Origin of the sequence: Marivirga sp. (assembly GCF_035704835.1) — a bacterium.
Taxonomy (GTDB): Bacteria; Bacteroidota; Bacteroidia; order Cytophagales; family Cyclobacteriaceae; genus Marivirga.
This window is the reverse complement of the sequence record NZ_DASSWQ010000009.1, coordinates 57672-115342: the sequence shown is the minus strand read 5'-3', so window position 1 is coordinate 115342 and position 57671 is coordinate 57672. Positions and strand designations below refer to the sequence as shown.

General features: G+C 34.6%; 53 protein-coding genes, 2 tRNA genes and 1 pseudogene (2 of these 56 cut by a window edge). 26 read left to right on the top strand and 30 right to left on the bottom strand.

Features of this window, described 5'->3' with window-relative positions; all coding sequences use genetic code 11:
- The 3 genes from VFM92_RS01645 to VFM92_RS01635 form a co-directional block, all read left to right on the top strand.
- A protein-coding gene (locus VFM92_RS01645) for a hypothetical protein (RefSeq protein WP_325120450.1) crosses the window boundary here: on the top strand, positions 1-402 show its 3' portion. It extends 78 nt beyond the left edge of the window; 402 of the gene's 480 nt are visible here — the last part of the coding sequence; its start codon lies beyond the left edge, outside the window; its stop codon occupies positions 400-402.
- A gap of 79 nt (positions 403-481) precedes the next feature.
- Entirely contained in the window at positions 482-2638 is a 2157-nt protein-coding gene (locus VFM92_RS01640; protein ID WP_325120449.1) for a peptidase domain-containing ABC transporter, read from the top strand.
- A gap of 76 nt (positions 2639-2714) precedes the next feature.
- Positions 2715-2864 carry a hypothetical protein gene (locus VFM92_RS01635; RefSeq protein ID WP_325120448.1) on the top strand — a complete coding sequence of 50 codons (150 nt, stop codon included), beginning with the start codon at positions 2715-2717 and terminating at the stop codon, positions 2862-2864.
- Positions 2865-2975: 111 nt separating this feature from the next.
- Here VFM92_RS01635 and VFM92_RS01630 read toward each other — a convergent pair.
- The 3 genes from VFM92_RS01630 to VFM92_RS01620 form a co-directional block, all read right to left on the bottom strand.
- Positions 2976-3047 (bottom strand) — tRNA-Arg (locus VFM92_RS01630).
- Positions 3048-3144: 97 nt separating this feature from the next.
- Complete coding sequence (gene hflX, locus VFM92_RS01625; RefSeq protein ID WP_325120447.1) at positions 3145-4323, bottom strand: GTPase HflX; 1179 nt, start codon at positions 4321-4323, stop codon at positions 3145-3147.
- A gap of 104 nt (positions 4324-4427) precedes the next feature.
- Complete coding sequence (locus VFM92_RS01620; protein ID WP_325120446.1) at positions 4428-5096, bottom strand: cytochrome c; 669 nt, start codon at positions 5094-5096, stop codon at positions 4428-4430.
- Positions 5097-5288: 192 nt separating this feature from the next.
- On the opposite strand from VFM92_RS01620, the gene VFM92_RS01615 reads away from it, so the two are divergent.
- From VFM92_RS01615 to aroE, 8 genes are all read left to right on the top strand, one after another.
- Positions 5289-6443 (top strand): glycosyltransferase family 4 protein, encoded by a 1155-nt coding sequence (locus VFM92_RS01615; protein WP_325120445.1) that lies wholly within the window; start codon positions 5289-5291, stop codon positions 6441-6443.
- Positions 6444-6496: 53 nt separating this feature from the next.
- Positions 6497-7303 carry a polysaccharide biosynthesis/export family protein gene (locus tag VFM92_RS01610; protein ID WP_325120444.1) on the top strand — a complete coding sequence of 269 codons (807 nt, stop codon included), beginning with the start codon at positions 6497-6499 and terminating at the stop codon, positions 7301-7303.
- 2 nt (positions 7304-7305) lie between these two features.
- Positions 7306-9678, top strand: a complete 2373-nt coding sequence (locus VFM92_RS01605) for a GumC family protein (RefSeq protein WP_325120443.1) — start codon at positions 7306-7308, stop codon at positions 9676-9678.
- Positions 9675-10661 (top strand): NAD-dependent epimerase/dehydratase family protein, encoded by a 987-nt coding sequence (locus VFM92_RS01600; protein ID WP_325120442.1) that lies wholly within the window; start codon positions 9675-9677, stop codon positions 10659-10661. Before VFM92_RS01605 ends, VFM92_RS01600 begins: the two co-directional genes overlap by 4 nt.
- A 175-nt stretch (positions 10662-10836) precedes the next feature.
- Positions 10837-12246, top strand: a complete 1410-nt coding sequence (locus tag VFM92_RS01595; RefSeq protein WP_325120441.1) for a tetratricopeptide repeat protein — start codon at positions 10837-10839, stop codon at positions 12244-12246.
- Positions 12247-12249: 3 nt separating this feature from the next.
- Positions 12250-13023, top strand: coding sequence for a phosphosulfolactate synthase (locus VFM92_RS01590; protein WP_325120440.1), 774 nt, complete (start codon positions 12250-12252; stop codon positions 13021-13023).
- Positions 13024-13034: 11 nt separating this feature from the next.
- Complete coding sequence (locus tag VFM92_RS01585; protein WP_325120439.1) at positions 13035-13979, top strand: DUF368 domain-containing protein; 945 nt, start codon at positions 13035-13037, stop codon at positions 13977-13979.
- On the top strand, positions 13979-14713 hold the full coding sequence (gene aroE / locus VFM92_RS01580; RefSeq protein WP_325120438.1) for a shikimate dehydrogenase: 735 nt from the start codon (positions 13979-13981) through the stop codon (positions 14711-14713). Before VFM92_RS01585 ends, aroE begins: the two co-directional genes overlap by 1 nt.
- Positions 14714-15134: 421 nt before the next feature.
- Here the strand turns inward: aroE and pyrF are convergent, their stop codons facing one another.
- From pyrF to VFM92_RS01565, 3 genes are read right to left on the bottom strand one after another with little or no spacing between them, the layout of a single operon-like run.
- Positions 15135-15950 (bottom strand): orotidine-5'-phosphate decarboxylase, encoded by an 816-nt coding sequence (pyrF, locus tag VFM92_RS01575; protein ID WP_325120437.1) that lies wholly within the window; start codon positions 15948-15950, stop codon positions 15135-15137.
- 53 nt (positions 15951-16003) lie between these two features.
- A complete protein-coding gene (locus tag VFM92_RS01570) occupies positions 16004-16639 on the bottom strand; it encodes an outer membrane lipoprotein carrier protein LolA (RefSeq protein ID WP_325120436.1) in 636 nt (211 codons plus the stop codon).
- 18 nt (positions 16640-16657) lie between these two features.
- The gene (locus VFM92_RS01565; protein ID WP_325120435.1) at positions 16658-19120 is read right to left on the bottom strand and encodes an FtsK/SpoIIIE family DNA translocase; all 2463 of its coding nucleotides are present in this window, start codon (positions 19118-19120) and stop codon (positions 16658-16660) included.
- Positions 19121-19348: 228 nt separating this feature from the next.
- Here VFM92_RS01565 and VFM92_RS01560 point away from each other — a divergent pair, with 228 nt between their 5' ends.
- The 3 genes from VFM92_RS01560 (at position 19349) to VFM92_RS01550 (ending at position 22348) form a co-directional block, all read left to right on the top strand.
- A complete protein-coding gene (locus tag VFM92_RS01560) occupies positions 19349-20539 on the top strand; it encodes a GlmU family protein (RefSeq protein WP_325120434.1) in 1191 nt (396 codons plus the stop codon).
- Positions 20540-20558: 19 nt separating this feature from the next.
- Positions 20559-20987, top strand: a complete 429-nt coding sequence (gene rpiB, locus VFM92_RS01555; protein ID WP_325120433.1) for a ribose 5-phosphate isomerase B — start codon at positions 20559-20561, stop codon at positions 20985-20987.
- A gap of 137 nt (positions 20988-21124) precedes the next feature.
- On the top strand, positions 21125-22348 hold the full coding sequence (locus tag VFM92_RS01550) for a glycosyltransferase family 4 protein (protein WP_325120432.1): 1224 nt from the start codon (positions 21125-21127) through the stop codon (positions 22346-22348).
- Here VFM92_RS01550 and VFM92_RS01545 read toward each other — a convergent pair whose 3' ends face one another.
- Together VFM92_RS01545 and VFM92_RS01540 are read right to left on the bottom strand one after the other, a co-directional pair.
- Entirely contained in the window at positions 22349-23578 is a 1230-nt protein-coding gene (locus tag VFM92_RS01545) for a M28 family metallopeptidase (RefSeq protein ID WP_325120431.1), read from the bottom strand. It lies immediately after the preceding gene.
- Positions 23578-24774 carry a J domain-containing protein gene (locus VFM92_RS01540; RefSeq protein WP_325120430.1) on the bottom strand — a complete coding sequence of 399 codons (1197 nt, stop codon included), beginning with the start codon at positions 24772-24774 and terminating at the stop codon, positions 23578-23580. The genes VFM92_RS01545 and VFM92_RS01540 overlap by 1 nt, the downstream gene beginning before the upstream one ends.
- A gap of 81 nt (positions 24775-24855) precedes the next feature.
- Between VFM92_RS01540 and VFM92_RS01535 the strand changes: the two genes are divergently transcribed.
- Positions 24856-25527 (top strand): DUF2461 domain-containing protein, encoded by a 672-nt coding sequence (locus VFM92_RS01535; protein WP_325120429.1) that lies wholly within the window; start codon positions 24856-24858, stop codon positions 25525-25527.
- Between the two features lie 51 nt (positions 25528-25578).
- On the opposite strand, the pseudogene VFM92_RS01530 reads toward VFM92_RS01535, so the two are convergent.
- A pseudogene (locus VFM92_RS01530) lies at positions 25579-26337 on the bottom strand (bacteriorhodopsin-like).
- Between the two features lie 227 nt (positions 26338-26564).
- Between VFM92_RS01530 and VFM92_RS01525 the strand changes: the two are divergent.
- Positions 26565-27212 carry a deoxynucleoside kinase gene (locus VFM92_RS01525; RefSeq protein ID WP_325120428.1) on the top strand — a complete coding sequence of 216 codons (648 nt, stop codon included), beginning with the start codon at positions 26565-26567 and terminating at the stop codon, positions 27210-27212.
- A gap of 74 nt (positions 27213-27286) precedes the next feature.
- Positions 27287-28495 carry an NAD(P)-dependent oxidoreductase gene (locus tag VFM92_RS01520; protein ID WP_325120427.1) on the top strand — a complete coding sequence of 403 codons (1209 nt, stop codon included), beginning with the start codon at positions 27287-27289 and terminating at the stop codon, positions 28493-28495.
- A 14-nt stretch (positions 28496-28509) separates the two neighbouring features.
- Here VFM92_RS01520 and VFM92_RS01515 read toward each other — a convergent pair whose 3' ends face one another.
- From VFM92_RS01515 to VFM92_RS01470, 10 genes are all read right to left on the bottom strand, one after another.
- Positions 28510-28725, bottom strand: a complete 216-nt coding sequence (locus VFM92_RS01515) for a hypothetical protein (RefSeq protein ID WP_325120426.1) — start codon at positions 28723-28725, stop codon at positions 28510-28512.
- Between the two features lie 197 nt (positions 28726-28922).
- Entirely contained in the window at positions 28923-29819 is an 897-nt protein-coding gene (locus VFM92_RS01510; RefSeq protein WP_325120425.1) for an NAD(P)-dependent oxidoreductase, read from the bottom strand.
- 124 nt (positions 29820-29943) lie between these two features.
- Positions 29944-30822 carry a peptidylprolyl isomerase gene (locus tag VFM92_RS01505; RefSeq protein ID WP_325120424.1) on the bottom strand — a complete coding sequence of 293 codons (879 nt, stop codon included), beginning with the start codon at positions 30820-30822 and terminating at the stop codon, positions 29944-29946.
- Between the two features lie 2 nt (positions 30823-30824).
- Positions 30825-31760, bottom strand: a complete 936-nt coding sequence (gene hemC, locus VFM92_RS01500) for a hydroxymethylbilane synthase (RefSeq protein ID WP_325120423.1) — start codon at positions 31758-31760, stop codon at positions 30825-30827.
- Positions 31761-31868: 108 nt separating this feature from the next.
- Complete coding sequence (locus VFM92_RS01495) at positions 31869-32315, bottom strand: ATP-dependent zinc protease (protein WP_325120422.1); 447 nt, start codon at positions 32313-32315, stop codon at positions 31869-31871.
- A 2-nt stretch (positions 32316-32317) separates the two neighbouring features.
- Positions 32318-32980, bottom strand: a complete 663-nt coding sequence (locus VFM92_RS01490; protein ID WP_325120421.1) for a phosphatidylserine decarboxylase family protein — start codon at positions 32978-32980, stop codon at positions 32318-32320.
- A 425-nt stretch (positions 32981-33405) separates the two neighbouring features.
- Entirely contained in the window at positions 33406-34680 is a 1275-nt protein-coding gene (locus VFM92_RS01485; RefSeq protein WP_325120420.1) for a Glu/Leu/Phe/Val dehydrogenase, read from the bottom strand.
- 89 nt (positions 34681-34769) lie between these two features.
- Positions 34770-35603 (bottom strand): phosphatidate cytidylyltransferase, encoded by an 834-nt coding sequence (locus VFM92_RS01480; protein ID WP_325120419.1) that lies wholly within the window; start codon positions 35601-35603, stop codon positions 34770-34772.
- On the bottom strand, positions 35584-35790 hold the full coding sequence (locus tag VFM92_RS01475) for a hypothetical protein (protein WP_325120418.1): 207 nt from the start codon (positions 35788-35790) through the stop codon (positions 35584-35586). Before VFM92_RS01475 ends, VFM92_RS01480 begins: the two co-directional genes overlap by 20 nt.
- A complete protein-coding gene (locus VFM92_RS01470; protein ID WP_325120417.1) occupies positions 35790-36725 on the bottom strand; it encodes a CPBP family intramembrane glutamic endopeptidase in 936 nt (311 codons plus the stop codon). The genes VFM92_RS01475 and VFM92_RS01470 overlap by 1 nt, the downstream gene beginning before the upstream one ends.
- A gap of 38 nt (positions 36726-36763) precedes the next feature.
- Here VFM92_RS01470 and dusB point away from each other — a divergent pair, with 38 nt between their 5' ends.
- From dusB to VFM92_RS01445, 5 genes are all read left to right on the top strand, one after another.
- The gene (dusB, locus tag VFM92_RS01465) at positions 36764-37762 is read left to right on the top strand and encodes a tRNA dihydrouridine synthase DusB (protein WP_325120416.1); all 999 of its coding nucleotides are present in this window, start codon (positions 36764-36766) and stop codon (positions 37760-37762) included.
- The gene (locus VFM92_RS01460) at positions 37759-38652 is read left to right on the top strand and encodes a DMT family transporter (RefSeq protein ID WP_325120415.1); all 894 of its coding nucleotides are present in this window, start codon (positions 37759-37761) and stop codon (positions 38650-38652) included. Before dusB ends, VFM92_RS01460 begins: the two co-directional genes overlap by 4 nt.
- A 147-nt stretch (positions 38653-38799) precedes the next feature.
- Positions 38800-39186 carry a TraR/DksA family transcriptional regulator gene (locus VFM92_RS01455; protein WP_325120414.1) on the top strand — a complete coding sequence of 129 codons (387 nt, stop codon included), beginning with the start codon at positions 38800-38802 and terminating at the stop codon, positions 39184-39186.
- Positions 39186-39749, top strand: a complete 564-nt coding sequence (gene scpB, locus VFM92_RS01450) for an SMC-Scp complex subunit ScpB (RefSeq protein ID WP_325120413.1) — start codon at positions 39186-39188, stop codon at positions 39747-39749. Before VFM92_RS01455 ends, scpB begins: the two co-directional genes overlap by 1 nt.
- Before the next feature lie 70 nt (positions 39750-39819).
- Entirely contained in the window at positions 39820-40680 is an 861-nt protein-coding gene (locus VFM92_RS01445; RefSeq protein WP_325120412.1) for a pseudouridine synthase, read from the top strand.
- 238 nt (positions 40681-40918) lie between these two features.
- On the opposite strand, the gene VFM92_RS01440 is transcribed toward VFM92_RS01445, so the two are convergent.
- A complete protein-coding gene (locus VFM92_RS01440) occupies positions 40919-42343 on the bottom strand; it encodes a HAMP domain-containing sensor histidine kinase (protein WP_325120411.1) in 1425 nt (474 codons plus the stop codon).
- A 408-nt stretch (positions 42344-42751) separates the two neighbouring features.
- Positions 42752-42824: transfer RNA gene (locus VFM92_RS01435), tRNA-Phe, on the bottom strand.
- Positions 42825-42919: 95 nt separating this feature from the next.
- On the opposite strand from VFM92_RS01435, the gene VFM92_RS01430 reads away from it, so the two are divergent.
- From VFM92_RS01430 to VFM92_RS01420, 3 genes are all read left to right on the top strand, one after another.
- Positions 42920-44233 (top strand): 4Fe-4S dicluster domain-containing protein, encoded by a 1314-nt coding sequence (locus VFM92_RS01430; protein WP_325120410.1) that lies wholly within the window; start codon positions 42920-42922, stop codon positions 44231-44233.
- Positions 44234-44268: 35 nt separating this feature from the next.
- A complete protein-coding gene (locus VFM92_RS01425) occupies positions 44269-45066 on the top strand; it encodes a (Fe-S)-binding protein (RefSeq protein ID WP_325120409.1) in 798 nt (265 codons plus the stop codon).
- 161 nt (positions 45067-45227) lie between these two features.
- On the top strand, positions 45228-46106 hold the full coding sequence (locus VFM92_RS01420) for an ATP-binding protein (protein WP_325120408.1): 879 nt from the start codon (positions 45228-45230) through the stop codon (positions 46104-46106).
- 448 nt (positions 46107-46554) lie between these two features.
- On the opposite strand, the gene VFM92_RS01415 is transcribed toward VFM92_RS01420, so the two are convergent.
- The 9 genes from VFM92_RS01415 to VFM92_RS01375 all read right to left on the bottom strand — a co-directional run bounded on the left by VFM92_RS01415 (position 46555) and on the right by VFM92_RS01375 (position 57354).
- Entirely contained in the window at positions 46555-49491 is a 2937-nt protein-coding gene (locus VFM92_RS01415; RefSeq protein WP_325120407.1) for a TonB-dependent receptor, read from the bottom strand.
- Positions 49492-49636: 145 nt separating this feature from the next.
- Entirely contained in the window at positions 49637-50818 is a 1182-nt protein-coding gene (locus VFM92_RS01410) for a hypothetical protein (protein WP_325120406.1), read from the bottom strand.
- 180 nt (positions 50819-50998) lie between these two features.
- Complete coding sequence (locus tag VFM92_RS01405; RefSeq protein WP_325120405.1) at positions 50999-51982, bottom strand: MoxR family ATPase; 984 nt, start codon at positions 51980-51982, stop codon at positions 50999-51001.
- A gap of 234 nt (positions 51983-52216) precedes the next feature.
- Complete coding sequence (locus tag VFM92_RS01400) at positions 52217-52747, bottom strand: adenine phosphoribosyltransferase (RefSeq protein WP_325120404.1); 531 nt, start codon at positions 52745-52747, stop codon at positions 52217-52219.
- Between the two features lie 26 nt (positions 52748-52773).
- Positions 52774-53790, bottom strand: a complete 1017-nt coding sequence (locus VFM92_RS01395) for a GntG family PLP-dependent aldolase (RefSeq protein ID WP_325120403.1) — start codon at positions 53788-53790, stop codon at positions 52774-52776.
- A gap of 1 nt (position 53791) precedes the next feature.
- Complete coding sequence (locus tag VFM92_RS01390) at positions 53792-54052, bottom strand: hypothetical protein (RefSeq protein ID WP_325120402.1); 261 nt, start codon at positions 54050-54052, stop codon at positions 53792-53794.
- Between the two features lie 4 nt (positions 54053-54056).
- Positions 54057-55574 carry a bifunctional GNAT family N-acetyltransferase/carbon-nitrogen hydrolase family protein gene (locus VFM92_RS01385; protein WP_325120401.1) on the bottom strand — a complete coding sequence of 506 codons (1518 nt, stop codon included), beginning with the start codon at positions 55572-55574 and terminating at the stop codon, positions 54057-54059.
- A 144-nt stretch (positions 55575-55718) separates the two neighbouring features.
- Positions 55719-56606: a lipoyl synthase gene (lipA, locus tag VFM92_RS01380; RefSeq protein ID WP_325120400.1), complete on the bottom strand. Its 888-nt coding sequence runs from the start codon at positions 56604-56606 to the stop codon at positions 55719-55721.
- Between the two features lie 25 nt (positions 56607-56631).
- Complete coding sequence (locus VFM92_RS01375) at positions 56632-57354, bottom strand: hypothetical protein (RefSeq protein WP_325120399.1); 723 nt, start codon at positions 57352-57354, stop codon at positions 56632-56634.
- Between the two features lie 64 nt (positions 57355-57418).
- On the opposite strand from VFM92_RS01375, the gene VFM92_RS01370 reads away from it, so the two are divergent.
- On the top strand, positions 57419-57671 hold the 5' portion of the coding sequence (locus VFM92_RS01370) for an OsmC family protein (protein ID WP_325120398.1). It continues 152 nt past the right edge of the window; only the first 253 of its 405 coding nucleotides appear in the window; it begins with the start codon at positions 57419-57421; its stop codon lies beyond the right edge, outside the window.

Below are 57671 nucleotides of genomic sequence, written 5' to 3'. Positions count from 1 at the left end.
AAATTGGATCAAAAAAGTAGGTCAGAAGTAATTGTTCAAAATCTAAGTTCCTTGACTAATAATCTGGGGTTAGAAATAGCGAATACTGACCAACCTACCATTTTCATGTATTTCAACAGTGATTGTCATTTTTGCCAATGGGAAATGGAACAAATTGAAAAGAATAAAGAAAAGTTTCAAAGCTATCAGTTGCTGTTGGCCTCTTTTGAACCTAAATCCGAAGCGCTTTATTTTCTTCAGCAATACAACCTTGCACATCATTATGTTGAAGTTAATCCTGATTCATTGACAAGCACTATTTCTGGTGGTGTACCACAAACTTTTATTTACGAAAATGGGTCGTTAAAAAAGCATTTCAAAGGGGAAGTGAAAATAGAAGCTATTTTAGAGGTTTTGGAATGAAGGAATAAGGACAAACTTTTCCAAAGTTTAGAACTTTGGAAAAGTTGATGAAAAAAAGATATTTAAACGAACCAACCCAATGTTAAAAAAACTTAACCAATATTTTGTTCAGCAACACGGTCAATCTGATTGCGGCCCTGCATGTTTGGCTTCCATTATTAAATTTCATGGAGGAGAGCATAGTTTGGATGAAATCAGAAGAATTACAGGAACCACCCAAACAGGTACTAAATTATTGGGTCTTTTTCAAGGAGCTAAAGATTTGGGTTTTGAAGTAGAAGGTTTAGAAGCTGAATCTGTTGAAAATTTAAATGAGCTTGATTCGCCTGCTATTCTACATGTGATTCTGGAGAACAGATTACAACATTATGTGGTTTTTTATGGTTTTCAAGACGATCAATTAATTATTAATGATCCGGGCAGAGGTGTAGAATTATGGACAAAAGAAAAACTAGAAAAAGTATGGCAATCCAAAGCCTTACTAAAGCTTACACCCAATGAAAAATTTGAAAAAGTAAAGTCCAAAAAGAAAAAATATGAGAACCTGCTGAGTTGGGTAAAAGAAGACCTCAATATTTTATTGGCGGCACTGTTTTTAGGTATTTTAATTGCCATTTTTTCACTGGCCACTGCTATTTTTAGCCAAAAGCTGATTGATGTTATTTTACCTACAAAAGAAGTCGGGAAACTCATCATAGGATTGGTTTTATTTGGCTTAATTTTATTTATTAGAATGGGGCTAAGCTATGTGCGTTCAACATTTTTGATCACACAAAGCAAAGATTTTAACAACCGAATGATAAGTTCTTTTTTCGAATCGCTTTTGCATATTCCCAAATCCTTTTTTGATTCCAAAAAAACTGGTGATATGGTGGCCAGAATGAATGATACCAGGCGCATTCAATCCTCAATCAGCAACTTAATCGGTAATCTTTTAATAGAGTTTTTGGTCATTATTATTTCGCTTATTGGGGTTTTCGTTTATTCTTGGCAAGTAGGGGTAGTTGTTTCTATTTTTATACCTATCTATGGTTTCATCCTTTGGCGATTGAATAAACCTATCATCAATGCCCAAAAAGATGTAATGAGTGCTTATGCTCTAAATGAAGGAAATTATATAGATGTGATTACGGGCATAGCAGAAGTAAAGACAACAGGAACTATCAATCTTTTTCATAAGTCCACTACCTTATTATACAAAAATTTTCAAGAGCAGATATTCAAATTGGGTAAAATACAAGTAAAGTTTGGGTTGCTAACCGAGTTGGCTGGTATATTATTGGTAATAGGCGTAATTTCTTTAGCCTCCTTTCTAGTTTTAAGAGGGGATTTATTAATTGGTTCTTTGGTGGCTTTATTATCCCTATCTGGCTCTATTGGTCCTTCATTAACTAAAATCGCACTTTTTAATATTCAGTTTCAGGAAGCTAAAGTAGCTTTCAACAGAATGGAGGAGTTTACAGGAATCAAAACGGAAGAGGCAGAAGGAAAAGCAATTGAAATCGAAAAGATTGATAATTTAACAATTGAAAATCTACATTTTCATTATCCCGGTTCATTAAATTTATTGAACAATATCAACATGAAAGTTGAGAAGGGGAAAATCACTACGCTATTGGGAGAAAGTGGTGTGGGTAAAAGTACGATTTTTCAACTCCTGCAAAGGTTTTATACTCCATCGGAAGGATTCATAAAAATAAATGGAAAATCTATCAATGAATTAGATCTAGAGCACTATAGAAAATTAATTGGAGTAGTTCCTCAGGATATTAAGATTTTCAACAATTATTTACTTTTTAATATTTGCCTAAGCGATGACCCTGCTGAATTAGAAAAAGTAGTCAAATGGTGTAAAGACTTTGGCTTTGATCGCTTCTTTGAAAAATTTCCTCAAGGCTATATGACATTGCTAGGAGAAGAAGGAGCCAATATATCCGGAGGTCAAAGGCAACTGGTGGGAATAGCTAGGGCGCTGTATCGAAATCCACAGTTATTATTGATTGATGAGGGTACATCCGCTATGGATAGAAATACAGAGCAATTTATTTTGAATTTATTGCAGCAATTAAAAAATGAAAAGACCATTCTGTTTGTGAGCCACAGAATGAAAGTAGCTGGCTTTTCTGACTACATTTATATTTTAGAAAATGGTAGTATTACCAGTCATGGCGAACCACAAGCATTAATTAAAGAAGAGAATTTCTTTAGTGAATCTGTTAATGAGCTGGTTTATTGAGATGGGGATAAAATCAATCTAACATTTTAAGCTTTAGGTGGTTCTTCAAGAAATCTCATCTACTAAATAAAGAGCTATGGAAAATATCACCTTTGTCAAAATCCTTTTGCTTATCGTATCTGGATTAATTTTTATTTTTGATATTAAGGCTGGCTTTATTTCCTTGATAGTCATGCAAGGGACTATACTCTTATTAGAGTACAGAAAAAGAAAACTCAAAGAGTAACTATGTCCTGAATTCAATATTGAAAAGCTTTATTTTTTTAGTTAAATTCATTTGTTTGACATCATCGCTAATTATATTTACTTTTTTCAGAACAAAATTTTATTTTATTTGTGACCCCGGCAGGAATCGAACCTGCATCTAAAGTTTAGGAAACTCCAATTCTATCCGTTGAACTACGGGGTCTTGCTTAAAATATTAAAGATACATATTGATTTAAAAAAGTGTAGAGTAGTGAATATTTTGAATATATATTTCAGTTTTTAAGAATTGTAAATCTAGATTAGTAATAAGTGTTTTTCAAGTAATTGGGAAAAATTGTGAAATGCTTTGCCTCTACTAATTTTCTCAATTTATTTTTAAGTTCCTCAATATTTTCCTTGTTGGCAGCGGAAATGAAGACTACATCATTTTGCTCTTTATTCCAATAAGTGCTCTTCAGATTTTTAATTTTCTCTTTAACAGTCAAATCTTCCTCATCTTCCAGTAAATCTACTTTGTTGAAAATTAGCAATGTTGGTTTATCGCTAGCTCCAATATCGGTTAAGGTTTGATTTACTACACTAATATGGTCATCTAAAGTCGGATGACTCACATCTACCACATGTATTAAAATATCAGCTTCTCTGATTTCATCCAAAGTGGACTTAAACGACTCGATAAGGTGAGTGGGTAATTTTCTTATAAAACCAACTGTATCTGATAGTAGAAATGGAATATCCTCAAAATTCACTTTTCTTACAGTGGAATCTACTGTAGCAAATAATTTATTCTCAGCCAGTATATCGGATTTTGATAAAAGCGTCATTAAAGTGGATTTCCCTACGTTGGTATAGCCCACAATTGCAACTCTCACAATTTTTCCTCTAGACTTTCTTTGGGTTTGACTTTGCTTTTCAATCTTAGCTAATCTTTCCTTTAATTTTGTAATGGTATTTCGAATGTTTCTTTTATCCGTTTCAATCTCTTTTTCACCAGCACCGCCCCTCGTTGCAGTTCCTCCACGCTGTCTTTCAAGGTGAGTCCACATTCGAGTTAATCGAGGCAATAAATACTGATTTCTAGCTAATTCAACTTGAGTTTTGGCTTGAGCTGTTTGAGCTCGACTTAAAAATATATCAAGGATAAGTAAACTCCTATCATAAATTTTGACTTCAAGTTCTTTCTCTAAATTCCGTAATTGAGAAGGGGTTAAATCATCATCAAAAACTACCCAGTCTGCATTTTCTGCTTGTATGTAAGCATTGATTTCTTCCAATTTACCCTTTCCAACAAAGCTTTTAATATCTGGTTTTTCTAGTCTTTGAGTAAACCGCTTAATTGTTTTAGCGCCAAGTGTGGACGTCAGGAACGCCAATTCATCTAAATATTCATTAACTTTTTGTTCGTTTTGATTTTGGGTAATTATTGCAATCAGAACGGCTTTCTTTTCATCAATTTCTTCTGCAGAATTATTTTGCATATATTAAGTCATAGGTATTATATGTAATTACGTAGAAAATTCAACTTTGATATTGAATTTTCTACGCCATTCCAATTCATTTAAAAAACCTTATTCGGTAAATATTATTTTAATTTATCCAAATAAAGCGCAACTGCTTCAATTTCAGTATTTCTTAATTCATCTGCATAGGCAGGCATTACACCCTTACCTTTCTTAATCCATGCAATTCTTTCATAAAGACCAAGCTTGCTCTTTGATAAATCAGGAGCTTTAAAGAGTCCTTTCTTACCATCAACGCCATGGCATTTTTTACATTCAGCCAAATATATTTCTTCTCCAGTTTTTATTAATTGCACTTTATCGCCTGTAATCATAACTTCTTCTGCATATTGAGCTGGATTATTTTCCGTAGTTGTTGAAGCTTCCTCTTTCGAAAAAGTTAAGCTTCCAACTTCAGAAGCTCCATAAATATAAAACGTTAAGAGTAATGCAATAATAGCCATAGCTTTGTTTTCTTTTTTAAACGCAACGATTCCAATAGGGATAATGATTATAACGATAACCAATTTAACCCATAAATAAGTAGGGGCAGTTGAGCCATATAATGATAGTAAATACCCTCCAGTAGCCAACATGAGTACTCCAAGAATAGGATCAACCATTTTGAACTTGGTTCTTACAGTTGTCAAAAGTTCCTTTTTATTAACTAACAATAAAATGGTTTTGAATAATAAAAAAAGTAAAAATAATGTTACCACTAAAACGTGTGTGTGAAGCATTCCAATTTCCATATCTATTTATTGATTTTTTACAAAAATAATAAAGCCTATGAGATTAATCTCATATTGTCCATTATATTTGAATTTTGCGGATGTTTAAAAGTTAATTAGTATTACTTAATCTAGCTTATATTACTACCTGTCGAAATCTCCAAAACATAAAGAACCGTAAGTGCTTTTATTAAGTAGATTTGTTATTACAATATGAAAGTAGCTATCACCTTAAATACTTCTTGGAACATTTATAATTTCAGGATGTCACTTATTAAAGCACTTCTAAAAGAGGGCCATGATGTGGTAGCAATTGCTCCTCATGATGATTATACTGTAAAGCTTATTGAAGCAGGCTGCGAATATGAAGACGTGACTATGGACAGTCGTGGCGCAAATCCATTAAAAGATATTGGACTGACGCTCGAATTACACACTATTTATAAAAGAGTTAGACCAGATGTAATTTTGCATTATACCATCAAGCCCAATATATATGGGACTTTAGCTGCGGCTATGCTCAAAATTCCTGTAATTAATAATGTAAGTGGTTTGGGCACTATCTTTTTAAATGATGATTGGATTTCAAAAATAGCGTTGAACCTTTACAGGTTTTCATTCAAATTCCCCAAAAAAGTATTTTTTCAGAATCATGAGGATTATCAACTCTTCATGGATAAAAAGCTAATTCAGAAAAATATTTGTGAGGTGATACCAGGTTCTGGAATTGATTTAAATGAATTTACGCCACATCCACCCGAAGAAAAAGCGGAAGGAGAACCATTTGAATTTCTAATGATTTCTAGATTGATAATTGATAAAGGAGTCAGGGAATATGTAGCAGCAGCGGCTATTCTGCAAGAAAGAGGAATGAATGCCAAATTTAATCTGCTTGGTAAGTTAGATGAGTTTCATTCGAGAGGAATTTCGTCAGAAGAATTGAAAGACTGGATAGATGAAGGATACATTAATTATTTGGGAAGTACTGATGATGTTCGTCCGTTTATAAATAAGGCTGATTGTGTGGTATTACCCAGCTACAGGGAAGGCACTCCAAGAACTTTACTAGAAGCAGCCGCAAGTGCTAAGCCCATTGTGGCCTCTAATGTTCCAGGATGTAATAACATAGTGGACCATAGATTGAATGGGATACTTTGTAAAGTAAAAGATGAGGATGATCTTGCTCTAAAAATGAAGGAAATGTATTACATGACCCCTGATTTGCGTAAAGAAATGGGACTGAGAGGCAGAGAAATAGTAGAAAGAAGATTTGACCATAATTTTGTAATTGAGCGTTATTTGAAAGCTATTGACCAAAGTGGTACATTAAAACCAGAACTTCAGCCGTCTTACATAAATAATTTATAAGCATTTCCAATAAAATATTGTCTTTTGGTTAATTGGTTATATTTTTACATTAAGTGAATATCGTTATCAAAAAATTCTATCTATATCCTATTAGTATTCTTACACTTGCGCTGACTCTGGGAAGCTGTAAAGTGTATAAACAGAATATTATTCTTCAAACTGAATCAGATATAAAATCTGAAAACTTTAAGGAAGAAGTTGCTAAAATAGAAGGTGCTTATTCAATTCAACCAGGAGAAAAACTTAATATAGAAGTTTATACGAATAAAGGGGAAAGGGTGATAGATCCTAATTTGGAGTTGACTGCCATTACAGGAGGTGCTGCTGGTGGGGGACGTCTAATGCCTGATAAAGAATTTGAAGTTTTGCCCAATGGAAATGCTATTCTACCATTGTTGGGGGAAACAAAAGTTGCAGGCTATTCAATTGCGGGACTTCAGGAAAAGTTAATAAATGAATACTCAGAATATTATATAAAACCCTACGTAAGGGTTCGACCTTTAAATAGAAGGGTAGTTGTTTTGGGAGGAATAGGTGGACAAGTAATTCCATTAGAAAACGAAAAAATGACTGTGCTGGAAGTGCTAGCGCTTGCTGGGGGTTTAGATAGAGATTCTAAAGGGCGAAATATTCGTTTGATTAGAGGACCTTTAGATGATCCTTCTGTTCAGATCATTAACCTAGCCACAATAGAGGGAATGCAAAAAGCAAACCTAAATGTGTTGCCAAATGATATTATCTACGTAGAGCCAGTCAGAAGAATTTTCACTGAATCGGTTCGTGATATAGCACCAATCATTGGAGTGGTTACCAATGTTGTAACCTTGTTTATTGTTATTCAGAATTTTAACAATGAATAGAGGTGAGTAATCAAAAAACGCGATATAAACGAAATGTAGAATCCGCGCATTCTCACAAGCCCCAAAATCAAGAGGTTGAAGTTGTTGATTTTGATAAATTAAAAACGATTCTAAAGAAAAATCTTCCTTGGGCGATTGTAATTATCTCTATTTCTGTTTTTGTAGCCATTCTCTACGTTCGGTATACCAATGTTAAATATCAATCCTACGCAGAATTAAAACTTAATAAACGAAGCGATGCAAGTGTATTTGGTTTTAATCCACTTAAAGAAGAAAGCAGTAATCTCAATACGCTTTCAGGTGAGGTAGAACTTATTCGTTCAAAACTTTTTTTAAAACAGGTCATTCAAAAACTACCTTTAGATGTTTCTTATTTTGTCATTGGTAATCTTAAAAATGAAGAGCGATATAAGTTTACACCCTTTATAGTAAGTTATCAGGAATCATGTGCAGCCTATGGGCAAAAATTTTATGTTGATATCATTGATAAAGAAAACTTTAGAATAACACAACAGCCGGATTCTGAAAGTTGGGTAAGTCAAAAATTTGGTTCTTATTTTACGATGAATGGGTGTAGTTACAAATTAGAAATCACACCATACTTTTTCAATTCCGAAAATCTGTATTTCTCCATTGCTACAACAGAAAGCTTAATGAGTTATGTTGAATCCAATCTTACAGTATCACCTGAAAACTTAAACGCTAATACTATAAAAATTACTTTTGAGGATTATAATCCTTATAAAGTACAGGCCATTGTGGAGGAAATAAGTGAGCAATACACCCAATACAGTAAAGAACAAAAAAACCGAGCAAACGAGTTAAAAATTGAGTTTTTAAACAAACAATTAAAGCAAACTGAAAATGAGCTTTCAAATTATGAGACTTCCATTGAAGATTTTACCATAGAAAACAAAACGGTGAATCCTTCAGAGGATGTAAGTAGATTGATTTCAGAGATGGTGAAAATGGATTCCATTTTATACGGCATTAATTATCAACTAGGTGAGATTAGAAATATAGAAAATCAACTTGAGAAAGATACGTTAAGCTTCGACCAAATCAATTATTTAGTACTTCCTTCTAGCATGCAGCCCTTGTTTGAGGAGTTTTCAATGCTTAAGAGAGATTTCCAAATGGCGAAAACACGCTACAAGCAGGAAAGCCAAGTGTTGCAGCAAAAAAAATTAGAATTAAATACCTTGAAAGATAGGATAAAAAGCTATTTAGATAACAAAGTTGAAATCTTGGTAGATAGAAAAGAGACGATTTTAACTAGAAAAATTGAAATAGAAAAGACGTTTAACCGATTACCTGCAAAGACTAATGAACTGAATCAGAAAATGAGATTTTACTCTTTATATGAAGAACTTTATTTGTCTTTGATGCAAAAGAAAACAGAGTTTGAGATTGCACAAGCTGGAACATTGTCCGAAGTCGATATTTTAACACCAGCTAATTTACCAAAAAGCCCAATAGGACCTTCTACTAATTTGATCTACATAGGTTCATTCGCAGCCGGTTTTATTTTAAGTTTTATTTTTATTGGGTTCAGATATTTACTTTATGATGAAATTAATAGTATTCGCGAGCTTGAAAGATTAACTACGATTCCAATTATTGCAAAAATCAGTAGATTAAGAAGATACATAGCGAAGAAAAGTGGCGTAATAGTTTCAGAAAAACCAAGGTCTCAAATAAGTGAATCGTTCAGAACCTTAAGAACTAGCTTAGATTTTATCGGTATTAAGGAAGGGAAAAAAGTAATATCCATAAGCTCTACAACAAGTGGGGAAGGGAAAACATTTATTTCTGTGAATTTGGCGGCAATCTTAGCGATGTCCAGTAAGAAAGTGATTATTCTAGATTTGGATATGAGAAAACCCCGTGCACAATATGCATTCAAATTGGAGCAAAATGAAATAGGGATTAGTTCTATTTTGAGTGGAGGTATTCATTGGAAAGAATGTATTAATGTTACAAAAACTGATAATCTTCATTTTATTCCTTCTGGAATTATCCCTCCAAATCCTGCAGAATTATTAGAAGGAGAGTATTTCGATATATTACTAAGTGAACTGAAAGAAGAATATGATATCATTTTGTTAGATACTCCTCCAACTGGTTTAGTCTCCGATGGAATTATTGCATTGAAGAAATCTGATCATTCGCTATTTGTGGTTAGAGCCGATTATTCGAAGCGGTCATTTATTGATGATTTACATAGAAGTCTGAACTTGAATAATATCAAGAATATCTCTTTAATATTTAACGCAGTAAAAAAAGAAAACAAAGGATATGGCTACTATCAAGATTATTATAATGATAATAGCAGTAAATCTATTTCCACTCTGAAAAGGCTCTTCAATAGTTGACAAAGCAAAAAACAGTTTTAGTTACAGGAGCCACTGGTCTATTAGGTAAACAAGTTTTACAACTTTTAGTAACTCAGGATTACAAAATTTATGCTGTAAAAAGAACCTATTCAATTATTCCATTGGAGTCAGAAAAAATTAATTGGGTTCTAATAAATTCCTTTGAAGATAATTTATTTGAGCAAATTCCGATAGCAATTGATTTTGTGATTCATGCAGCAGCTTTGGTGTCCTATAAGAAATCAGATAAGGAGAAAATCTTTCAAATCAATACCAGATGGACTACTAAATTTGCTCAACATGCAAGCGAGGCAAGAGTCGAAAAATTTATTTTCATCAGCAGTATTTCCGCATTAGCTAAAAATTCTAAAGATAATTTGATTGATGAAACTACCCCTAAATCAGAAAAAGAGTTTTTAAGCAATTACGGAAAAAGCAAAAGGAAGGCAGAGGAAAAACTTTGGGAATTATCAAAAAATGGATTACCCATCCTCATTTTTAACCCTTCCGTAATTATAGGCCCTGCCAAGCGTTACCAAAGTAGTGCGCAACTATTTGGTTATGTGAGCGATCAAAAGCCTTTCTATACCAAAGGCGTTATCAATTATATAGATGTGAGGGATGTGGCAAACATTATTGTCGGTAGTTTAGAAAATAAAATAGTAAATGAACAATTTGTTTTAAATGCAGGAAGTATCAGCTATCGAGATTTTTTTAAAGCCATTGCCAAGCAGCTTAATGTTAGAGCTCCATATGTAGGAGTGCCAAAATTTATGGTAATATTTGGAGCAATTATTGAGAACATAGTCAGCAAATTAAGTGGAAAGCCTGCGACCCTGACAATGGAAACTGCTAGAATGGCGGGTAATGATAAAATATTTAATGTGGAAAAGTCAAATAATATTTTCAATCCTCGTTATAAGAACTTAGATCACTCTATTGAATGGACGGTGAAAGAAATGCAGAAAAAAGGTGAATTATAAACTTTAAAAATTAATTCATCGTTGCTTGATTTTTACCTATTAATAAGTAAATTTATTTAAACCTATTTATTAGGCATCCAAACCTTTCGGAATTTGGTAGTACCTTTGTAAACAGGTGCAGATTTTAGCGAAGGGTAGCAAAATGGCAAAGTAGGATAACCACTTATTCATTATTATGAGCGAATTTTTCAGAAACAGAAAAGACGAAGAGAAAGAGTTGATAAAAAAATTCGAGAATCATATTCAGGGCAATGATTTCCACTTTTTCGATGTGGAAGAACTTGAAAAAGTGGTTGAATTGTATTTAGACAATGACAAATTCTTGAAAGCACTAAAAGCTAGTGAATTTGCAGTTGAACAATTTCCCTTTTCAGTCGAGCTTTTGATTCTCAATGCACATGTTTTAGCAAGCAATACAAAATATGACAGTGCACTGCAAATCTTAGATAGAGCTGAAAATATTCAGCCTAACGATGTTGATTTATTATTAACGAAAGCAAATGTTTTAAGCATTTCTAATAGAAATAAAGAAGCAATTGAATGCCTTGAAAAAGCGCTAACTTTTGCGGAAGATAAAGATGAGGTATTATTTCAGATGGGAATGGCTTATCAACAACTCGGAAATTATGAGGAAGCCATTAAAAATTATAAATCGGTATTAGAAGAAAATATTGACCATGAAAGTGCGATTTATGAATTGGCTTATTGCCTAGATATAACCGACCAACTGGAAGGAAGTATTGCCTATTATGAAAAATTTATTGATGCCGATCCTTACTCTTACCATGCCTGGTATAATTTGGGTGTAGTGCTTCATAAATTAGGGAAATATGAAAAAGCCATAGAAGCTTATGAATATGCAGTGGCAATAGATGAGAATTTTGCATCTGCCTATTTCAATATGGGGAATACCTATTCCGCTCTTGAAGAAAACAATAAATCATTAGATGCATTTTCCCAAACTTTAAGAATTGAAGGTCCAAGCGCTGAAGTTTTTTGCCGAATGGCTGAAATTTATGATAAATTAGATCAAGTTGATTTGGCCATCAAATATTTTCAAAAAGCTGTAAAATTTGATTCTCTTTATGATGAAGCTTATTTTGGAATGTCTTTATGTCTCATTGAACAAGAGAAATGGATTGAGGCAATACATTTTTCAAAAAAGGCTATAAAAATAAATAAGCATGAATCTAAATATTGGCAAGCATTAGCAAATGCTGAATATCAATTAGGTAATCAAAATTCAGCGATTGATGCTTACGAAGAAGCTGTTGCGCTTGATCCTGAAGAGGTTAGCTTATTTTTGGACTGGTCATTTATCTATTTTGAATCAGGTGATTTAGAGATTGCTATCAATATTATTAAAGAAGGAATGGAGGATAACCCTGATGCTGCTGAGCTCTATTATAGAATGACTTCCTACTTAATTGAATACGGTAAATACAAAGAAGCCTTTATCTTTCTGGAAAATGCATTAGTTTTGGACTTTGAAATGCACACAGTGCTTTATGAATTCTTTCCAAAAGTGGAAACTCAAAAGGCATTGTTCAAAATCATAGACCAATTCAGAAAAGATAACCAGTAAAACATGAACTACGAATTAAAAGACATCCCTGAAAGACCAGCAAAACCAAGAGATGTAGGATTTACCATGGCTATGGATAAAGGACTTAGCCTACGAGAAGTAGAAGATTTCATTGATAGCAGCGGGGAATATACCGATATAGTTAAATTAGGATGGGCTACTTCTTATGTCACTTCTAATTTAAAAGATAAACTAGCACTTTATAAAGAAGCTGGTATCCCAACTTATTTCGGAGGGACGCTTTTTGAGGCTTTTATCATTAGAGACCAATTTGAGGATTATCGTAAATTGTTGGATAAATATGACATGCCTTTTGCAGAAGTTTCAGATGGTTCTATAGAGTTGCCTCATGATTTGAAATGTGAATATATCAGAAAGCTTTCTGAGCAAGTCACTGTTCTTTCGGAAGTTGGATCTAAGGATGCAGAAAAAATTATTCCTCCATATCAATGGATTGAATTAATGCAAACTGAACTGGATGCTGGAGCCTGGAAAGTGATTGGCGAATCAAGGGAAGCAGGTAATGTGGGCTTATTCCGTGCTAGTGGAGAGGTTCGTTCCGGATTGGTTCAAGAAATTTTAACCAAAATTCCTTTCGGAAAAATCATCTGGGAAGCTCCACAAAAGGCACAGCAAGTTTATTTCATTAAATTAGTGGGAGCAAATGTAAATCTAGGAAATATTGCTCCTAATGAGATAATTCCTCTGGAAACCATTCGTTTGGGCTTAAGAGGTGACACATTCCATCATTTTTTAAATAATAAAGATTTACTTTAAACCAGTTTTTTGTGCGGTCAATTAAAGAATATTTTGTTCTGCTTTTAAAAGGTATTGCAATGGGAAGTGCAGATGTGGTTCCTGGTGTATCAGGGGGTACTATTGCATTTATAACAGGGATTTATGATGAATTACTGAATAGTATAAAATCTGTGGATGGAACTGCTTTTAAATTGTTGTTTCAGTTTAAACTCAAAGAATTTTGGAATCACATAAACGGTTCTTTCCTTATTACTTTATTGACAGGAATTGGTATTAGTATATTCAGTTTAGCCAAACTTATCAGTTTTATTTTAATTACATATCCTGTCTTAGTCTGGTCATTTTTCTTTGGTTTGATTATTATATCAGCGGTTTTAGTGGCAAGAGATATCGAAGTAAAAGACTGGAAAGCGCTTATAGCTGGAATAATTGGAGTTTTTATTGCTTATATTATAACCGCAGCCAGTCCTTCCCAAACTCCAGATGCCTGGTGGTTTATTTTGATTTCAGGAGCTATTGCTATTTGTGCTATGATACTTCCTGGCATTTCAGGAGCATTCATCCTTTTGATTTTAGGGAAGTATAAATACATTATTGAAGCGGTTGAAACATTTGATGTGGCTACTTTAGCGATTTTTGCTATTGGGTGTATCATCGGGCTATTGAGTTTTGCGCGATTGGTTTCATGGTTTTTAAAAAATTATCAGTCCATCACCGTGGCTGTTTTAGCTGGTTTTATGGTGGGATCATTGTATAAAGTGTGGCCATGGAAAGTAGTAGATTCTTTTCGTATTAATAGTGCAGGAGAACAAGTTCCGTTGTTTGACCATAATGTGTTGCCAAAACAATATTTGGAGGAAACAGGTCAAAATCCACAATTAATTGAAGCCATATTAATGGCTAGTTTGGGTATTTTCATTGTAGTAGCCATTGAGAAAATTGCAAGTATGCTTAATGTAAAGAAAGAAGGGTGATGAAAACATATGGTTTGATCGGTTACCCGCTTGATCATTCCTTTTCAGGAAAATATTTTGGAGAAAAATTCGAAAAGGAAAATATTCAAAACTGCGAATATCGATTATTTCCTCTCGAAAATATTCAGGGATTTGTGAATTTAGAAAAGCAGAAAATTGCTGGGCTCAATGTCACAATCCCTTATAAAGAACAAATTATCCCCTATTTAGATGAGTTAGATTCACACGCCAAGGCAATTGGTGCCGTAAATGTCATTCAATTTATTAACGGTAAAACCAAAGGCTATAATTCGGATTATTATGGCTTTAAAGATTCTCTTTCACATTTTTTGCCAAAAGATTTCAAATCGAAAGCGCTTATTTTAGGAACAGGCGGAGCTTCCAAAGCCATTAAACAAGTATTGACAGATTTATCAATCCCTTTTAAAATAGTTTCACGAAAAGTGGCTTTTGATTTTACTTATGAGGAGTTGAACGCAAAACCTGAAATTATTCAAGATTTCCAACTGATAATCAACACCACACCATTGGGCACTTATCCTAAAGTGGAAGAAAAGCCTGATTTACCTTATGAAGCGCTAACAGAAAATCATTATTTTTACGATTTGGTTTATAACCCATCTGAAACGGCTTTTATGAAAGCAGGGGCAACGAACGGAGCTAAGACAATAAATGGATTGGAAATGTTGGTAGGTCAGGCTGAGAAGTCATGGGAGATATGGAATAAAAATTAAAATTATGAGTGGCAAGGAATACCTTAACAAAAAGTTTGGCTACATCAAGAAGCTAAGCATAGTAATCATAGTGGTAAATATTTCATACTTCTATTTTAAATATGCTATTAATAGTCCTTCAGTAGATATAAATACGATATATATAGTGTCGATGGGGATAACCGTTATAAGCGCAAGTTTTATATTGAATCATGTTAAGGATTTAGTGAAGTCTGTGAAGTGATTATACCTGATAATATATTCTTCAAATTTCGCCAGAGGCGATTGTAAGTTCCACTAGCCGGAGGCAAGCCGGAAGGAAAATATTTGTAGTCTATCGCCATCCTCTGGATGGTGATGATTACTCGCGCCTCAGGCGCTTGATAATAAGGCTCTTCAATAAATGCCCCTTATTTCTCAATTAATTTAATGATCTATATTTTCAACAAAACCTCTCCAAATAGCCTTTCATCTCTTCCTGAATTTCCTTGGCCTTCATTCCAGCTGTTTTAGCAAAATCTTTCTCTGAAGAAGAGTAGATAATCCCTCTGGCTGAATTGACTAATAAACCACCATTTGCATTCAGTCCATATTTTGAAAGCTCTTGCAGATTTCCTCCTTGTGCGCCTACGCCTGGTACCAATAAAAAGTGATTAGGAACTGATTTTCTGACTTCTTGAAATTCTTTTGATCGGGTGGCACCAACCACATACATCAGGTTTTCTTTCGTTCCCCAATTTTGAGAAACCTCCAATACTTTTTGATAAATCTTTTCTCCTGATTTTAATTCTTCAAACTGAAAATCTTTACCACCTTCATTAGAAGTTAAGGCTAGTAGAATTACCCATTTATCCTCAAATTCAAGAAATGGCTTAACGGAATCACTCCCCATATAAGGGGCTACAGTAATAGAATCAAAATTCATTTGCTCAAAAAATGCTTTTGCATACATTTTGGAGGTATTGCCAATATCTCCTCGCTTGGCATCAGCAATCTTAAATACATTCTTTGGGAGATATTCTATCGTTTTTTGTAAGCTTTCCCAGCCTTTTATTCCCAAGGCCTCATAAAAAGCAATATTGGGTTTGTAAGCCACCGCATAATCAATTGTAGCATCAATTATTTGCTTATTAAACTCGAAAATGGGGTCTTTTTCTTTTAAAAGATGTTGTGGAATTTTATTGATATCTGTATCTAAGCCAACGCAAAGGTAGCTTGATTTAGATTTGATTTGATGGGAGAGTTCTTGGTAGTTCATAAAAGCTAAAAAACCCGCAAGGTTTTGGAAACCTTGCGGGTTTAAATTTAAAATTATCTAAAATCTAATACTTCAATATTTGGATATTCAGATGGGTCAAAAATAAAATCTTCAGCTGTTAAAGAATTATCTACTTTGAAGTTGGTTACTTCATAATTGAAGATATTTCCTGCTCTATCGAAAATCGTCCATTTATCTAATAAATTAGTTTTCTTATCAATCTTCAATCTGATTTTGTAAAATGATTCATCTTTATCTTCAGGCACTAAGTCAATAACATGATATTGGGCATTGCCTTCTCCAGCCATATAGATATATTTATAACCCTCCTGGTAAGCTTTATAAATTTTGCTTGGATTCATCTCGCCTGCTTCTTCATCGTAATTATTGATGGTGACTTCATTAGCTTCTCTCAAATAAGTCCAAACAGTTTCGTTATTGTTTACTATTAGCTGACCAGCAACATCTGCTTTGAATTTATCCCCCATTACTACGATTTCTCCTTTAAAAGTATCAGTGATATTCTCCATTTTATTTTCCAAGGTTTGGGAGAAAGTAGCTGTAAAACCTGGAATGTTGGTGTACTTGCTACTCATCTGATCCAAAATCTCTTTTGCTTTTGGGTCTTTTTGTGCAGTTGCTGTGATGCTATAAATACACAGCATCATAATTATTGTTAATTTTCTCATTTCTTTTACTATTCTAATTTAATGATTCTTGTCAATATTGTTCAATAATTGTTCCAAACTATATTCGTCAGGAATTAATACTTCACGAGCTTTACTTCCTTCAAAGGAGCCCACTATACCTGCAGCCTCAAGTTGATCAATTAATCTGCCGGCTCTGTTATATCCTAATTTTAATTTTCGTTGGATAAGTGACGTACTACCTTGTTGGTGTAGTACAATTAATTTAGCCGCTTCATCGAATAACGCATCCCGATCGGATAAATCAACTTCTCCAACTTTGCTATCGTCATCATCCCCTGCAAATTCAGGAAGCTGATAAGCTCTTTCATAACCGCGCTGGCTTCCAATGAATTCTACTACTTCATCAATCTCAGGCGTATCGATAAAAGGACATTGAAGTCGAATTAAATCAGATCCTTGAGATAATAGCATATCTCCCATTCCCACTAACTGTTCAGAACCGCCAGTATCTAAGATGGTTCTAGAATCAATTTTGGAGGTCACTCGAAAAGATAAACGAGCTGGAAAGTTAGCTTTGATAATCCCTGTAATAACATTTACGGAAGGTCGTTGCGTTGCTATAATTAAATGAATCCCAATTGCACGAGCTAGTTGAGCTAGTCGCGCAATAGGAGTTTCTACTTCTTTACCAGCCGTCATCATCAAATCTGCCAACTCATCAATTACTAACACAATGTATGGCAAGAATTTATGTCCTTTTTCAGGATTCAATTTTCTGCTGATGAATTTGGTATTGTATTCTTTCAAATTTCTACAACCTGCATCTTTTAATAAATCATATCGATTATCCATCTCGATACAGAGTGAATTCAGCGTATTAACCACTTTTTTAGTATCCGTAATAATTGGTTCTTCAGTACCAGGTAGCATGGCCAAAAAGTGTCTTTCTAATTTGTTGAAAAGAGTTAATTCCACTTTTTTAGGATCAACTAATACAAATTTAAGCTGCGATGGATGTTTTTTATAAATCAAGGATGCCAACATGACATTCAAGCCAACTGATTTACCTTGACCGGTTGCCCCAGCCATCAGCAAGTGAGGCATTTTGGCCAAATCAGCAATGTATACATCATTACTAATGGTTTTACCCATAATAATTGGCAATTCCTTATCACTTTTTAGAAATTTATCAGTCGCCAAGACCGACTTCATGCTCACCATCTCACGGTTCTTATTCGGAACCTCAATACCAATAGTTCCTTTCCCCGGGATTGGCGCAATAATACGAATACCTAAAGCCGCTAAACTCAAAGCAATATCATCTTCCAAATTTTTAATTTTGGAGATTTTAACTCCAGCCTCTGGTACAATTTCGTAAAGCGTAACGGTAGGGCCTATAGTGGCTTTAATACTTTGAATTTTGATTTTAAAGTTGGTTAAAGTCTCCAAAATCTTATCCTTATTGGCTTCTAATTCTTCTTGAGTAACTTTTACTTTTCCAGAGTCATGATCAGCTAAAAGGTCTAAAGTGGGGTATTTATAGGAAGATAAATCCAAAGTGGGATCGTAGTTTTCAACCTTTTTACCCAATTTTTCGTCAAAGGAAGATTCTTCCACTTCCATTTCTTGCTTCTTTTCTTCTTGAGGAGGTTCTTCTTGAATCACCTTATTTTCTAATGTATTTTCAACCTCCATTGTCAATTCTTCCTGAGGAGGTGCTTTTTTGGGTTTCTGTTCGACTACTGTCCAAGTGCTGGCATCATCTAAAGATTCCTCATCCTCAACTTCTTCTGGTTGATTTGAATCTACCTTTTCTTCAGATGCATCAACAGACTTTTCTTCAGAGAAACTGACAGATTCATCAGCTACTTCATCACTAATCTCAATTTTGGATTGAAAGGAAAGCAAGGAGGTAACGTTAAAGTAGAAAACGATAAATACTAATAAGGAAAGAATTAAAATCAAATAAGTACCCCATCCGAAAAGGCTATTAAAAAGCACTGCTAATTCATAGCCAATTCCACCGCAGAGGAAAGAGAAGGCCGTAATTTTCCCAGATTCGAACACCATAAAGCCTAAAAGCAAACTGAACCAAAAAAGGAAAAACACCATAAAAGTGAAGGCACTTTTTATAGAGAAAATCACTTTATTGAAAGTAATACGATAGCCTGCTAAAAATAAGAAAGGCGGAATTAGGAATGCAGCCAAGCCAAACCATTTGAAAATAAAATAATAGGCAGATTGTGCTCCTAAAAGCCCAAGCCAGTTATCCATTTCTGAACCAGATGCTTTCACTCCAGTTTCTGACACAGATTGCAACACACTCATATCAGCTTTGCCTGTGAATAAATAAGAAACAAAAGCTGTAAATAAAAAAATGGAGGTCGTTAACAAGAAAAATCCAAAGGCCAAATGTAATCTTCTGTCTTTTAGAAAATCCAATTGGAAATTAAATTTAGTGGACGACTTCTCTTTGTCCCCTTTTTTAAAAGTATTTGATTTATAGGTGTTCTTTGCCATAGATTATGCTGACTAAGTGACAGTAAATTTGCATAATTTCATTTCAACCGCAAATTACGAATCTTAAAGGAATATATTTGTATAGAAGTAGAACATAAAAAAATGAGAACGAAACTTAGTTGTGATCATTCTTTTTCTGTGATTTTTATTTTAGCATAAAGAAAACATAAAGCTTAGATTTCAAGAATCAAATGAAAAAAAATTAACAGAAGATTGTAATTTTGCATTATGAACTATTTACTAATAGAACAAGCCGATTTCAGAAATCAATTAAAGCCTTTCACTTTGACAAGGCCAATATCGGAAATCCGAATTGGTATTTTGACGATTCGTGAAAAGTGGGTAAAATATTTAAAAATTGATGTTTCACATCTTACAATTCCAGCTTTACAGGATAAGTATCCTTCCAAAATACAGGAAAGAAATATCTTAATCAATAGTTCAGTGTGCCCCACACCCGAATTAGTAAAAGCTATACAACTAGGTGCCAGCCTTAAAAAGGATGGTGTTTTAATATCAGCGGCTGTCACTGAGGAAGAAATAAAATTTTTTGATCCTCAACAAAAAATGGCTGAAGCAGCGGAATATGATGGAGCGCTCACCATCATCAGTCAGCTTTGGCATATATTTCAAAATAATGCCAGTGAAATTAAGATGGATTTCAAATTAGTGACAGAAGGAAGAGATTCAGAACCAATTAATGATCCCTACAGCAAAGTTTATGGGGAGAAAAATATTTTTATAGAAAAAGGTGCTTCAATCAAGGCATCGATTTTAAATGCTGAAAATGGGCCAATTTATATTGGTAAGAATGCCCAAATTCATGAAGGAGCTATTATTAAAGGCCCTTGTGCAATGCTTAATGACTCTCATGTGAATATGGGTGCAAAAATTAAAGGTGATTCTACCATTGGGCCATTTTGTAAGATTGGAGGAGAAGTCAGTAATTCAGTTTTCTTTGGCTATTCAAGTAAGGGTCATGACGGATTCATTGGGAACTCTGTAGTAGGAGAGTGGTGTAACTTAGGTGCAGATACTAACACTTCTAACTTGAAAAATAATTATGCAAATGTAAAATTGTGGGATTATGCCAAAGGAGGATTTAAAGACACTGGCTTGCAATTTTGTGGCTTAATGATGGGTGACCACTCCAAATGCGGAATCAACACTATGTTTAATACAGGTACAGTAGTAGGAGTGTGTTCCAATATATTTGGCAGTGGATTTCCAAGAAACTTTATCCCCTCATTTGCATGGGGAGGTGCAGCAGGATTTATGACTTTTGAATTAAATAAAGCCTTTGAGGTTGCGGAAAGGGTAATGGAAAGAAGGGGGGTTAGCTTAGAAGAACGAGAAATAAAACTACTTACAGAACATTTTGAGGAAAGTAAGTCAGAAAGATTTTGGGATAATAATTAAGATTTAAAAATTATAAATAATGAAAGTAGCAATAGGTGGCGATCATGCCGGATTTGAGTATAAACAACAATTAATTGAACTTTTAAAAAAGGAAGGCCATGAGGTAAAGGATTTTGGTCCTAATTCAGATGCTTCTGTTGATTACCCTGACCATGTTCACCCATTAGCAACAGCGATTGAAAATAAAGAAGCTACTTTAGGTGTTTTATTATGTGGAAGTGCTAATGGAGTTGCTATCACTGCTAATAAACATCAGGATATTAGAGCAGCTATCGCCTGGGAAGAGGAGTTGGCTTCTTTAGCTCGACAGCATAATGATGCGAATGTCATTTGTATACCAGCCCGATTTATTGATTATCAAAAAGCCGTATCTATAGTGAACACCTTTTTGTCTACTGATTTTGAAGGCGGAAGGCACGGTAGAAGAGTTGATAAGATGAAGTGCTAATTCATCTACCCAGAAACAATTAAAAAGCTTTTTACTTCACTTTACAACATAATTAACTATTTCATTATTTAAGCCGTTAGAATTTTCTAACGGCTTTTTTGTTGTTATGGAAGGAAAGCAATTACTTTAGCAATAGAATGAAAATCTTATACATCCATCAATATTTTAAAACTCCAGATGAGGGCGGTGCCAATCGCTCTTATTTTATGGCACAGGCTTTAAAGGAAAAAGGGCATGAAGTGGAGATATTGACCGCTCATAATGAGAAAAAAAAGCTTTCTAAAAACGTAGATGGACTTTTGGTGCACTATATGCCAGTTCCATACGAAAATAGTTTTGGATTTTATAAAAGAATAAAAGCGTTTATAAATTTTATTACTTTTTGCAAAAGGTTTATTAAAAGTAAGAATGATTATGATAAAATAATTGTCACCAGTACGCCTTTAACGGTAGGTTTCATTGCACTTTGGGCAAAAAGAAAGTTCAATATCCCATATATTTTTGAAGTACGGGATTTGTGGCCAGAGGCTCCTATTCAAATGGGGGTGATCAAAAATCCACTTTTAAAGATCTGGTTAGAAATGCAAGAATTGAAGTTCTATAAAAATGCAGAAAGAGTGATTGCACTTTCGCCAGGTATGCGAAATCATATTGAGAGAAGAGCCCCTGAAGTCAAAGTGGAGCTAATTCCGAATGTTGCCGATTGCGAGTTCTTTGAGCGAGTGGAGGAAAAAGATGAAAATTTGATTTTGCAATACGGGGTGAATAATAAATTTGTAGTCAGTTATTTTGGTGCAGTAGGACCTGTTAATGACTTGATGAGTTTAATCAAATGTGCCGAATTAAGTATGCATCTGCCAATCCGATTTCTCATTATGGGTGAAGGCTCAAGTTTGGCAGAGATAAAAAATTATGTAGCCCAAAATCAGTTGAAAAACATCTTTTTTATTCCTTATGGCACAAAAGAAGAGGTCAAAAATGTTATGAATGTAACCGATGCTTGTTACGTATCTTTTTTGCACAAACCAGTGTTGAGAACAAATTCTCCCAATAAATTTTTTGATGCCATTGCATCAGGAAAATTAATCATAACCAATATTCAGGGCTGGATTCGAGGCTTGGTTGAAAAGCGTCATATTGGCTTTTTTGCTGATTCCGATTTTCCTGCTGAGTTCGGGGAGAAAATTATGCCTTTTATCGATTCTCCTGAATTATTAAAGAAATATCAAGAAGCATCCCGAAGTACTGCTGAACAATTTTTCAGCCGAAAGGAGTTAAGTAATCATTTTGTGCAGGCTGTAGAAGGAAAAAATTATCAGCACGAGGCTGAAATTCGATCTATCTTCAGTTTGAGTGCTTAATTAATACTGATTCAGGCTTTCAATTATCAAATCATGAAGTTCATCAAATGCTTCTAAGCTTAAATCTTCTCCATTATCAAATACATCATGATAAGCTTGTTTACCACCTAAGGTATAAATGAAAACTGCAGGAACTCCTATTTTATCAAATAAACAATGGTCGCTATTACATGCTTCTCCTCTTGCTTTAATTTCCACAATTCTGCCATTATTTAGTTTTTGAAGTAACTCGAAATAGCGATTATGCTTCTTGGCATTGACTACAGTAATTCCTTCATCTCCTGTTCCAACCATATCGAAATTGACCAGCATTTTGATTTTTCTTAAATCGAATGGTGTATTTTCAATAAAATAATAACTGCCTAGCAAACCGATTTCCTCAGCCGTAGTGAATAAGAAATAGGTATCAAATTTAGGTTGGTTTACGCCATAATATTCAGCTAAAGCCAAAAGCATAGCAGTACCCGAAGCATTATCATTCCCACCCTTGAAAGTAGCTGACCCCATTTGGCCTAAATGATCATAATGTGCGGAAAGCATTATGGCTGAATCACTGCGTGTTCCTTCAACTTTACCGATTATATTGGAAGATCTGAAATTTGAAACGAACTCAGCTTCATTTGAAGTGCTAATTACATTTCCATTTTCTAATTTATTTTTTATATATAATACAGAATTATCGGATTGCTTAGCTGATGGAAACCAGCTCCATTTTGCACTATCTTGGACGATTAATAATTTTCCTTTTGTTTTTAATTCGAATAAAAATGATTGAGTAAGTTTTGCGATTTCTTCTGCATTTTCATCCGTTTTTTCAATGTAGAAAATGTCATTATTGATTTTCTTTGGAAAATCAAAGTCAGTTGATATTCTTTTGATTTCTCCACTGATTTCAATGGGTGCAGAGGCAGAATGAAAAAGAAAATCTTTTCCTGCAGCATAAATCATTACTTTATTTTGATTTTCTGTTGAGAATTGAACATTCCCAGGAAAAGTATTCACAGGATAAGACAATTCTTGCTTAAAGCCATTTCTAGCTACGGCTTTAACATTATAAAGCTCAAGCTTTTTAATAATAAAATCTGCAGCTTTTTCCTGGCCACCTGCGGTAAAGCCACGTCCAGCCAAAGAATCGGAAGTTAGAATGGAAATATGTTCGCGGGCTAACTTACTTTGACTAAAACTAATTGAAGCAATAAAAAGAAAGAATAAAATAAATAGGTATCGCATTAATTACAGCTTAATTCAATAGTTAATTTAGGATGAATATCCATATTTTCCGCTTTTTTAAGAATGTTACAAGCTTCTTTTTTATTATTAATTTGATAATAACATTCAATAAGATATTGGTAAGCAATTTCCTTATCAGGTTTAAAAAAAATTACCCATTCTAAAAGTTTCGATGCTTCTTTATATTCACCTTTTAAATAATAAATTTCAGCAGCATTAAAATAGATGGATTTATAACTTTCTGGCGTTCTTTCAGCGGAAACTAATAATCGATAAGCATCTCCATATACACTTTTAAATTCAGCTACAATGTTTTTCAAGCCCATTTGATAATACTGAATAGCTACATCCTGATCATTAATTTCCTCTTTATAAATTTCAGCAATTAAAGCTATCATCCGCATTCTTTTATAGTTATTATTCATTAACTCATTTAGAATGAAAACAGCTTTATTCGGCTCTTTCAAATTCCGATAGCAAACTGCCAATCGGTATTGCATTTCTGGGTTTTGGCTCTGACTATATTCCATAAAGAATAAATAACCCCAGAGTGCATCTTGAAAAGATTTGTTTTTATAATCAATATCAGCTTGGTCCCTTCGGAAATTTAAATAATCTATTTCATATCGTTTAATGGCAGTAAAATCACTGTTTGATTTCTTAATATCGTCTACCAAGTTTAATGCAGCTTGAATTTTCCCAGAATAGTAAAGACTGTCTGCATTTTTAACTTGTTGATCAAACTGAGTGATTTTATTTCGAAGACTTCTTTCTTGAAAAAATTCATATAAACTTAAGGTTACGTAGAGAAGAATGGCTACTGACGCCACTATTCCTAATGCATAATAATTAGCTTTTCTTTCAGCATTTTTATCGAACGAAGGTCTGTATACTGGCGGGCGGTGAGTATAATTTCGAAAAGGGTTCTGATATGATCTTTCTTTTTCTTCTTGCGCACGAATACTCGCTCTTTTTGCATTTAATCGTATTTGAGCTAGTTTTACATCATATTTTTGTCTTGATTCATGATTGCTTAGAATGGTATAAGCTGTCGTAATGACTTTGAATTTTTCTTCAGCAGCAGGGGAAGGATTGATGTCTGGATGATAGGCTTTTGCAAGTTTTTTATAAGTAGCTTTTATCTCTGAGAGAGTAGCCATTTCACTTAAACCTAATATCTGGTAATAATTTTCCATGCAAGAGAAAATAGTTGAATAATGCTTAAACAAACATAACAATTATTTATTGCTATTTTAGTTCCATTAAATGTAAAAACAATGACGTATTTCAGTAGTGATTTTGTGAAATTTTTCGAAGAATTAGAAGAAAACAATCATAAAGAGTGGTTTGACGAGAACAGGAAGCGATATGAAAAAGAAATTAAAAATCCATTTAAGGCATTTATTACTGATTTAATTTTGGCCATTCAGAAGTTTGATCCTGAAATTATGATTAAACCGAAAGATGCAATATTCCGCATTAATAGAGATATTCGCTTTTCTAAAAACAAACAACCCTATAAAAATAATGTAGCCGCTTTTATATCGAAGGTTTCAAAAAAGGAACAGTTTCCAGGCTATTATATGCATTTGGATGCGAAAGGGATTTGGCTAGGAGGTGGGTTGTATGAATTATCTACAGAAAATATTTATAAAGTCAGACAAGAAATTCTTTATAATGAAAAGAATTTGAATGATGCCTTAAACGAAAAAGGATTTGATAAGGAATTTGGTGAGCTTCAGGGTGAAAAAAATAAAATTTTGAAAGCTCCATTTAAGGAATTCGGAGAAGATATTCCTATTCTTTTTCAAAAACAATTTTATTTTATGAAGCAATTTCCAGCTAGCAAAATTACCTCAGATACATTAGTTAATTTCTGTGCTGGAAAATTTGAGAAAGCATACCCAGTTAATAAGTTTCTTCGATTAGCAGTTGAAAATTTGGAATAAAAAAAGGGATCCTTCTGGATCCCTTTTAAACTAACATTAACTAAAAAATAATTAGGCTGTTGCTTTGGATTTTTTTGATTCAGTCATTGCAATGTTATACACTACTAAACCAAATCCAATTTTGTTGATAGCATCACCGATGTTGTAAATTAAATCCAAATCACCTGGTCTTAATAATCCTAAGCCATCTTGACCTAGCCATCCACCTGGCATTGCCATGTAACCGATTGGATAGATTGCCCAGCCTACTAATACGAATCAAGCTAAAGCACGAATACCTTTTTGAACGGCTTCACTATTACTTGTTTTAGCCAACTGTGCTGCTTCACCCAACCATGCTGAATACAGAATGTAAACATAACCTAGGGTTGAAACTACTCCCCAGAATACAGAATGTCCCATAGAACCATCTGTAAATGCTTCACCAATGTAACCTGCAACTAACATCACCACTGAGGCAAAAATTAATTTCCACAAAAAGCTTTGTTTTGCACCTGCTGGTCTTAATAGTAAATAGAATTCAACGCACATCAATGGAACGGTTAAAGTCCAGTCGATGTAACGTAGAACAGTTGGGTTCATTCCTGTTGCTGCATAGTAATCACGCATGTAATAGTAATGAACTGCCGCAATCATGGTAATTAAACCTGATACTAAAAGTGAAGTTTTCCACTTACCGTCAACTTGCTGTCTTTCAAAAAAGAAAAATACTGAAGCTGCGAACATTCCCATGTAGCCTGTAAAAAAGGTAAATGCTACTGGATCGTCTGATTTGATGTCAATGACATCTGCTAGAAATAGTGTTTCTATAGTGTTTAATAATTAGTTATGAACGCTAAACACAATATGGGTAAAAAGGTTTAAAATACCATATTTTGTTTATGAAAAAATTATATATGTTTAACAAATATTTCAAAATATAACAAAAGATTAAACAATTATTTGGTGTTTGGTTAAAAGGTTAAACAAAAATTAACAAAAGATTAAATCTTAAAATATACTTTTTAGAGAACTTATATTTTTACTTTTGTGCATAGATGGAAAATAGAATAGAGCAACTAAAACATATAGCCATAGCTGGAAATATTGGTGCTGGTAAAACTACCTTAGCCAAAAAATTATCGCATCATTATGGTTGGAGAACAGAATTTGAAGCTGTAGAAAATAATCCTTACTTGGCAGATTTTTATAGCGATATGAAGCAATGGGCTTTCCATCTACAAGTCTATTTTTTGAATAGTCGTTTAAAACAAGTGAAAAGAATCAGAGAAAGTGAATATACTGTGGTTCAAGATCGCTCTATTTATGAGGACTGCTTTGTATTTGCGAAAAATCTTCATGAATCAGGTAATATGTCTGACAGAGACTATAATAATTATCTCGAATTATTTGATTCTATGGCTCCTGTAATAACACCACCTGATTTGCTTATTTACCTAAGAGCAGATATTCCAAAATTAGTCGGTCAAATAGAAAAAAGAGGAAGAGATTACGAAGAAACCATCCGGATAGATTATTTGAAAAACCTGAATAAGCATTACGAAACATGGGTGAAGCAATATGATATAGGGAAACTTATCATTATTGATGTTAATCAACTCGATTACTTAAACAATGTAGAAGATTTTGCATTGGTTGTTAGCAAAATTGATACTGAAGTTCATGGTCTTTTTTCTGGTCAATAAGTTCTAAAGTTCATGTAGCCTCCATTATTTTTAATATCTTTAGTAATTCATCCATTTGTATAATTTACTTTTTTATGTTGAAAATAGGAATCATTAGAGAGGATAAAATCCCGATTGATAAACGGTCGCCATTAACTCCTGAACAATGCCAAAAAATGGCCAAGCATTTTGAGGTAGAAGTAAAGGTTCAAGAAAGTGATGTTAGAGTTTTTCGTCCAGAAGAATATACCCAACATGGGATTGAAATAGTCGGCAATATAAATGATTGTGATATCCTCTTGGGTGTAAAAGAAGTGCCGAATGAAAATTTAATTCCAGAAAAAACCTATTTTTTCTTTTCACATACCATTAAAGAACAGGAATACAATAGAGAATTATTAAGAACTATTCTCGAAAAAAAAATAAAGCTAGTTGATTATGAGTGTTTGCTCGACCCTAAAAGCAAACAAAGGATAGTAGCTTTTGGGAGGTTCGCAGGAATTGTGGGCGCATATAACACTATTTGGACATTTGGCCTACGCTATAATCTCTTTAATATCAGACGAGCGCATGAATGTTTTGACTTGGCTGATATGAAAACAGAGTTTGATAAGGTTAAATTGCCAGCTATCAAAATTGCCATCACTGGAGGCGGAAGGGTTGCAAAAGGTGCCATGGAAATTATGTATGGAATGGATATTTTGCAGGTTACTCCTCATGAATTTTTAACTGAGCGATTCGACCGACCTGTTTTTGCTCAACTTAGTAGCCACACCTATCATAAGAAAAAAGATGGTACGCTCTTTAATAGACGAGAATTCTATGAAAATCCTGAGCTTTATGAAGGTGATTTTCTTAAGTATACTAAAGTCGCTGATATATTGATTGCTGGCGCCTATTGGGATCCTCGATCTCCAGTTTTATTCTCAAGAGAAGATGCGATGCAACCAGAATTTAAAACCAGAATTATTGGTGATATCACTTGTGATATTGAAGGCTCAATTCCAAGCACTAAAAGACCTGCTACTGTAGATGAACCAGTCTATGACTATGACCCAACAACTGATTCGATAGAGCCAGAATTCAGCGAAGAAAGCAATATTACAGTGATGGCTGTTGATAATTTACCTTGTGAACTTCCGCGTGATGCATCTGAAAGCTTTGGTCAAGAAATGCTTGATAATGTATTGCCGCATCTGTTGGGAGATGACAAGTATGATGTAATCAAAAATGCTACAATTGCTGAAAATGGTAAGCTGACTGAAAGATTTAGTTATTTACAGGACTTTGTTGATGGAAAATGAGGATTACAAGTCCTTTATTTTTCATTTAATTGGTGTGCAGTTTTACTTATTTTTCCGCTTGATATACATTCAATAAAAGAATGATTATTTTCCTCCCAACGAATTTCTTTAACATCTGCTTGAAATGCGGTGGCATCTGCAATGTTAAATTCTGTAATTAAGGATTCTTTACTTTTCGATTTATAAATCTTGCTTGTATCATCATTAAAAACAATTGTAAAGGTTGGCATAAGCATCTTTTTTAATTTATAATGATGCTAATGATTTGTTCAGTTTCAATGTTTGAGAATTCTTAATAAATACTGTGATTTTTCCACAAAGCCCTATTTTATTTCGATTAAAAAAGAAAAGAGAAAGTTTAATTCTCCATTTTTGATAATTTATGGATTTTAGGATATGGTCAAATTACTTTTTTTGGATTAAAAATTTATCCCATTTGATCTGCTAAAACTTTAATTCCCTGCTCAAAGGTGTGCGGTTTATAACCTAGGTCTTTTTTAGCTTTTTCTAGAATAAAACCTGTTTTTGGTGGTCGCTTAGCAGTTTGCTGAAATTTGGTACTGTCGGATTTGGTCATGGTATTTTGTGGCAAGTTGAAAAATTCAGCTGTTTTCACTGCCATTTCATAAGGCGTTAAGAAATCATCGCCTGAAATATTATAGATTCCTTTTGCTTTCTTTTCAGTAATCAACAAACAGCCCTTCGCTAAATCTTCTGCCAAAGTAGGAGTTCGCCATTGGTCATCTACCACTTGAATATCTTTACCATCCTCCAATGATTTTTTGACCCATAGAATGATATTTGAGCGGCTCATATCATGTGCAATTCCATAAACCAAGACAGTTCTAGCTATTGCCCAATCAATTTTACTTTCTAAAATTAATTTTTCTGCTGCTAATTTACTTTCCCCATAATAACTCACTGGATTTGCTTTTGCTTCCTCAGTGTAGGGTCCGTCATTTCCATCAAATATAAAGTCGGTCGAAAGTTGCAAAAGGAAAGCATTATGCTTCTCAGAAGCTTTAATTAAGTGCTCTACTGCGGTCACATTTAATTCCCAACAATCATCCCGTTCCGTTTCGCATTGGTCCACATTAGTCATGGCAGCTGTATTGATGATAACGTCAGGTTTATATTTCCCAACCACATCCATGACTTGTTGCTCATTTGATATATCGAGAGATTCAAAGACATAACCAGACTCATTTGGAAGTCGGTTTTTACCACGAGCTGTGGCAATTAATTCATGATTGCTTTGCTCGGTAATTAATTTGACTAATTTCTGACCTAATAAGCCATTGGAGCCTGTGATTAATATTTTCATGTGAATATGATTGATTTTTTATGCCTACCCCGATTAATCAGGGCAGGCAGGTTCTTTAAAATCTATTTCTACCAGTGGCAGGCATGCTATCCCTAGTTTGTCATCAATACTCGAGACGCTTATTTTATTTTTCTTCTACTTCAGGATATTCGTAACCGTATTGCTCTGTAATTTTCTTTTTTGACATCTTTTCAATTTCAGCTGTTAAGAATATGTCTTGTACTGGTTTATCAGCTCCTGCAGTTCTCACAGCAGCAATTGAATCTACCACGTTTAATCCTTCCACCACTCTTCCGAATACAGTGTATTCTCCATCCAAATGAGGAGCACCTCCTATAGTTTCATAATCTTCTATTTGAGCATCAGTGAATTGATACACCTCTATTTCACCAAATTCCTGTTCTACTAATGAATCAGCAGTGGTTTCCATGAATTTTTGCAAGCCTTCCATGTCTTGGGCTTTTTGCATTTCAATTACTTCATTTCTAAGGTTAGCATATTTTTGCATGCCTAGTAGTTCACGTAATTTTATCTGTTTTTGTTGATAAACTCTTCCTTCAGCCATTTGTAATAAATCGCTTTCCTCAAATTTTTGTCCGTGAATAATATAAAATTGTGAACCGCTAGACTTTTTCTCGGGGTTAACATTATCTCCTTGGCGAGCCGCTGCCAAGGAACCTTTTACATGCCAAAAGTCTGGATGTATTTCAGCATCAATTGTATAATTTACTTTTTCTTCATCTTCAATCCCTTCTTTCTGATTTACATCTCCGCCTTGAACCATGAAATTTTCAATCACTCTGTGGAAAATGGTGCTATCATACTTTCCTGATTCTACCAATTCCAGGAAATTTTCCTTGTGTTTAGGAGTTTCCTCATATAGAATAGCGGTCATATCACCATATTTGGTATGAAATACGACTACCGAATCTTTTGATGTCTGGCATGAAGCCATAATTATCAATAAGGAAAATGCTGAAATTAAACTGTTTCTGTTTTTCATATTTATTCTTCTGAAAGTTGTTCTCTAATTTGTTTTAATATTCTATCCCCACCTTTTTTCAAAATTTGGCGAGCTAGTAATGTACCCAATTCTTCCGCGCGAGATGTTTCATCCGTTAATTTCATGGAAATTCTTTCCTGTCCATCTAAGCTAATAATGCCTGCTTCCATCTCGATTGAATTGCTACTTAAATTCGCCAATCCGAATACAGGAATACTGCATCCACCTTGTAAATGTCGTAAATAAGCTCTTTCTGCTCTTAAACAATATTCTGTATTTCTATGGTTAAGGGTAAATCGTAGCATCTGCTTTTTATCATCTGTTATGCTTTCGTGCACTTCAATGGCAACAGAACCTTGTCCTACAGCAGGTATAAATTCTTTGGTGGATAGCTCTAATTTGATTTTATCATCATACTCCATTCTATGCACGCCTGCATAAGCCAACAAAATTGCATCGCATAGACCTTCTTCCATTTTCCTGATTCGTGTTTGCAAATTTCCACGAATATCCACCGTTTTTATATGTGGATAGAAATGCTTTAAAGTCGCAATTCTTCTTGTAGATGAAGTTCCAATTACGATAGGGGTATCTTTGTCGTTAATGTCAACGGAATCTTTATGAGAAACCAAAACATCATTTACTTTCTCTCTTTCGATAAATGCTATTAATTCAAATCCTTCAGGCAATTCGGATTGCATATCTTTGGCACTGTGAACGGCTATGTCAATATTACCTTCGGCTAGTTGAGCTTCAATTTCTTCCGTAAAAACACCTTTACTTCCGATTTTGGAAATGGCTACATCCAAAATTTTGTCTCCTTTGGTCTGAATAACAACAATCTCAGCAGTATGTCCAGCTTTCTCAATTCTATCTTTAACGTACTCCGCCTGCCATAAAGCCAATTTACTACCTCGAGTGCCAATTCTTATATTCATCCTATTTAGTTTTTGCACAAATTATTCAATTTGTAAAAGATTCTCGTTTCCCTACTCATAGAGATCATTCCGCCTTCCCCCTTTGGGGGAATAAAAGGGAGCTTTCTATTATTTTTGATGGTATTGAAAAGAAAGGTTTTCTTCTGTTACATCCACCACAAATCTACCACTCAATAATTTCCTACCCAATAAAATAGGGTTTTTCATGTGGCTACGGTCGGAAAGAGAAAATTCCGTATTGTAAATTTTGTTGTAAATTTTGATTTTGGTTTTTATGACATAGCGTTCCTGAACTTGTCCATTAGAGCTCTTAATTTTTTTCAGTTTAAATTCTGAAGTTTTAATTTTTTTCGCTTTCATTCCAAGTCCTAAGCGCTTTGCACTAATCGTGTAAACCAATAAATCGGTTCCGTCTTTGGCTTTCTCAATATGGATTTTAGAACAATGAATTGCGGAAGTGTAAGCCCCTGTATCGATTTTTGCCTGCACTTTTTCCAAGCCCAGTTCTGGTAAATCCAATTTATCGATTCTGCCTATGGTTTTTTTGGTCTTCAAACTTAAGATTTCAATTCTGCAATAATGGTTCTACCGCCTTTAGTTTTATCTCCGATATTTACTTTCACTTCAGCATCCATAGGCAAGAAAACATCCACACGAGAACCAAATTTGATAAAGCCAAATTCTCCACCCTGTTCTATCATATCTCCTTCATTTACATACCATTTAATCCTTCTTGCAACAGCGCCAGCAATTTGTCTGAAAAGCACCTCAACTCCTTTAGTAGTTTCTACCACTATGGTAGTTCTTTCATTTTCAGTACTTGATTTCGGGTGCCAGGCTACTAAATATTTTCCTGCATGGTATTTACAAAATTTTACCACACCTGAAATTGGGCTGCGGTTTACATGCACATTTATTGGAGACATGAAAATAGATATCTGCTTTCTTTTTCCTTTAAAATACTCATCTTCCAGTGTGTCTTCAATAACTACAACCTTTCCATCAGCTGGTGCCAAAATATGTCTCTCATCTTTATTTATGATAAACTTGGGACTTCTGAAAAACTGTAAAATCACTAGATAAAAAATAATTAATAATGCTAAAACTGAATTATTTACCCATGTTGGAGTTTCTAAAACGTATTCAAATAGAAAAAATATTCCAGCGAATAGTAATAATGAAAAAAATAGAATTTTCCTTCCTTCTTTATGTAAAGTCATAATTTTAATTTATTGAACAATCAAATATAAAAACTAATGAATTGATTTCATGAGGTAATTGTTAATATGTGTGAAAAATCGTTTTAAATCAGTTGAATGATAGAATATGGAGATTTCAAAACATGTCAATCGTTATTTCCGATTATCTCCATTAGATTAGAACGTCATACTCGCGAAGGCGGGTATCTATTGATTTTAACCTTTGGTTAAAATATGTAATTGCTGCTTCTGCAGATGGCATGTGTGCCACCAGCCATGGGAATAGTCGTATTTATAGCAGAGAGGATAATTGAAACTTCGTTTCAATAAGAAAAGACCCCTTACTCCAAAGGGGTGACGCACAGAGCAAATCAATTAGTAAAATTCACAAAAAAAAGCGCAGGAGACTGCGCTTTTCCTTATCAAAAATCTCTTAAACCAATAAATTAATAGCCTCCACGATATTTATAAGTCTGTGCTACTTTATCGATTGCCACTATATAAGCTGCAATTCTCATAGGCACATCATAATCTTGTGAGGTTTTATAAACCACTTCGAAAGCGTCTTTCATAATTCTGTCAGAACGTCTGTTCACACGCTCACGAGTCCATTTGTAACCTAAACGGTTTTGGACCCACTCGAAATAAGAAACAGTAACACCACCAGCATTCGCTAAAATATCAGGAGCCACCATAATTCCCTTTTCATTTATAATATTATCGGCTTTCGCTGAAGTAGGACCATTAGCTCCTTCCACAATCAGCTTAGCTTGAATTTTACTCGCATTTTCATGGGTAATTACGTCTTCTTTGGCAGCAGGAATCAAAACATCAACTTCCAAAGTCAAAAGCTCATTCCCTTCAATTCTTTCTGCTCCATCAAAGCCTTCTAAAGTTCCATTGTTATTATTTCTGTATTCAATGGCTTTCTTAATATCGATTCCATTATCATTAAAATATGCACCTGATATATCTGAAATAGATTTGATGGTTGCACCTCTTTCTTCCAACAATAAAGCAGCGAAAGAACCCACATTACCAAATCCTTGAACGGCCATAGTAGCTTTATAAGGATTGATTTTCAATTTCTCCATAGCAGCTAAAGCAGATACCATTACACCGCGACCTGTCGCTTCAGTTCTGCCTAATGAACCTCCTAAAACCAAAGGCTTACCGGTTACCACAGCATTTACTGTCATACCTTTCGACCTTGAGTAGGCATCCATCATCCAAGCCATTTCTCTTGGTCCTGTTCCCATATCTGGAGCAGGAATATCTCTATCTTCACCAAATACATCTACCATCGACTCTGTGTAAGAGCGAGTCAATCTCTCAATCTCACCAGCAGACATTGCTCTTGGGTTACATTTAATACCTCCTTTGGCACCGCCATAAGGGATGTCGACTACAGCACATTTCCATGTCATCCAAGCTGCAAGTGCTTTTACCTCGTCAATGTTCACGCCCATATCATAACGCACACCACCTTTGGATGGACCTAAAATTGTGGAGTGTATCACACGATAGCCTTCAAAAACCTGAATAGAACCATCATCCATTGTAATGGGAAGGTTAACTATCACTTGACGGGCAGGTGATTTCAGTACATTGTAAATTTCATCGTCTAAACCTAAGTGTTGAGCAGCGATATGAAATCGCGACATCATAGACTCGAAAGGATTTTCTAAGTCTTTAATTGGAGCCGGTTCGATATAACCCATAGTAGTATTTGTTTTTTTTAAAAACTTTGCGGTAAAATTAAGTATTTGTTAACTGATTTTTACTTTTTCAGGTATTAATGTTGAAAAAATCATTCAAAAAGCATCAAAAATGCAGAAATAAATGGTGCAGATAACAAAAGCCCATCAAATCTATCCAAAAAACCACCATGACCTGGAATTATAGAGCCAGAATCTTTTACCTCAATACTTCTTTTGAAAAGAGATTCTACCAAATCGCCATAAGTTCCGGCAATTACAATTATTCCTGCAATGCACAACCATTGCCAATCGGCTATTTCATCAAAGTTTGCCGCCATAATGATGGCAAAAACAAATGCTAAAATGGTACCGCCCAATGCGCCTTCCCAGGTTTTTTTTGGGGAAATTCTTTCAAATAATTTTCGCTTCCCAAACCTTACGCCTGCAAAATATGCCCCTGTATCGCTCGCCCATTGAATGAAAAGTGCCCCTATAATAATTTGAAAGCTATATATCTCATTGTAAAAAACAGCTATGTGCAATAGGGCAAATGGAACGGCTACATAGATTATCCCCAAAAAAGTATAGGCAATATTAGTAAAAGGTTTTTTGTCGTTCTTTTTATAAAGTTTAACAAAATAAACGGTGGAAGCTATGGGTGCAATTGCAAAGTAAATGTCTGGGTCGAGATGTTCTGCGTGAACCAAAAAGGTAATGGTATAGATGGATAAGCCGGTAATAGTACCCCAAAATTTTAGAGGCAACATGCCATCCAATCCTACCAGTTTGTAAAATTCCAATTGGGTCATGGCACAAAGGATAAAAAAGACTGCGAAATAAGTCCATTCACTATAGACTATCGCAGAAAGCATTATAGTTACACCCAATAAAGCTGTAATAATCCTTTGGGTTAAATTATTATATTTACTCAAACCTGATTTCATCTTCAATTAGTTTAATCGCACGCATTACCTCGTCCACAGTAACTACGATTTCGTAGTAGCCCAACTGGTAGGCAAAATCTTTCTTATCTACAATAATCGGTTGCAAATCCTTATCCTGCAAATAATCTTTTACGATTTGTGCCTGATAAAGCTTGTCAGTTTTATAAACAGTCTTCCAGTTTTTCATTACTGCGCTGTCCCTTTAATTAATCGCGTAAAGTAACGGAAAAAAATGAGACATGCGAATAATCCAATTATAGACACATAGACAGGTACAGCAGAATCTACTTCAGTTGCATCAAAATCATCTATATATTTAGGCCCTAAATACATGATGATAACGGCCAAGCCATTATTTACAAAATGGGCTAAAATGGGATACCAAATATTGCCAGAATAAAGATAAATATAGCCAAAAAGTGCCCCTAATAATATTCTGGGAACAACTCCAAAAAACTGCATATGGAATACACCAAAAATAATAGCACTTATCCAGATGGCTAAATGTGCATTTCTAGTTACAATCTGTAATTTATTTTGCAAGAGCCCTCTGAAAACCAACTCTTCTCCAATGGCGGGGAAGATACCAATGATAACTAAGGCAATCAGCATTTCTCCAAAGCTACCATAAGAACTTAGCAATTCTGTGAGTTGCATCAAACGGTCTTCCATGCTTCTCGCCCATTCGCCAAAGCCTTGCATAAATTCAGGAAATTCAATATTCATATTCCATTCGATTATAATAGAATTGAATATCATAAATGAGAAAGTGGTCAAAACAACTAAAATAGAAGCTTGCAGACCGATATTTTTTTTGTTGAAATACCTTTTCAAACTCACTTTATCCATCGCTTTGATAAAAAAGACTGCAAAAAGCGTGAATCCGAGGAAATGACTTATGCCTTGAGCGGCATACATAAAGACTTTACTTTTTGGGCCAAAAGGAGGCTGTAAAAGTTGTTGACTTTCCACAAAACCAACGCCTGTGACCAATACAGCTATTCCTGTACCGATTAATTGACTGAAAAGATTCCAAGCCAAAAACAGCAAAACCAGGTAAAAAATTGAGGTCCAAGGATTTTTATGGAGAATTTGTGGGTTGTTATGCTTTAAAGAATTCATATAGTGCGTAAATTTACACCAAAATTAAGATTATCAAATTGGTAAAGATAGGAAACATATTATTAGGCGAATTTCCATTGCTTTTAGCACCCATGGAAGATGTTAGTGACCCGCCTTTCAGGGCCGTCTGCAAAGAAAATGGTGCTGACTTGATGTACACGGAATTCATTTCATCTGAAGGTTTAATTCGTGATGCTATCAAAAGCAGGCAAAAACTCGATATTTTCGATTATGAAAAGCCCATCGGCATACAAATTTTCGGGGGTGATGAAGAGGCGATGGCCATGGCAACCAGCATAGTAAATGTAACACAACCTGATTTGGTCGATATCAATTTCGGATGCCCTGTCAAAAAAGTAGTGACCAAAGGCGCTGGCGCTGGAGTATTAAAAGATATCAATTTAATGGTGAGGCTCACTGAAGCAGTTGTAAACTCTACAGATTTGCCTGTTACCGTAAAAACCCGTTTAGGCTGGGATGAAAGTTCGAAAAACATTGAGGAAGTAGCCGAAAGATTGCAAGATGTAGGAATCAAAGCATTGTCTATTCACGGCAGAACTCGTCAGCAAATGTATAAGGGCGAGGCTGATTGGACGCTTATTGCTAAGGTGAAGAATAATCCCAGAATCAATATTCCAATTTTCGGAAACGGAGATATTGATTCTCCTCAGAAAGCATTAGAGTATAAAAATAGATATGGAGTGGATGGGCTCATGATTGGTAGAGCTGCAATCGGTTATCCTTGGATCTTCAATGAAATCAAACACTTCTTTAATACAGGGGAAATATTACCTCCTCCCAATTTGGATGACAGAGTAGAAACTGCAAAAAAACATCTTAAATTTTCAGTAGAATGGAAGGGAGAAAAATTAGGAATTTTTGAAATGAGAAGACATTATACTAATTATTTTAGAGGTATCCCACATTTTAAACTTTATAGAACAAGATTGGTGGAGGGAGAGAATTACCAAGCAGTTTTGGATACCTTAGATGAAGTTAATGAAGTATTTTCTGCCCAAATGATAGAAAATTTATGAGCGAAAAAGAATCTGTAAGCCCTCTATTAGTTTATAGTTTGTTAATTTTATTAGCGCTTATTTGGGGCAGTTCCTTTATCCTGATAAAAAAAGGACTTCTTGTTTTTTCAGCTGGTGAAGTAGGGGCGATAAGAATATTTTCCGCTGCGCTAGTATTAACTCCACTGTCTTTACCTAAGCTTAAAGGCTTGAATAAACGCCAATGGAAATGGTTATTTATTTCAGGTATGGTTGGTAGTTTTGCTCCAGCCTTCCTATTTGCGTATGCTCAAACTCAACTGGAAAGTGGAATCACAGGTGTTTTGAATGCACTAACACCAATTTTTGCTTTATTAGTAGGCGTTTTTTTCTTTAAAGGAAGCCTTAAATTAAGGGATACTTTAGGAATAGCGATGGGCTTTGCAGGTACCATAGTTTTGATAGTTGCAGGCTCAGGTGGAGAACTCGGAAACTTTAATTTTTACGCCATTTTCGTGGTTTTAGCCACCTTATGTTATGGTTTCAATTTGAATATACTTAAAACTCAATTTAGCATTCTCACCCCAAGAATGATTACAAGTATTTCTTTGGTGTTAATTGCTCCTTTAGCTGGAGGTTATTTATTCGGCTCTAGCGATTTTGTGAGCAAAATGCAATATGAAGAAGGAGCGTGGCAAGCTTTGCTTTACATCTGTATCTTAGGAGTAGTTGGAACTGCATTCGCTTTGATACTGTTTAACCGATTAGTTAAGCTAACTTCACCAGTTTTCACAAGTTTTGTGACTTACATAATTCCAATAGTTGCAATCGCTTGGGGTTTATTGGATGGAGAAATTCTAGTATTCGGTCATTATATAGGAATTGTACTTATTATTTTAGGAGTAGCCTTTGCTAATCGTCCTAAAAAATAATATTTGGATATATTTAATATTATTAAAATATTCCATTGATTAAAATTTACTTAACATTGAGAAAACACTTTATTTATTCATTAAATAGTTTTTGTTCTCAGTTAAAGCATTTATTTTTGCGGCAAATAAAACTAACCGACTAAAATTATGAGTGATAACGGAAAAACCAGATACAGTGCTGCTGAGCTTACAGAATTTGAGGAGTTAATCACCAACAAATTAGATAAAGCTAAAGAAGAACTAAAATATATTAAATCTACTATTACTCGCTCTGGCGATTCAGGAACAGATGGTACTTCAGGGAACGTAAAAGTGTTGGAAGATGGAGCTGATACCATGGAAAAAGAAAATATGAATCAGTTGGCAGCTCGTCAGCAAAAATTCATCACCAATTTAGAAAATGCTTTAGTAAGGATTAAAAATGGTACCTACGGAGTATGTTCAGTTACTGGAAAATTAATCTCAAAAGAAAGATTAAGAGCTGTTCCACATACTACACAATCTATCGAAGCGAAATTAGCCCAAGATAATTAATGGATTTTCTGCTCAATCATATTGAAGCACTGATTTTCTGTGCAACTTCCCCTTTGAAGTTGCAGGAAATTCAGAAGTGTCTTTCAGAAATGTTTGAAGCAGATGTTCCCAAAGAAGATATTGAAGGTGCACTTGAGAAAATCCTCAAAAAATACGAATCAGACGAATATTCTTTTCAAGTAGAGCATGTAGGAGGCGGGTATCAGTTTATGACTAAGCCCGCCTATCAAGCTAGTATCGGTATCATGCTCAAGCAACAATCCAAAAAGAGATTGTCTACCTCAGCTTTGGAAACGCTTTCTATCATTGCATATAAGCAACCTATAACGAAAGGTGAGATGGAACAAATAAGGGGAGTGAATTGCGACTATACCGTTCAAAAGCTACTGGAGAAAGAATTAGTCGAAATAAAGGGAAAGGCCGATGCTATCGGAAGACCAATTTTATACGGCACCAGCCAGAACTTCATGGAATATTTTGGCATTAATGATTTGAAAGATTTACCTACCCCAAAAGACTTTTCACAAGAGGAAAACCAAATAGGAAAAGAAAACGAGGATTAGTCAGAATAGAAGCGTAGTTTTGTCATTGAAATATTGACAAGTTGTTGGTCAGCTAATAAATTTCATTGCTATGCACAATAATAAATCTCCTAAAGGTCAAAAACCTCAAAAGCCCCATAAATCTCATCAGGTAAAAAAGTTTTCCAATCAAAGGAAAGCGGAAACTCCTGAATACGATATTAAAAAACTTAAATCTGCAGAGACGAAGGAAAAGGAGCTTAAGGAAGGTATCAGATTAAATAAATTTATTGCTAATGCAGGTATTTGTTCAAGAAGGGAAGCCGACACGCATATAGCTGACGGAAAAGTAAAGGTAAACAACAAGGTGGTTACAGAATTAGGTTTTAAAGTGAAGCCTATGGATGATGTTGCTTTCGAAGGCAAGCCTATCAGAAGAGAGAAATTGGTTTATGTGTTGCTAAACAAACCGAAAGGCTTCATCACCACCATGGATGACCCAAAAGGTAGAAAAACAGTAATGGATTTAATTTCTGCTGCTGGTGATGAACGCATTTATCCAGTTGGCAGATTGGACCGGAACACTACTGGGCTTTTACTTTTCACTAATGACGGGGAGCTAGCTAAGAAATTAACCCATCCAAAACATAAAATCAAAAAAATCTACCAGGTAGAATTGGATAAGCCTATTTCAGAAGAAGATTTTCTTAAAATTCAAGAAGGAATTACATTAGAAGACGGGGAAGTAAAAGTGGATAATGTTGCCATCCTAACATCTGATGCCAGAACTATTGGCATTGAAATCAAAATGGGTCGCAATCGAATTGTTAGAAGAACTTTTGAGCATTTAGGTTATGATGTAGTGAAATTAGACAGAACCACTTTTGCAGGGCTTACCAAAAAAGACTTAGCTAGAGGCAAATGGAGATTCTTAAAAGAAAAAGAAGTGATTAATTTGAAGCATTTGAGGTGATATATTTTCCTTATACTTTTTTGGACTAAGCGGAGGTTTAAACCAGGAGCTTAATGAATCAGATTGAAATAGCGCATTCGTTCGCTTGAGCTTTTATCATGAACCAGCAATGAAGTATTATCTCTAATTTTTACTATCTGCTAGTAAAGATTTTTGAAAAAAATACTTTATCAAATTTTAAAACAAACGAACAATAGTGCGTCTTCCTCCTTTGAGGGAATCAAAAGTGGCTGAAGATTTAATCACCATCCAACTTCACTCCAGCATTTTCAATTATCACTCTGAAAATACTGCCTTTACCTAATTCGGAAACTAAGGTGATGCGGGCGTTGATTTTTTCTAATGCTTGCTGCACTATAAATAAGCCCAGACCAGATCCCTCAGCTTCGCTTGTGGCCCTATAGAACATATCAAATACTTTATGCTGGCTTTCAGGAGCAATTCCAATTCCATTGTCTTCCACAGAAATATGAACATCTCTATCTATTTTCTCAAATCGAATGGCAATAAATTGGTCTGGCTTTTTGGCGTCATGATATTTTACTGCATTAGAAATAAGATTGCCCAATATTACTTTTAACTGATAATAATCCGTTCTTAAAATATGATGAATTTGCTCATCATAGTCTAAACGAATGCTATCAGCCCCTTGATTAAATTTCACATCAGTAATAACATCTTCCACCATTTCACCTAATCGGAAGGTTTTAAAAGTTATTTCTGTTTTAATATTTCTCGAATAGTTTAAGATATCACTGAAAATATGATCTAGTTTTTTTACTCTTTCTTCCATCATTTTCACATATTGCTGGCCCGATTCATCTTTAATATCGTGCTTGGCAATATTGATTAATCCTAATAAGGATGCAACTGGAGCGCGTAAATCGTGAGATGTGCTATAAAGAAAGCTATCTAATTCTCTGTTGGTTTTCTCCAGAGCCGAGCGTTCTTCTTCCAATAACCAGATAATCATTCCAATGCCAATAAAAGAAAGCAATACGAAATCAATTACACCCATGGTATTATCAAAATCAATAATATAATTTTCATCTAAAATCATGTGAATTCCACCAAAAGCATAATTCAAATTTTCAAAACCATATAAAAGAAATGCAATCCATAATAACTTTTTACCTACAGCAGCATCTCTTTTTCCAATTCTCATAATTTGAATTCCAGCAAAGACAAATGCAATTCCAACTATCGAGGATTTAATGGTAAAAGGAATAATGATAGAATAAATATACCCCTCATCTTGATCGAATAGAAATAATAGAGAGCTAAGGAGCGCTAAAAGCACAACTAGTGTATACTGAACATATTCCTGCTTTAAGCTTAAGGTTTTTCTGTTTATAAGGTGATATGTTCCTTGTAAAAGCCAAACCACTTGCAATAAGCCAGCTATTTGAAAAAGGAAAGTAAAAATATTTTGCCAAAATGGACCGACATCTTCATTTTTAGCGCAATAAAGTGTCAATAAAGCAAAGATTATATATGAGGCAAATGCAAGCCAGCTGAATGACCAAAGTTTCAAATGTTTTCTTTGGTAGAGATTAAAAAAATACCACAGTATTAAAGCTAACCCAATACCCCAAAGAGCCTGACCCGAATAACTTGTAACTATGCTTTCAAAATATTGATTGAAAATAGATTGATTAATCAATGTTAATTTGTTTTAAATTTATTTAACGCACTAAGTCAAATTCTCATTTCTACTTTGGTTGCGTTCGTTTGAATTTCGAACAGGTCTCTAAAAATTGAAGAGAAAGCTTTAAAGTCTGGAGGAGTCATAGACTCTGTGTTTAATTTAATAACGATAAACAAAGATTAAAGTAACAACTAAAATCCCACATTGTAAACAAAAGCTTATCTGTATTGATTTTAAATTATCATAAAAATAGTATGTATGCATACTATTTTTAAACTCAACTATTATTTTTAAATTTCATCTGCATAAATTGTAGTTACTTTGAAGCTTGAGCGCTTCAATAAAAATTTAGACAAAAAATGACCGAAATTAGAATCTACAAACAGAACATAAAAAAAGCCTTGCTTTTGAGGGCAAGGCTTGTGGTGCTGAGTGGACTCGAACCACCGACTCACGGATTTTCAGTCCGATGCTCTACCACCTGAGCTACAGCACCGTGATTGAGTGGTGCAAAAGTAGGTGAAAAATTCATCCTGCAAAAGGATTTTAAAAAAAATGTGATAAAAAGTTTTAAACATTTAAAAAACAACTATGGAATACATCTCGCAAATTGCTTTCTTACTGGTACTTGCGGTGGCAAGTTTCTTTTTAGCAAAAAGAATTGGAAGCATTAAAAAAAATATCAATCTCGGTAAGGAGGTAGATAGAAGTGACAATAAGGGGCAAAGGTGGAAAAACACTTTCCTTATTGCTTTTGGGCAGAAGAAAATGTTTAAAAAATTAATACCTGCATTTTTACATTTATTGATTTATGTGGGCTTTTTGGTGATTAATCTGGAAGTACTTGAATTCATTATCGATGGAATTGCAGGAACTCATAGGATTTTTGCTCCCATATTAGGTGATGCATATTCCGTTGCCATTAATATTTTTGAATTTTTAGCAGTTGCCGTGCTGGTTTCTTGTGTAGCTTTTTTATGGAGAAGAAATGTAGTGCCTGTAAAAAGGTTAAAATCATTAAGTGGATGGCCCAAATTAGATGGTAATTTGATTTTGGTAATCGAAATCGTTTTAATGTTCGCCATCTTAACCATGAATGCTACTGATCAACTTTTGCAAGGGAAAGACGACCATTACATACAAACAGGAAGTTTTTTCTTTAGTAGTTTTCTAACTCCTCTATTTGAAGGAATGAGCGTAGAAACCTTAAGATTTACCGAGCGTTTTGCATGGTGGTTTCATATTATTGGTATTTTAGCCTTTGCGGTTTATGTTACTTATTCAAAGCATTTACATATTTTCATGGCATTTCCTAATACTTATTTTGCCCGCTTAACACCTCAAGGAAAAATGAATAATATGGATGAGGTAACTACCGAAGTGAAAAGCATGTTAGGGATGGACGCTGGAGATCCACCTGCAGAGGTTGCAAGATTAGGTGCTAAAGACGCTACTGATTTAACTTGGGTTAATTTAATGAACGCTTATGCTTGCACAGAATGTGGACGATGTACGGCCGAATGTCCTGCAAATATTACAGGTAAGAAGCTTTCTCCTCGTAAAATCATGATGGATACACGTGACAGGATAACTGAAATTGGTGATAATATTAAAGCCGGAAAAAAAGCTGAAGAAGGCAGCCAGTTATTTAGCGAAGATTATATTTCTGCCGAAGAGTTAAATGCCTGCACGAGCTGTAATGCATGCGTGGAAGCTTGTCCTATCAACATCAACCCATTAGATATTATTTTGCAAGGAAGAAGATATATGGCAATGGAGGAAAGCAGTTCACCTCAATCATGGAATGCCATGTTCCAAAACGTGGAAACCAGTTTTGCACCTTGGAAGTTTCCTCCTACAGACCGTTTCAAATGGGCTGATAAATTAAATGAGGAACAAAAATAAATTTTAGGAAACGCTAAATTATAAATCAAGATATTATGAGTGATTCAACATATAAAGTCCCAACCATGCAAGAAATGAGTGCCAAAGGAGAATCTCCAGAGGTGTTATTTTGGGTAGGTTGTGCAGGTTCTTTCGATGACCGCTACAAAGCCGTCACCATTGCGTTCACAAAAATCCTTAATAAAGTAGGTATCAACTTTGCGGTTTTGGGTCCTGAGGAAAGTTGCACAGGAGATCCCGCCAGAAGGGCTGGAAATGAATTCCTATTTCAAATGCAGGCAATGAGTAATATTCAAGTATTAGATGGCTACAATGTAAAAAAGATTGTAACTGCTTGCCCACATTGCTTTAATACATTGAAAAATGAATATCCAGAATTGGGTGGTAATTATGATGTGGTTCATCATTCTCAATTCTTACAAGGATTAATAAATGAAGGAAAAGTGACCCTAAAGGATGGTGGAGAATTTAAAGGAAAAAAAATCACTTTCCATGATTCTTGCTACCTAGGACGGGCAAATGGAGTTTATGAAGCACCAAGAGACCTAATAAAAGCATTAGATGCCGAATTGGTTGAAATGAAAAGATGTAAAACCAAAGGTTTATGCTGTGGAGCTGGCGGAGCCCAGATGTTTAAAGATGCTGAAAAAGGAAATAAAGAAATCAATATCGAAAGAACAGAGGAAGCATTAGATACTGGCGCAGAAGTAATTGCAGCAGGCTGTCCATTTTGTATGACTATGATGACTGATGGCGTCAAAAATAAAGAAAGAGAGCATAATGTAAAGGTATTTGACTTGGCAGAATTGATTGCTAAAAATGAAGGGCTTTAGATAGTACGTGGTATTGAAAATAGAATACAAAGACATCATGGTGTATTACGCACTTTGATGTCTTTTTTAGATAAAATATTAACAAGTCTTTCAGTAATATTTGAAACACTTCTTATTGCTTTCAGTTTTGTATCTTTATAAATAACCAACACAAAATAACTATGAAAAGTACAGTATTCGTATTGGGATTTGCATTGCTAATTTTCGCATGCGAGCCCTCAAAAAAAGAGAGTTCAGAGGAATCAGAATCAACTGAAGCGGTAGAACAATCTGCCGACCCAAAATTGGTAAAATTATGGGAGACCGATACCGTAATGACTACTTGTGAATCTGTTTTATTCGATGGAGAAGGAAGCAGATTGTTTGTATCAAACATTAACGGTCAACCACAAGAAAAAAACGGAGCAGGTTTTATTTCAATTTTGAACCTTGATGGAAGTGTAAAAGAATTGAAATGGGCAACTGGTTTAAACGCACCAAAAGGAATGGGCATTTTTGATGGCCATCTTTACGTGACTGACATTGATAGGATAGTTGCTATAGACTTAGAAACAGGGGAGATAGCTAAAGAATTTACTCCTGAAAAAGCGGAATTCTTAAATGATATTACTACTTCAGAAAGCGCAATTTTTATTTCTGACATGAGTTTAGGTTTAATTCACAAAATTGAAAACGGTGAATTATCTACTGTTGCTGAAGGTGTAGAGGGAATAAATGGCTTGTTAAGTAAAGGTGATCATTTAATGACGTTAGATGCAAAAGGATTAAGAGCTTACGACCTATCTAATAACAAATTTGAAATGGTAAATGACTCTGTTACAGGTGGAGATGGATTGACTATGCTAAATGATGAAACTTATATTGCTAGTAGATGGCAGGGTGAGATTTACCATGTTGCAGGAAATAAAGCTCATTTATTATTGGATACAAAAGCTGAAGAATCACAAACTGCTGATATTGGCTTAAATCCTGAAAAAATGATTGTTTATGTTCCTACTTTCTTCAAAAATAAAGTAGTTGCTTACCAGCTAGAGAAGTAATATAGAATAGTAAAACACTAAAATTTTCTATAGAAGATTCGAGTTTGGCTAAATAGCAACATTATTAATCAATTACGATTAAATTAAACCCGTAGGATTCAAATTCTTACGGGTTTTTTATTGCCTAAAAAATAATATAAGAAATAAGGGATTGTGATTGTTCGGCAAACTGCTATAATTCCTTGACTTAGAATAATTGTGAAAGCTCTTGGAGTTTTTTAATGATACTTGTTTTTATAAAAATATAAGTGAATGTGAATTAATTCAAGAGTTTTGAGGTAGGTAATTTTAATTGACTTTATTAAATTTAAGAAGAATGGTGACTTAACTAACTATGCTTTTGGTTAATATTTTCACCTACTATTTTAAGTGTAATCGAGTGCTTATATGAAAAAAGCTTCCGAGTTTCCCCGAAAGCTTTATCAATTTTAATTAAATCAACCTATTTTTAAAATTTGTAGTTCACTCCAATACTAAATGCAGTTCCAGGATTTAAGCTTGTAAATACTTCTGGGTCTGCTTGGTATGACTGATAAAAACTTTCTCTTCTATCATTCAAAATATTAGATACCTTGAAATCAACAGTAGTTCTTTCATCTTCGCCAAGAGTTTTGTTAATGCTAAAGTTTAAGCTGTGAAAAGGTACATCAAAAACATCAGCATATAGTCCAGTTCCAACGATTGCCAATGTTGGACCTTTTACATTGTAAAACATACCAGCATTTAACCCTAATTCACGGTTATTGTAAGATAATCCACCATTGATTACATATGGAGCTTGACCAGCCATTTGGCGATAATTAGTAATGTTTTCACCGTTTTTCTCATATTCTTTTCTAGCGTTAAATTCTTGTTCGGTCATTTGAATTCTTGATTCAACGATAGTTAAGTTTCCACTGATGTTAAAATTTCTCAAAACGGGGCTAATAAAATCTAATTTCTTTCTAGCCTCAAGCTCAAGACCTATCAACTGACCATTTCCAACATTTCTTGCTTGAAATTCAGTACTGGTTTGCTGAGCAGGAATTCTCACTAATTCTATTGGGTTATCAAAATATTTGTAGAAAGTACTTACAGAGAACATTTGTCCTTCTCTCTGAAATAGATCCCATCTTAAATCGATATTGTCAATTCTTGTTTCCGTTAAATTACCATCCCAATCATCAGCATAAGTAAATAAACTTCCATTGAAAATTCTATTAGTAATCGGGTCCAAAATCTGAGCAAAACTTAACTCTTTAAAAGAAGGTCTTGCAATTGTTTTAGAGTAAGAAGCCCTTAAATTTTGGTCATCAGTTAATGAATAAATCAAATTGGCAGTAGGAAAGAAATCGAATGAATCTAATACCTTTTCGTTTACAAGGTTTCTTCCATTAGAACTTCCACTTGCAAATGCTTGGTCTCTACCAGTATGTCTTTGCACATAATTTTCAACTCTTAAACCTAATACAGTTTTCAAATTTCTGATTGGTGACATTTCATTTGAAACATAAAATGCGGTATTATTTACATTAGAGTTGTAAGCATTTGGGTTTGGATTATTATTCCCTGATTGGTAGTATATTCCGTTGGTTTCACTTGGAAATAAATTCTCTTCATCTAGGACTACCTCTTGACTAGGATTTGGCCAAGATTGTTGTTCGAAAAATTGAACGTCAAAGAATAATATTTCATAATCTCTATTTTTATAAGTATGACTTCCTCCAAATTTGAACTTAGCATCCTCATCATTGAAGCTGTATTTTTTCGTAATATCAATTTTAGAATTAATATTAAATTCATTTAATGATCTCCATATTCTGGATGGATTACCAGCTTCACCAGCTGCAAATCTTGGATTGTCAGTATCAATTCCAGAAAAAGCTGTTTTTCTAATGTCTGGATCCTCTAAAGCTGAAAAGGTTGGAGAAACTCTCCAGTCGATTTCCCAGTCATTATTATTTAATATATGTGTACCATTAAGTAATATATTATTTAAAGCACTTTGGGTATATTCTAAGTTGTCAGACTCAGCAACATAACCTGACTGCCCAACTGCAGCACCATTATTTAGAATGTTAAATTGACCTGCTCTGCTTTCCCCATTTTGAAGTCGCATTGCTGTAAGTCTCAACTTAGTGTATTTTGATTTTAAGGCTAACCCACCAAGTGCTCCAATTAACACATTATTTTCACCTAACTGACCACTTTGAGTAGTGGCATATCGCATGTCAGTATTTTCAGGGTCTTTATATTTTTGGTATTCGCCATATTGAACATCATCATAAAAACGAGTATTGTTTTTATATGAAAGTGAGAAAATATACCCTAATTTCGGTTTATTCTCATCTTCTGCACTGCCTAATTCAAATTGATTACCTATAGAAAAACCTAAATCGTAATCCATTAGGCTTGTTTGGGTTTGAGCTGCCAAATTAGGATTAAAACTTCTGATAAATTCAGATGCCTCTTCTGTATTACCAGTAAAAGGGCCAGGTACTTGAGTAGCTCTTGCCCCTTGCGGTAAAGCTCTGGTACCATCATCGAAACCTAAAAAATCGGTACTTCCACCTTCGTATGTTAAATAATCTGGATTGAGGTGCATGGAAGGATTAAATCCTATTCCTAAAGATACGTCCAAAATTCTTTCTTCAGGAAAGTCTTTAGTTTCAACATTCACTATTCCGCCAGTAAAATCAGCTGGTAAATCAGCAGTGAATGACTTTCTTACTATCATATTGTCAATTAAGCTTGTAGGAAATATATCCATCTGCAAGCTATTTCGGTCAGGATCTAATCCTGGAACATCCATTCCATTTAAGGTAGTTTTAGTGTAGCGGTCTCCTAATCCTCTTACATAAACATATTTACCTCCTTCAATTGAAACTCCTGTCACTCTCTGTACAGCTTCAACTGCAGTAGCATCACCAATTAATTTGAATTTTGCAGAAGAAATACCATCAATTAGTCCTGGAGCTTTCTTCTTAACAGTCATTAAAGCAGCTTCCGTTGTTCTGATAGCTCTAGCGGTAACCACCACTTCTTGTAATTCAGATTTTTCTTCTTGAAGTTTAATTTCTCCTAGGATATTGATTTCTCCAGCTTCAACTTTTACTCCTGAAATAGTGATGGATTGAAAAGTTACGAAGGAAACTTTAACATTGTAAGTTCCGGCCTCAACTGGAATTGTAAATTGACCATCCAAATCAGTAACGGCTCCATTTAAGTTTCCACCGGTAACTTCTTGATTGTCGGAAGAAATTTTAACGGCAACCACATTGGCGCCAATCATTGGCTCTCCATTTGAGTCTTCAATTACTGTTCCTCTTATTTTACCTTTTTGAGCAAATGCTACGGTAGTTGTAAGAATCAATAAAACTGCTAAAAGATGTTTAAATTTTAACATGCGTATATTTTTATGCTTTTTTTATAATTGCCAGTAAATATTAAAGGCACACAAAATTACTTTGTGTGCCTTTAGTAAACTATCCTTGTTGATTAAGGATTTATTATAAATTAGCGCTTATGTTACGCAAATGTTATCTGAGTTATTATAGACTTGATACATCAGCTGCAACATCAGCCCAAGTCCAGTTAGCAAAAACTGAAGCATCAGCTTGTGCATTAGTTCCAGCAACGATTCCTGCTGGTACTGTAGCTCCTGCTGGGATATAGTTTGTTAAGTCAGTAGTAACATCTAAAATAACATTCGTATAAGTAATGTTTGCTGCTGATGGTCTGTTGATAATTTGACCTTCTACAATTCCAGTGATAAATATATTTTCCAATATTACTCCTGAATTCTCATCAGTATTAATTAACTCATCAGCTTGTCTTGCATCATTTGAAGCTATAACAGTTCCATTAGAAAAAGTATGTTGTACGTCTAATAATACATCACCTTCTGGACCATCTAATTCAAAACAGTGACCAGTTGGAGTAACTACTAAAAAGTTATCCATTGTTCCGCTCCATGATTGGTCAGTATCCATTCCGTCATCACCAGCATTCCAAACGACTGCATTTGTAACGTTTACAGTTCCACCGAACCACTCAATTCCATCATCTTGGTTAGCAACTACCTCTACATTTTCAATTACAGTTCCAGAACCAACTCCACCTAAAGTTAAGCCGTTGATTTCGTTACCTGCTCCAATGTTTGTTCCGCCATGACGGATAGAGATGTACCTGATTTCTCCAGAATTGTCAGCAGCATCAGTTCCACCATAAAGACCATTTGGATCAGAAGTTGGAATACCTTCAATTTGTACTTCATCAGCTGAAGCAGAGATAGGAGCATTTCCTAAGATGATAACACCACCCCATAAACCATTTTGAGTTGGGTCTAAGTTTGGAGAAGCGATTTGACCTGGCTGAATTTCATCAGCTACTGAAGTGAAGATGATTGGCTCATCAGCAGTTCCGTTTGCAAATAATTTCCCGTCTCTTGCTATGATTAATGCCGAAGCATTTGCTTGTGAACCTGCTTCACCCTTAATAATTGTACCTGCTTCAATTGTTAATTCTGCACCTGCCTCAACAACAATTCTTCCACCTAATTGATAAACATTGTCACTTGTCCAAGTAGTGTTTTCAGTAATGTTGTCAGTTATGACTACGTTACCGTTATCGTTTCCTTCATTTCCATCAGGATCAACTGATGTTTCATCACATGCTGTGAATCCAAATGCTAATGCTAAAAATAGCAACGTTAATAAATTAATTTTCTTCATCTTAAGTAATTTTAAATTTTGTTTAAATTTCTTTGTGACAAAGGTGGGTTTTAATTGTTAACTGAATTTGTCAGACTCTTTAGCAAATTGTTACCAATTTTACGCTCTATTAATTTTGTGTTAAACTAAAAAAGCGTCCCAACCGGAACGCTTTTCATAGTGTCTTTAATTTTCTACTATTTATCCGATTGGTATTTGTTTTAAAATTTTCTCAATAATGTCCTTGGTAGTTACCCCATCTGCTTCTGCTTCATAGTTGAGTAAAATTCTGTGATTCATCACATCATAGGCAATTTCTTTTATATCTTCTGGTAATACATAATCTCTACCTTCCATATAAGCAATTGCTTTTGCGCCTAGGTTTAAATTGATGCTTGCTCTTGGAGAAACTCCATATTGAATATATTCTGCTTCTTGTTTCAATCCATAATCTAAAGGAGAGCGAGTGGCGTAAACCAATTCGATAATATAGCGCTCTAAAGATTCAGAAATTTCTACTTTATTTACCTGGTCTCTTATGCTAAAGATTTCTTCTTTTGTCAGGATGGTATTCACATCTTTTTTAAATGTCATGTTTGACATTCTTCTCATTACCTCCAACTCCTGGGATTTTGTAGGATAACTTACGGTTACTTTCAGCATAAAACGGTCAACCTGTGCTTCCGGAAGAGGATAGGTTCCTTCCTGATCTACTGGGTTTTGAGTAGCTAAAACCAAAAATGGTCTATCCAATTGAAAAGTAGTTTCACCGATGGTCACTTGTTTTTCCTGCATGGCTTCCAAAAGAGCAGATTGCACTTTGGCAGGAGAACGGTTGACCTCATCAGCCAATACTAAATTTGAAAAGATTGGTCCTTTCTTAACTTCAAAATTTCCTTGCTTCTGATTATAAATCATGGTTCCGATCAAATCGGATGGCATTAAATCAGGCGTAAACTGAATTCTTTGAAAATCTAAATGCAAAACATTTGCTAAAGTATTAACCGTTAAAGTTTTGGCCAAACCGGGTACACCTTCCAATAATACGTGTCCATTGGTGAAAAGTCCAATTAGTAAACGGTTAACCATATACTCTTGCCCAACTACCACTTTAGCCACTTCAGACATTACGTCTTTCACTTTCTGTTGCAATGCGCTTTTATTTTCTATCTGTGCTTCTTCCATGTTTGCTTTATAAATCTCTTTTTTATTAAAATAAATATTAATAATTAACTACACAAAAATTTCATTTGGCACTAAATATCAAATGAATATCAATGTATCTCATTTAATGCCTAATAGGCTCTATTTGAATTTCAAATATATTATTAAAATTTTAAAAATATCAACACCTAACCTCATCCTTAATCCATCTTTAAATGGCGAAAGAGATTTTGGGAATCAATATCAAATTGCTATTTAATAAGTAACGATACTATAAACCGCTTCATTTTCCTGGGTCAGCTTTTTTTTGCCTTCCAAAAATCCTAACTCAATTAAAAAGGTAAAGTTGCCAACTTTTCCACCTAATTCTTTCACTAGTTTAGCTGCGGCCAAGGCTGTACCACCGGTTGCCAGCAAATCATCATGTATCATTACTTTTTGATCTTTTTTAATAGAGTCCTTATGGATTTCCATAGTAGCACTTCCATATTCTAAATCATAGGAATATTTGATAGTTTCAGCTGGTAATTTTCCTTCTTTCCTCACAGGAACGAATGGAACTCCTAATTTCTCCGCTATCATCATTCCAAATAGGAAGCCTCTGGATTCTACTCCCACTATAACGTCAATATTATCTTTTTTGGCTTTTTCTACAAACCAGCCTACTATTTCAGTCACTAATTTGGGATGGGAAAGAACTGGAGTTATATCTTTAAATACGATTCCTTCTTTTGGGAAATCTACAACTTCTCTTATTTGTGCATTAATTTTTTCGGGTAATGTCATAGCGGTAGGATATTGTATTAATCGATTTAAATTGCTTTTAATTTTTTAATCAAATCATTAAGCATATCATCATCAAAATCGAGATGTGTTACAAATCGGACATCATGCTTTCCAAATGGAACTGCCAAAATTCCTTTTTGCTTTAATTTTTCTACGAAATCAATGGCTAGTGCATTATTGGTCAATTTGAAAATCACAATATTAGTTTCCACTGGCAGAACAGATTCTACAAAACTTAAACCTTCCAAAGCATTGGCAATGGTTTTTGCTCTCTCATTGTCCTCTTTTAGTCGGTTTATGTGATGGTCCAACGCATAAATCCCTGCCGCTGCCAAAAATCCTGCTTGGCGCATTCCGCCTCCTAATACTTTTCTTACCCTTCTGGCTTTTTTGATGGTTGCTTTATCTCCTAACAATAAGGATCCCACCGGACAGCCCAAGCCTTTTGATAAACATATTGAAATGGTGTCAAAATGCTGTCCATATTTTTTTGGGTCATCGTCAGTAGCGACCAATGCATTGAATAATCTTGCTCCATCCAAATGGAGTTTCAAACCCTTCTCTTTACATAGGGCACTGATTTTTTCAATTTCTTTAAAATCATATACGCATCCACCGCCTTTATTCATGGTGTTTTCCAAAGAAACTAAAGTAGAAATGGGCGCATGCACATCATCAGGATTATTAATATTATCCTTAACCATTTCAGCGGTTATTCTTCCTCTATCACCATGCAACAGACGAACGGAAGCAAAAGAATTATAAGCAATTCCACCGCCTTCATATAAATAAATATGAGATTTTGCATCGCAAATGACTTCGGTATGAGGAGCTGTATGAACCCTGATGGCAATTTGGTTGGTCATGGTTCCGCTTGGGCAAAAGATGGCTGATTCCATTCCAAAATAATCAGCTGCTTTTTTTTCCAAAGCATTGATGGTTGGGTCTTCACCAAAAACATCATCCCCAACCGGAGCTTCCATCATGGCTTGCTTCATTCCAGACGTTGGTTGGGTTATAGTGTCACTTCTTAAGTCTATCATTTTAAGATACTTTTTCGAACCAATGCGGTAATTTCACTTGGTCAGTATAAAATTTCTTTCTTGTATGGTTACTGTCGAAAGGAACGATTTTTTCAATACGGTCAGTTTTGGGGTGGTAAAAAGCTTCTACATAAAAGTCATTCAATAAAAATAAATTCACCTTATAGCGATAATAGCGGATGGAAGTCACAAATTCTCCATCCACGTATAAAGTCTTTATTTTCTTAAACAAACTTAAACTTACGAACTCTTCTACCTTCACTAAGCTATTTCTTTTTTAGTATATATAAATCTTTTCTTCTATCCTTCAAATTACGCACGCTTCCGTAAGTATGCAATTCTTTTAGCAAATTAACATCTACATCTGCAATTACTGTCATCTCCGTATTAGGCGTGGCTTCCGTTTTTACCCCATTCGTAGGGAATGCAAAATCGGAAGGCGTAAATACCCCTGATTGAGCAAACTGGATATCCATGTTATTTACTTTTGGCAAATTCCCTACACTTCCTGCTATGGCAACATAGCACTCATTTTCAATAGCACGGGCTTGTGCACAAAGTCGAACTCTCATGTAGCCATTTTGTGTGTCAGTTAGAAAAGGAACGAATAATAATTTCATATCCTCATCTGCTAACAATCGGCCCATCTCTGGGAATTCCACATCATAACAAATTAAAACGCCAATTTTACCGCAATCAGTATCAAAAGCTTGAATCTTTCTTCCACCACTCATACCCCAAGCACTGACTTCAGCAGGTGTCATATGGATTTTTTCATAGGTTTCGCTGGTCCCATCTCTTCTACACAAGAATCCTTTATTGTAAAGTTTCCCTCTGCTCATGACTGGCATACTTCCGGTGATAATGTTTACATTATAATTGATGGCATATTCTTGAAAAATTTCTTTCAGTGGTTCTGTGTATTTCGCCAATTCCCTAATGGCTGATGCTTCATCCAAATGGTTGAATTCCGCCATTAATGGGGCATTAAATAATTCTGGGAATAAAATGAAATCACATTGGTAACCACTAACTACATCAATAAAGAACTCTATTTGTTCTTGCATTGCCTTCAATGAAGGAGTTGGGCGCATTTGCCACTGTACCAAGCCAAGTCGAATTACCGTTTTTGGGATGTGGACATATTCTTCTGAGGGTTCATAATAAATATTGTTCCACTCAATTAAAGCCGCATATTCTGCAGATTGTTTATCGCCAGGCAGATAGCCTTTCAATACTTTCTTTACGTGAAAGTCATTTGACAATTGAAAAGATAATGTTTTGTCATAGATGTCCTTTACAATCACTTTCTGTATGTATTGCTTAGGAGTCATCTTCTCAGCAAATTTGGAATAGCCTGGAAGTCTACCACCTGCAACAATCGAGTGAAGATTTAATTGTTCTACCAAATCTTTACGAGCATCATACATTCTTCTGCCCACTCTCATTCCCCTAAAGTCCGGATGCACAAAAACATCTATTCCATAGAGTACATCTCCATCTGGATTGTGAGTATCAAAAGACTCATTACCTGTTATTTGTGGATAGGTATGGTTGTCTCCAAATTCTGAATAATCAACTATTATGGATAAAGCACAACCTGCAACTTGTCCATTAACCAGTACGCATAATTGTCCTTCAGGAAATTTATCAATCAATGTTTTGATATGATCTACCTCCCATAAATCATCCCATCCTGCATAGGCTTTTTTCATCGAGTTTATCAGACTTCGATAATCTTTCAATTTGAGATTTTCTAGGGTAACAATATAATTATCTTGCATAAGTAAGTATAATTGGCTCAAAAAAGCCGGTAATAAAACTGTAAAAGCTTTTAAAAATTCAATTAAGAAGTTTAAAAAGCAAAAACCACAGCAAGATAAGTGGATTTCACTTAACGCTGTGGTTTAAAAATATATTTCTTTTCCTTAAATAGGAACGTTTACGTGTCTTTCGGCATGATATGAAGAACGAACCAAAGGTCCTGATTCCACATATTTCAATCCTCTTTTCAGTCCTTCTTCTCTGTACATATCAAATATCTCAGGATGCACATATTCAATCACATCATGATGTCTTTTAGTAGGTTGTAAATACTGACCTACAGTTAAAATATCACAACCATGTGCTACTAAATCATCCATAACAGCAAACATTTCGTCTTGAGTTTCGCCTAAACCTACCATGATACCGGTTTTGGTTCTTTTACCAAATTCTTTGGTAAGTTTAATCTGATCTAAACTTCTTTGATATTTAGCTTGAGGCCTAACTCTTCTGTAAAGGCTAGGAACTGTTTCTACATTGTGCGAAACCACTTCTTGTCCAGCTTCAATCATTCTATACAAAGCATCCCATTTTCCTTTAACATCAGGGATTAATGTTTCTATAGTAGTTTCAGGAGAAAGCTCTTTAGTTTTCACTACAGTCTGATACCATATTTCAGCACCTCTATCTTTCAATTCATCTCTATTGACAGATGTCAAAACAGCATGTTTTACCCCCATTTTTTTTATGGCTTCTGCCACTCTTTGTGGCTCTTGCTCATCATATTCAGGTGGACGACCTGTTGCAACTGCACAGAAAGAACAGCTTCTTGTACACACATTACCTAAAATCATGAAAGTGGCAGTACCTGCTCCCCAGCATTCTCCCATATTTGGGCAATTACCGCTTTCGCAGATGGTGTGCAATTTATTTTCATCCACTATTTTGCGAACGTTTGCATACTCCTTACCAACAGGTAATTTAACCCTTAACCAATCCGGTTTTTTATTTTTCTTTTTTTCTTCTTGGCTTACTACCGGTAAATCTATCATATCAATCTCTTAATCGATTTGTAATTTATTTTCTTGACCCAAACAATATACTGACAAACGCAGCTGGGTAAAAGTTATAATTTTTAGTACCTAAAGGCACAATTTCTATTCTTCTGGTAAAAATCTCTCCTAAAAAGCCTACTTCAAAACCTGTTACTTTACTTTTGAAAGTACCGAATTCAAATAATAAAGAAGCCCTAATATGCGCACCCATAACGATTTCCATGTTGCTTAGTCCTGAAAAATATCCAGCTGGTCCAGTGATGGACACTGGTGCAGTCCCATTAAATATTTGTGAAAATGTCACTAATTCTCCTCCCTCACTTCTGAGAAAATAAGGAGACACAAGACCGAAGGTTGGTCCAGCAGTTAAAACTCCATTAATTTGCACTCCTTTTTGTTCTGCTTTCTTAAATAATAAAGCGTCATATCCATACAAAAGTCTGGTGCTTATTAAATAATTTTCTTTTCCTTCATAAAAAGTGGAATTGCTAAAAAATGTTGGACTTGGAGCTCTTCTTTCCTGTGGGTGACGAACATTGGCTATTTCTATACCAAATGTTTGAAATAATTTATCCGTTTTTTTAGCACTATATCTAAAGAATCCTCCAGAGATTAGACCACCGTTAGTTGCTTTGGTAGCACCAAATAGAAATTCTTGGCCATATTCAAACGGATCGTCTTGCTGGCTTTTGGCTTCAGCTAAAACAATGATTGTTAGAAAAAAAAAGATAAGCAGTTTTTTCATTTACAGTAAATAATTCTACAAATTTAATTTTTTTAAATCAAACGATAAACAAATCACATAGTTTATGGCTACGTCATCAATAAAATATATTCATCCACTAAGAACAAATGCGACCCACAATCGTTCGGGAAATTCCTTAATTACTGATGCTCCTGTTGATAATAATGGTCAAGGAGCCTATTTTTCTCCTACAGATTTAGCTGCGACTTCATTAGCTAGTTGTATGCTTACTGTAATGGGTATTTACGCTGACCAAAATAAGTTAGATTTAGGTGAAATAAGTTGTGATTTAGAAAAAATGATGGAATCAAACCCGC

Excerpts from the sequence above, each read along its gene's own strand:
- VFM92_RS01640 (WP_325120449.1), top strand. The coding sequence starts at position 482 with ATGTTAAAAAAACTTAACCAATATTTTGTTCAGCAACACGGTCAATCT.
- VFM92_RS01635 (WP_325120448.1), top strand. The coding sequence starts at position 2,715 with ATGGAAAATATCACCTTTGTCAAAATCCTTTTGCTTATCGTATCTGGA.
- hflX (WP_325120447.1), bottom strand. The coding sequence starts at position 4,323 with ATGCAAAATAATTCTGCAGAAGAAATTGATGAAAAGAAAGCCGTTCTG.
- VFM92_RS01620 (WP_325120446.1), bottom strand. The coding sequence starts at position 5,096 with ATGGAAATTGGAATGCTTCACACACACGTTTTAGTGGTAACATTATTT.
- VFM92_RS01615 (WP_325120445.1), top strand. The coding sequence starts at position 5,289 with ATGAAAGTAGCTATCACCTTAAATACTTCTTGGAACATTTATAATTTC.
- VFM92_RS01595 (WP_325120441.1), top strand. The coding sequence starts at position 10,837 with ATGAGCGAATTTTTCAGAAACAGAAAAGACGAAGAGAAAGAGTTGATA.
- VFM92_RS01590 (WP_325120440.1), top strand. The coding sequence starts at position 12,250 with ATGAACTACGAATTAAAAGACATCCCTGAAAGACCAGCAAAACCAAGA.
- aroE (WP_325120438.1), top strand. The coding sequence starts at position 13,979 with ATGAAAACATATGGTTTGATCGGTTACCCGCTTGATCATTCCTTTTCA.
- pyrF (WP_325120437.1), bottom strand. The coding sequence starts at position 15,950 with ATGAACTACCAAGAACTCTCCCATCAAATCAAATCTAAATCAAGCTAC.
- VFM92_RS01570 (WP_325120436.1), bottom strand. The coding sequence starts at position 16,639 with ATGAGAAAATTAACAATAATTATGATGCTGTGTATTTATAGCATCACA.
- VFM92_RS01565 (WP_325120435.1), bottom strand. The coding sequence starts at position 19,120 with ATGGCAAAGAACACCTATAAATCAAATACTTTTAAAAAAGGGGACAAA.
- VFM92_RS01560 (WP_325120434.1), top strand. The coding sequence starts at position 19,349 with ATGAACTATTTACTAATAGAACAAGCCGATTTCAGAAATCAATTAAAG.
- rpiB (WP_325120433.1), top strand. The coding sequence starts at position 20,559 with ATGAAAGTAGCAATAGGTGGCGATCATGCCGGATTTGAGTATAAACAA.
- VFM92_RS01550 (WP_325120432.1), top strand. The coding sequence starts at position 21,125 with ATGAAAATCTTATACATCCATCAATATTTTAAAACTCCAGATGAGGGC.
- VFM92_RS01545 (WP_325120431.1), bottom strand. The coding sequence starts at position 23,578 with ATGCGATACCTATTTATTTTATTCTTTCTTTTTATTGCTTCAATTAGT.
- VFM92_RS01540 (WP_325120430.1), bottom strand. The coding sequence starts at position 24,774 with ATGGAAAATTATTACCAGATATTAGGTTTAAGTGAAATGGCTACTCTC.
- VFM92_RS01535 (WP_325120429.1), top strand. The coding sequence starts at position 24,856 with ATGACGTATTTCAGTAGTGATTTTGTGAAATTTTTCGAAGAATTAGAA.
- VFM92_RS01525 (WP_325120428.1), top strand. The coding sequence starts at position 26,565 with ATGGAAAATAGAATAGAGCAACTAAAACATATAGCCATAGCTGGAAAT.
- VFM92_RS01520 (WP_325120427.1), top strand. The coding sequence starts at position 27,287 with ATGTTGAAAATAGGAATCATTAGAGAGGATAAAATCCCGATTGATAAA.
- VFM92_RS01515 (WP_325120426.1), bottom strand. The coding sequence starts at position 28,725 with ATGCCAACCTTTACAATTGTTTTTAATGATGATACAAGCAAGATTTAT.
- VFM92_RS01510 (WP_325120425.1), bottom strand. The coding sequence starts at position 29,819 with ATGAAAATATTAATCACAGGCTCCAATGGCTTATTAGGTCAGAAATTA.
- VFM92_RS01505 (WP_325120424.1), bottom strand. The coding sequence starts at position 30,822 with ATGAAAAACAGAAACAGTTTAATTTCAGCATTTTCCTTATTGATAATT.
- hemC (WP_325120423.1), bottom strand. The coding sequence starts at position 31,760 with ATGAATATAAGAATTGGCACTCGAGGTAGTAAATTGGCTTTATGGCAG.
- VFM92_RS01490 (WP_325120421.1), bottom strand. The coding sequence starts at position 32,980 with ATGACTTTACATAAAGAAGGAAGGAAAATTCTATTTTTTTCATTATTA.
- VFM92_RS01485 (WP_325120420.1), bottom strand. The coding sequence starts at position 34,680 with ATGGGTTATATCGAACCGGCTCCAATTAAAGACTTAGAAAATCCTTTC.
- VFM92_RS01480 (WP_325120419.1), bottom strand. The coding sequence starts at position 35,603 with ATGAAATCAGGTTTGAGTAAATATAATAATTTAACCCAAAGGATTATT.
- VFM92_RS01475 (WP_325120418.1), bottom strand. The coding sequence starts at position 35,790 with ATGAAAAACTGGAAGACTGTTTATAAAACTGACAAGCTTTATCAGGCA.
- VFM92_RS01470 (WP_325120417.1), bottom strand. The coding sequence starts at position 36,725 with ATGAATTCTTTAAAGCATAACAACCCACAAATTCTCCATAAAAATCCT.
- VFM92_RS01460 (WP_325120415.1), top strand. The coding sequence starts at position 37,759 with ATGAGCGAAAAAGAATCTGTAAGCCCTCTATTAGTTTATAGTTTGTTA.
- VFM92_RS01455 (WP_325120414.1), top strand. The coding sequence starts at position 38,800 with ATGAGTGATAACGGAAAAACCAGATACAGTGCTGCTGAGCTTACAGAA.
- scpB (WP_325120413.1), top strand. The coding sequence starts at position 39,186 with ATGGATTTTCTGCTCAATCATATTGAAGCACTGATTTTCTGTGCAACT.
- VFM92_RS01445 (WP_325120412.1), top strand. The coding sequence starts at position 39,820 with ATGCACAATAATAAATCTCCTAAAGGTCAAAAACCTCAAAAGCCCCAT.
- VFM92_RS01430 (WP_325120410.1), top strand. The coding sequence starts at position 42,920 with ATGGAATACATCTCGCAAATTGCTTTCTTACTGGTACTTGCGGTGGCA.
- VFM92_RS01425 (WP_325120409.1), top strand. The coding sequence starts at position 44,269 with ATGAGTGATTCAACATATAAAGTCCCAACCATGCAAGAAATGAGTGCC.
- VFM92_RS01420 (WP_325120408.1), top strand. The coding sequence starts at position 45,228 with ATGAAAAGTACAGTATTCGTATTGGGATTTGCATTGCTAATTTTCGCA.
- VFM92_RS01415 (WP_325120407.1), bottom strand. The coding sequence starts at position 49,491 with ATGTTAAAATTTAAACATCTTTTAGCAGTTTTATTGATTCTTACAACT.
- VFM92_RS01410 (WP_325120406.1), bottom strand. The coding sequence starts at position 50,818 with ATGAAGAAAATTAATTTATTAACGTTGCTATTTTTAGCATTAGCATTT.
- VFM92_RS01405 (WP_325120405.1), bottom strand. The coding sequence starts at position 51,982 with ATGGAAGAAGCACAGATAGAAAATAAAAGCGCATTGCAACAGAAAGTG.
- VFM92_RS01400 (WP_325120404.1), bottom strand. The coding sequence starts at position 52,747 with ATGACATTACCCGAAAAAATTAATGCACAAATAAGAGAAGTTGTAGAT.
- VFM92_RS01395 (WP_325120403.1), bottom strand. The coding sequence starts at position 53,790 with ATGATAGACTTAAGAAGTGACACTATAACCCAACCAACGTCTGGAATG.
- VFM92_RS01385 (WP_325120401.1), bottom strand. The coding sequence starts at position 55,574 with ATGCAAGATAATTATATTGTTACCCTAGAAAATCTCAAATTGAAAGAT.
- lipA (WP_325120400.1), bottom strand. The coding sequence starts at position 56,606 with ATGATAGATTTACCGGTAGTAAGCCAAGAAGAAAAAAAGAAAAATAAA.
- VFM92_RS01375 (WP_325120399.1), bottom strand. The coding sequence starts at position 57,354 with ATGAAAAAACTGCTTATCTTTTTTTTTCTAACAATCATTGTTTTAGCT.